Annotated in this window: 50 protein-coding genes (1 of these 50 only partly in view); 28 read left to right on the forward strand and 22 right to left on the reverse strand. The window is 38.7% G+C overall.

What is annotated here, in order from left to right:
* Positions 1-96 precede the first annotated feature (96 nt).
* Positions 97-1092 (reverse strand): adenosine deaminase, encoded by a 996-nt coding sequence (gene add, locus F886_RS05845; RefSeq protein ID WP_005302886.1) that lies wholly within the window; start codon positions 1090-1092, stop codon positions 97-99.
* Between the two features lie 402 nt (positions 1093-1494).
* On the opposite strand from add, the gene F886_RS05850 reads away from it, so the two are divergent.
* Positions 1495-2670, forward strand: coding sequence for a zinc-binding dehydrogenase (locus tag F886_RS05850; protein ID WP_005302887.1), 1176 nt, complete (start codon positions 1495-1497; stop codon positions 2668-2670).
* A gap of 103 nt (positions 2671-2773) precedes the next feature.
* Here the strand turns inward: F886_RS05850 and F886_RS05855 are convergent, their stop codons facing one another.
* A complete protein-coding gene (locus F886_RS05855) occupies positions 2774-3721 on the reverse strand; it encodes a LysR substrate-binding domain-containing protein (protein WP_005302889.1) in 948 nt (315 codons plus the stop codon).
* Between the two features lie 245 nt (positions 3722-3966).
* Here F886_RS05855 and F886_RS05860 point away from each other — a divergent pair, with 245 nt between their 5' ends.
* From F886_RS05860 to F886_RS05870, 3 genes are all read left to right on the forward strand, one after another.
* Complete coding sequence (locus F886_RS05860; RefSeq protein WP_005302895.1) at positions 3967-5187, forward strand: acyl-CoA dehydrogenase; 1221 nt, start codon at positions 3967-3969, stop codon at positions 5185-5187.
* A gap of 225 nt (positions 5188-5412) precedes the next feature.
* Entirely contained in the window at positions 5413-6735 is a 1323-nt protein-coding gene (locus F886_RS05865) for an MFS transporter (protein ID WP_005302897.1), read from the forward strand.
* A gap of 52 nt (positions 6736-6787) precedes the next feature.
* Complete coding sequence (locus tag F886_RS05870; RefSeq protein ID WP_005302899.1) at positions 6788-8017, forward strand: CaiB/BaiF CoA transferase family protein; 1230 nt, start codon at positions 6788-6790, stop codon at positions 8015-8017.
* An 87-nt stretch (positions 8018-8104) separates the two neighbouring features.
* Here F886_RS05870 and F886_RS05875 read toward each other — a convergent pair whose 3' ends face one another.
* Both F886_RS05875 and F886_RS05880 read right to left on the reverse strand, forming a co-directional pair.
* Positions 8105-8764 (reverse strand): VOC family protein, encoded by a 660-nt coding sequence (locus tag F886_RS05875; protein WP_005302901.1) that lies wholly within the window; start codon positions 8762-8764, stop codon positions 8105-8107.
* 14 nt (positions 8765-8778) lie between these two features.
* Positions 8779-9327, reverse strand: a complete 549-nt coding sequence (locus F886_RS05880) for a TetR/AcrR family transcriptional regulator (RefSeq protein WP_005302902.1) — start codon at positions 9325-9327, stop codon at positions 8779-8781.
* A gap of 97 nt (positions 9328-9424) precedes the next feature.
* On the opposite strand from F886_RS05880, the gene F886_RS05885 reads away from it, so the two are divergent.
* Positions 9425-9958: an HPP family protein gene (locus F886_RS05885; RefSeq protein WP_005302904.1), complete on the forward strand. Its 534-nt coding sequence runs from the start codon at positions 9425-9427 to the stop codon at positions 9956-9958.
* Between the two features lie 77 nt (positions 9959-10035).
* Here the strand turns inward: F886_RS05885 and tcuB are convergent, their stop codons facing one another.
* The 6 genes from tcuB to F886_RS05915 all read right to left on the reverse strand — a co-directional run bounded on the left by tcuB (position 10036) and on the right by F886_RS05915 (position 17133).
* On the reverse strand, positions 10036-11169 hold the full coding sequence (gene tcuB, locus F886_RS05890) for a tricarballylate utilization 4Fe-4S protein TcuB (protein WP_005302906.1): 1134 nt from the start codon (positions 11167-11169) through the stop codon (positions 10036-10038).
* Entirely contained in the window at positions 11159-12565 is a 1407-nt protein-coding gene (gene tcuA / locus F886_RS05895) for an FAD-dependent tricarballylate dehydrogenase TcuA (protein ID WP_005302908.1), read from the reverse strand. The genes tcuB and tcuA overlap by 11 nt, the downstream gene beginning before the upstream one ends.
* 103 nt (positions 12566-12668) lie before the next feature.
* Complete coding sequence (locus F886_RS05900; protein ID WP_005302910.1) at positions 12669-13598, reverse strand: LysR family transcriptional regulator; 930 nt, start codon at positions 13596-13598, stop codon at positions 12669-12671.
* 131 nt (positions 13599-13729) lie between these two features.
* Positions 13730-14524: a substrate-binding domain-containing protein gene (locus tag F886_RS05905; protein ID WP_005302913.1), complete on the reverse strand. Its 795-nt coding sequence runs from the start codon at positions 14522-14524 to the stop codon at positions 13730-13732.
* A gap of 89 nt (positions 14525-14613) precedes the next feature.
* Entirely contained in the window at positions 14614-15924 is a 1311-nt protein-coding gene (locus tag F886_RS05910) for an MFS transporter (RefSeq protein ID WP_005302914.1), read from the reverse strand.
* Positions 15925-16203: 279 nt separating this feature from the next.
* Positions 16204-17133 carry a LysR family transcriptional regulator gene (locus tag F886_RS05915; RefSeq protein ID WP_005302915.1) on the reverse strand — a complete coding sequence of 310 codons (930 nt, stop codon included), beginning with the start codon at positions 17131-17133 and terminating at the stop codon, positions 16204-16206.
* Between the two features lie 298 nt (positions 17134-17431).
* On the opposite strand from F886_RS05915, the gene F886_RS05920 reads away from it, so the two are divergent.
* Together F886_RS05920 and F886_RS05925 are read left to right on the forward strand one after the other, a co-directional pair.
* Positions 17432-18817, forward strand: a complete 1386-nt coding sequence (locus F886_RS05920; protein ID WP_005302917.1) for a hypothetical protein — start codon at positions 17432-17434, stop codon at positions 18815-18817.
* A 33-nt stretch (positions 18818-18850) separates the two neighbouring features.
* The gene (locus tag F886_RS05925; protein WP_005302919.1) at positions 18851-20218 is read left to right on the forward strand and encodes an amidohydrolase; all 1368 of its coding nucleotides are present in this window, start codon (positions 18851-18853) and stop codon (positions 20216-20218) included.
* Positions 20219-20278: 60 nt separating this feature from the next.
* On the opposite strand, the gene F886_RS05930 is transcribed toward F886_RS05925, so the two are convergent.
* The gene (locus F886_RS05930) at positions 20279-21286 is read right to left on the reverse strand and encodes an AraC family transcriptional regulator (RefSeq protein WP_005302922.1); all 1008 of its coding nucleotides are present in this window, start codon (positions 21284-21286) and stop codon (positions 20279-20281) included.
* Between the two features lie 216 nt (positions 21287-21502).
* On the opposite strand from F886_RS05930, the gene F886_RS05935 reads away from it, so the two are divergent.
* The gene (locus F886_RS05935; protein WP_081402210.1) at positions 21503-22528 is read left to right on the forward strand and encodes a fatty acid desaturase; all 1026 of its coding nucleotides are present in this window, start codon (positions 21503-21505) and stop codon (positions 22526-22528) included.
* Between the two features lie 88 nt (positions 22529-22616).
* On the opposite strand, the gene F886_RS05940 is transcribed toward F886_RS05935, so the two are convergent.
* On the reverse strand, positions 22617-23225 hold the full coding sequence (locus F886_RS05940) for a LysE family translocator (protein WP_005302926.1): 609 nt from the start codon (positions 23223-23225) through the stop codon (positions 22617-22619).
* Positions 23226-23480: 255 nt separating this feature from the next.
* Here F886_RS05940 and F886_RS05945 point away from each other — a divergent pair, with 255 nt between their 5' ends.
* The 7 genes from F886_RS05945 (at position 23481) to F886_RS05975 (ending at position 33362) form a co-directional block, all read left to right on the forward strand.
* Complete coding sequence (locus tag F886_RS05945; protein ID WP_005302937.1) at positions 23481-24353, forward strand: LysR family transcriptional regulator; 873 nt, start codon at positions 23481-23483, stop codon at positions 24351-24353.
* A 366-nt stretch (positions 24354-24719) separates the two neighbouring features.
* Positions 24720-25706: a DUF1852 domain-containing protein gene (locus F886_RS05950; RefSeq protein WP_005302940.1), complete on the forward strand. Its 987-nt coding sequence runs from the start codon at positions 24720-24722 to the stop codon at positions 25704-25706.
* 21 nt (positions 25707-25727) lie between these two features.
* The gene (locus tag F886_RS05955) at positions 25728-26771 is read left to right on the forward strand and encodes a methionine synthase (RefSeq protein ID WP_005302942.1); all 1044 of its coding nucleotides are present in this window, start codon (positions 25728-25730) and stop codon (positions 26769-26771) included.
* A 187-nt stretch (positions 26772-26958) separates the two neighbouring features.
* Positions 26959-27450 (forward strand): flavin reductase, encoded by a 492-nt coding sequence (locus F886_RS05960; RefSeq protein WP_004794389.1) that lies wholly within the window; start codon positions 26959-26961, stop codon positions 27448-27450.
* A gap of 936 nt (positions 27451-28386) precedes the next feature.
* A complete protein-coding gene (locus tag F886_RS05965; protein ID WP_005302944.1) occupies positions 28387-28938 on the forward strand; it encodes a TetR/AcrR family transcriptional regulator in 552 nt (183 codons plus the stop codon).
* 217 nt (positions 28939-29155) lie between these two features.
* The gene (locus F886_RS05970; protein WP_005302946.1) at positions 29156-29914 is read left to right on the forward strand and encodes a Hachiman antiphage defense system protein HamA; all 759 of its coding nucleotides are present in this window, start codon (positions 29156-29158) and stop codon (positions 29912-29914) included.
* Positions 29907-33362, forward strand: coding sequence for a DEAD/DEAH box helicase (locus tag F886_RS05975; protein WP_005302948.1), 3456 nt, complete (start codon positions 29907-29909; stop codon positions 33360-33362). Before F886_RS05970 ends, F886_RS05975 begins: the two co-directional genes overlap by 8 nt.
* 78 nt (positions 33363-33440) lie before the next feature.
* Here the strand turns inward: F886_RS05975 and F886_RS05980 are convergent, their stop codons facing one another.
* Positions 33441-33770, reverse strand: coding sequence for a darcynin family protein (locus F886_RS05980; RefSeq protein WP_005302950.1), 330 nt, complete (start codon positions 33768-33770; stop codon positions 33441-33443).
* 121 nt (positions 33771-33891) lie between these two features.
* Between F886_RS05980 and F886_RS05985 the strand changes: the two genes are divergently transcribed.
* The 3 genes from F886_RS05985 (at position 33892) to zapE (ending at position 36683) form a co-directional block, all read left to right on the forward strand.
* Positions 33892-34491 carry a TetR/AcrR family transcriptional regulator gene (locus tag F886_RS05985; protein WP_005302951.1) on the forward strand — a complete coding sequence of 200 codons (600 nt, stop codon included), beginning with the start codon at positions 33892-33894 and terminating at the stop codon, positions 34489-34491.
* A 217-nt stretch (positions 34492-34708) separates the two neighbouring features.
* Positions 34709-35608, forward strand: a complete 900-nt coding sequence (locus F886_RS05990) for an ArgP/LysG family DNA-binding transcriptional regulator (RefSeq protein ID WP_005302952.1) — start codon at positions 34709-34711, stop codon at positions 35606-35608.
* Positions 35601-36683 carry a cell division protein ZapE gene (zapE, locus tag F886_RS05995; RefSeq protein WP_005302954.1) on the forward strand — a complete coding sequence of 361 codons (1083 nt, stop codon included), beginning with the start codon at positions 35601-35603 and terminating at the stop codon, positions 36681-36683. Before F886_RS05990 ends, zapE begins: the two co-directional genes overlap by 8 nt.
* 39 nt (positions 36684-36722) lie before the next feature.
* Here zapE and F886_RS06000 read toward each other — a convergent pair whose 3' ends face one another.
* Genes F886_RS06000 through F886_RS06015 form a run of 4 tightly spaced genes read right to left on the reverse strand, consistent with a single transcriptional unit; the run spans position 36723 to position 41121 of the window.
* On the reverse strand, positions 36723-37250 hold the full coding sequence (locus F886_RS06000) for a cupin domain-containing protein (RefSeq protein WP_005302956.1): 528 nt from the start codon (positions 37248-37250) through the stop codon (positions 36723-36725).
* Positions 37251-37269: 19 nt separating this feature from the next.
* A complete protein-coding gene (locus F886_RS06005; protein WP_005302958.1) occupies positions 37270-38982 on the reverse strand; it encodes an FAD/NAD(P)-binding protein in 1713 nt (570 codons plus the stop codon).
* A gap of 49 nt (positions 38983-39031) precedes the next feature.
* On the reverse strand, positions 39032-40312 hold the full coding sequence (locus F886_RS06010; RefSeq protein WP_005302960.1) for a pyridoxal phosphate-dependent aminotransferase: 1281 nt from the start codon (positions 40310-40312) through the stop codon (positions 39032-39034).
* A gap of 26 nt (positions 40313-40338) precedes the next feature.
* Positions 40339-41121, reverse strand: a complete 783-nt coding sequence (locus F886_RS06015) for an iron-containing redox enzyme family protein (RefSeq protein WP_005302962.1) — start codon at positions 41119-41121, stop codon at positions 40339-40341.
* Positions 41122-41300: 179 nt separating this feature from the next.
* Between F886_RS06015 and F886_RS06020 the strand changes: the two genes are divergently transcribed.
* Positions 41301-42059 carry a sulfite exporter TauE/SafE family protein gene (locus F886_RS06020; protein WP_005302964.1) on the forward strand — a complete coding sequence of 253 codons (759 nt, stop codon included), beginning with the start codon at positions 41301-41303 and terminating at the stop codon, positions 42057-42059.
* A 424-nt stretch (positions 42060-42483) separates the two neighbouring features.
* On the opposite strand, the gene F886_RS06025 is transcribed toward F886_RS06020, so the two are convergent.
* From F886_RS06025 to F886_RS06030, 3 genes are all read right to left on the reverse strand, one after another.
* The gene (locus F886_RS06025) at positions 42484-43767 is read right to left on the reverse strand and encodes a ribonucleotide-diphosphate reductase subunit beta (protein ID WP_005302967.1); all 1284 of its coding nucleotides are present in this window, start codon (positions 43765-43767) and stop codon (positions 42484-42486) included.
* 138 nt (positions 43768-43905) lie between these two features.
* A complete protein-coding gene (locus F886_RS19655; RefSeq protein WP_081399196.1) occupies positions 43906-44040 on the reverse strand; it encodes a preprotein translocase subunit YajC in 135 nt (44 codons plus the stop codon).
* A gap of 54 nt (positions 44041-44094) precedes the next feature.
* Complete coding sequence (locus F886_RS06030) at positions 44095-46926, reverse strand: ribonucleoside-diphosphate reductase subunit alpha (protein WP_004794340.1); 2832 nt, start codon at positions 46924-46926, stop codon at positions 44095-44097.
* A gap of 353 nt (positions 46927-47279) precedes the next feature.
* On the opposite strand from F886_RS06030, the gene F886_RS06035 reads away from it, so the two are divergent.
* Genes F886_RS06035 through bfmS form a run of 3 tightly spaced genes read left to right on the forward strand, consistent with a single transcriptional unit; the run spans position 47280 to position 49857 of the window.
* Entirely contained in the window at positions 47280-47462 is a 183-nt protein-coding gene (locus F886_RS06035; RefSeq protein WP_034590939.1) for a hypothetical protein, read from the forward strand.
* Positions 47459-48175, forward strand: coding sequence for a response regulator transcription factor BfmR (bfmR, locus tag F886_RS06040; RefSeq protein ID WP_003653488.1), 717 nt, complete (start codon positions 47459-47461; stop codon positions 48173-48175). The genes F886_RS06035 and bfmR overlap by 4 nt, the downstream gene beginning before the upstream one ends.
* A 32-nt stretch (positions 48176-48207) precedes the next feature.
* Complete coding sequence (bfmS, locus tag F886_RS06045) at positions 48208-49857, forward strand: sensor histidine kinase BfmS (protein ID WP_005302970.1); 1650 nt, start codon at positions 48208-48210, stop codon at positions 49855-49857.
* A 22-nt stretch (positions 49858-49879) separates the two neighbouring features.
* Here bfmS and F886_RS06050 read toward each other — a convergent pair whose 3' ends face one another.
* Together F886_RS06050 and F886_RS06055 are read right to left on the reverse strand one after the other, a co-directional pair.
* A complete protein-coding gene (locus tag F886_RS06050) occupies positions 49880-50233 on the reverse strand; it encodes a hypothetical protein (protein WP_002120022.1) in 354 nt (117 codons plus the stop codon).
* Between the two features lie 91 nt (positions 50234-50324).
* Complete coding sequence (locus F886_RS06055; protein WP_005302972.1) at positions 50325-51743, reverse strand: sensor domain-containing diguanylate cyclase; 1419 nt, start codon at positions 51741-51743, stop codon at positions 50325-50327.
* A 424-nt stretch (positions 51744-52167) separates the two neighbouring features.
* Here F886_RS06055 and ndhC point away from each other — a divergent pair, with 424 nt between their 5' ends.
* The 6 genes from ndhC to nuoG form a co-directional block, all read left to right on the forward strand.
* Positions 52168-52719, forward strand: a complete 552-nt coding sequence (gene ndhC, locus F886_RS06060) for an NADH-quinone oxidoreductase subunit A (protein WP_003653481.1) — start codon at positions 52168-52170, stop codon at positions 52717-52719.
* Positions 52720-52725: 6 nt separating this feature from the next.
* The gene (locus tag F886_RS06065) at positions 52726-53403 is read left to right on the forward strand and encodes a NuoB/complex I 20 kDa subunit family protein (RefSeq protein ID WP_002120034.1); all 678 of its coding nucleotides are present in this window, start codon (positions 52726-52728) and stop codon (positions 53401-53403) included.
* Positions 53404-53487: 84 nt separating this feature from the next.
* Positions 53488-55275: an NADH-quinone oxidoreductase subunit C/D gene (gene nuoC / locus F886_RS06070; RefSeq protein WP_004794331.1), complete on the forward strand. Its 1788-nt coding sequence runs from the start codon at positions 53488-53490 to the stop codon at positions 55273-55275.
* A gap of 13 nt (positions 55276-55288) precedes the next feature.
* Positions 55289-55798, forward strand: a complete 510-nt coding sequence (gene nuoE / locus F886_RS06075; protein WP_005302974.1) for an NADH-quinone oxidoreductase subunit NuoE — start codon at positions 55289-55291, stop codon at positions 55796-55798.
* Positions 55795-57126: an NADH-quinone oxidoreductase subunit NuoF gene (nuoF, locus tag F886_RS06080; protein WP_004794326.1), complete on the forward strand. Its 1332-nt coding sequence runs from the start codon at positions 55795-55797 to the stop codon at positions 57124-57126. The genes nuoE and nuoF overlap by 4 nt, the downstream gene beginning before the upstream one ends.
* Positions 57127-57137: 11 nt before the next feature.
* Positions 57138-57671, forward strand: partial view of an NADH-quinone oxidoreductase subunit NuoG gene (gene nuoG / locus F886_RS06085; RefSeq protein WP_005302976.1) — the 5' portion only. It continues 2151 nt past the right edge of the window; 534 of the gene's 2685 nt are visible here — the first part of the coding sequence; its start codon is at positions 57138-57140; its stop codon lies off the right edge, out of view.

A 57671-nucleotide genomic window follows, 5' to 3' on the forward strand; every position in this document is an offset into this window, starting at 1 on the left:
CTCTGTTCTCTGTTCTCTGTTCTCTGTTCTCTGTTCTCTGTTCTCTGTTCTCTGTTCTCTGTTCTCTGTTCTCTGTTCTCTGTTCTCTGTTCTCTGTTATTTATATTTCTGTCTTAACTCATCTTTTTCTTGATCTGATAAAAATGCGATTTTAAGTCCATTTTCTTGAGCTGTATAAATTTGCTCCGGGCTTAAACCTGCTAATGGGGCAGCAGTTAAATATTCATGTTGTATCTCAATACCTTCTACTGCTGGGTCATCTGTATTAATGGTGGCAAGTACATCATGTTCTAAAAAAGTCTTTAATGGGTGCTCTGCTAAAGACGGTACAGTGTTGGTTTGAATGTTTGAGGTGAGACAAGACTCAATACCAATCTTATGTTTTGCTAAATAATCTAAAAGTTTTAAATCTTGAACTGCTTTAACGCCATGTCCAATTCGTTCGGCCCCTAATTCTTCAATAGCTTGCCAAATACTTTCTGGGCCAGCAGCTTCACCTGCATGTACTGTAATGTGCCAACCTGCATCACGCGCTTTTTTAAAGTGATCAATAAATAAATTGCCCGGAAAACCAAGCTCATCTCCAGCAAGATCCAACGCTTTAATATCATTTTTATGGGCAAGTAGGGCATTTAATTCTTTTTCACAGGCTTCTTGACCAAAAGTACGGCTCATAATGCCAATTAAATTCGCTTTTACCCCGTAAGCTTGACTACCTTCTTTGACTCCAGCAATAACTGCTTCAACAACGCCTTCAAGTGGAAGTTGATGTGTCATTCCCATATAACCTGGTGAAAAACGCAGCTCTACATAATCTAGGCCTTGTTGGGCAGCATCCTGCATGTTTTCAAAAGCAATACGTTTGCAGGCATCTAAACTGGCTAATACTTTTACGCCCCAATCCAACTTCGATAAAAAACTTAATAAGTCAGGTTGGTTATCCATCACTTGTACGTGTGGTCGTAAAGATTCAATGTCGTAAGCAGGTAAATCTAAATGGTATTGTTGGCCCAATTCTAAAATGGTTTGAATGCGGATGTTGCCATCAAGATGACGGTGTATATCTGTAAGCGGGAGCGTTTTTGTAATCATAGATTTCTTCTTATCTAATCGTATCAGTTCATCATGCCTGTTTAGAGCTGCTGATAAAAGTTTGGATTTGCTATGTTTTTGTGAAAAGCGTTGAGTTGAGTTTTTTGAACTTACTATATTTGTATAAGTTTTAATTTTGATGACATTGTTCTGGCCTAAGAAGATAACGCAGTCTGTGTAAGATACAAGCACCAAGATTTTTATTGTTTTTAATTTCGCTGAGCCTGTTTTTTGTTGACTCTTCAAGAGTAGATTGGCTGAAGAATGGTCATTGGTATTTTGCCTTTTAGTTGTAAAGATGAATAAAGGCTTGCTAAAGACCAAACTGATAAAGCGATTAATTTATCTGTAGAAATCTATTTCTGGCAAGTAAATGAAAAAGAAGAAATAGGAAGCACTCAAATGAAGTCGGTACTTTGTCATCAAGCAAAATTACAAGTGGTGGACCAACCGAAATTAACACCTGCAAAAGGACAGGTGTTATTAGAAGTGGTGCGATGTGGGATTTGTGGCTCTGATTTACATATGCAGCACCACTGTGACCACATGCATGATTTGGCTGCACGTGTTGGGTTTAATGGTTTAGCGAAGTCCACAGACCCATTTGTACTTGGACATGAATTTTGCGGCAAGGTTTTAGACTATGGTCCAAAAACACGTCATAAATTTAAAGCCGATACACTTGTTTGTGCAATGCCACTTTTAAATGTAGATCAGCACGGTTATTTATCTACAGGGCTTTCTCCAAATGCTTCGGGCGGTTATGCCGAGCAAGTATTGGCTCAATCGAGCTTGATGTTTGAAGTACCCAACGGTCTAGATGCCCATAGTGCTGCCATGACTGAACCTATGGCGGTTGCATTGCATGCTGTTCGACGTAGCCGTGTAAAAACAAGTGAACCTGCGATTGTAATTGGCTGTGGTCCTGTCGGGCTAGGTGTCATATTAATGCTTAAAGCAGCTGGGGTTAAAACTGTAGTTGCCAGCGACTTTTCACCAAACCGCCGTAAGCTTGCCGAGCAATGCGGTGCCGATATTGTGGTAGACCCTAAAGAGACATCGCCATTTGCCAACTGGAAAGAGTTTGGTTTGCTTGGCAATGTTTCTGATGCAATTAACATGGGCATGGGGCTGTTTGATAAGTTGCAAGCGACACGCTTACCATGGTGGCATGGATGGCGCATGATTGATAAATTAGGTGCTTTGCCAAAACGTCCTGTTATTTTTGAGTGTGTGGGTGTGCCGGGTGTTTTACAGCAAATTATTGAAGGTGCACCTTTGTTTTCCCGAATTGTCGGGGTGGGCGTCTGCATGCAAAGTGACAAAATAGAACCTGCACTTGCGATTAATAAAGAGCTAGAAATTCAGTTTGTGTTGGGCTATACACCGCTTGAGTTTCGAGATGCGCTGCATATGATTGCAGAAGGTAAAGTGAACTGCTCACCACTCATTACCGGTGTTGTTGGCCTAGAAGGAGTTACCAATGCATTTGAAGCGTTACGTGACCCTGAACAGCATGCCAAAATTTTGATTGACCCGAAACGTAATGGTTCAGACATTCAATTAATGAGTCATTAATTCAAAGTCATTTGCGCTTAACTAAAAAGGTTGTGATCTCATTAATCACAATCTTTTTTATGAGTATAGATCGCAATATTGAGCATAAGTAAAACCTGCTGAGCTAATTTGTATTGCTCTTTAGTTGTTCTAGTTCTTGGTAAATCCACTCAACAAATTTTTGAATGGTCGGTGTGATGTCTTGGCTCGAGTGAATAAGATAGTATTTTCGGCTACCTTTTAGTTTCTTATTGGAAACAATCACCAGTTCCTTTTTTTGTAGTTCAGACTCAATCAACATTTGTGGAATTAAGGCCATTCCCATGTCATGACTGGCAGCAACGGCAAGCATTGAAAATAACTCATGGCGTTGTCCATCAAAGGGCTTCGGATGCTGCATGTGATGGGTCAGAAACCATTCTTGCCAAATGCTTGGCCGAGTGGTTTGTTGTAGCAGGGGAATTTTTAGCAAATCTTCTGAGCTTAAATCATAGGTATTTTCATTAATCATCACAGCATCTGGAAAATACTTTTCGATTAGACTTGGCGAGCATACAGGTACAATTTCTTCATCCATTAAATAATGCGCTTGTATGCCGGGCCAGTGGTCAATTTGCTGCTGCGTACCTGCAAAAATCGCAGCGTCAAAAATATTGTCATTAAATAAAAAGGGCTTGGTACTGGTTTCTAAGTGAACCGTAATTTCAGGGTGTTTTTGATTTAAAAGATGAAGTTTGGGTAACAGCCAACGCGTTGCAAAGGTAGGAACCACACCTAACTTTAATGTTCCACCTAAACCCTTATGAGAAATCACATCGGCTGTACATTTCTCTAAACCCAATAAATAGGGCTTAATACTTTTAAAATACTGCTGACCTGCAATGGTGAGTTCAACGCCATGCCGAGTACGTATAAAGAGTTCAACACCCAAGAAATCTTCTAACTGCTGAATTTGGCGAGAGACCGCGCTTTGGGTAATGCATAACTCTTGCGCAGCATAGGTATAACTTAAATGTTTTGCTGCACTTTCAAAGCAAATCAGGCCCTGAATGGATGGGATACTTCTTCGCATAAATAAATCCTTTTATTTGTCGTCATATTTCAAAACAGCATATGACCTACATGCAGATATCAAATTTTAGTATAAAAATAAGTCATTTTTAATAAAATACAATGAATTAAATATCTAAATTTAATGCGTCTTATTTTAAATATGCGTAAGTCGCATATCTGCATGAACATTTATCGTTTGATTACTGCATTTTTCACGCATAACATCGAGTTAAATAAAGAAGATCAAATCAAGCAGAGGATGCGATGAATCACATGGTGACAACAAAAAAAGCAAAAGTTCAATTTAACTGGCAAGACCCTTTTTTAATTGAGCAACAGCTTACCGAAGATGAGCGCATGATTCGTGATGCGGCTCATGCCTATTGCCAACAACGTTTGCAACCACGTGTACTTGAACAATTCCGTCATGAAAAAACAGACCCATCTATTTTCCGTGAAATGGGAGAGCTTGGCTTACTGGGTCCAACCATTCCTGAGCAATATGGCGGTGCGGGTTTGAACTATGTGAGTTATGGTTTGGTTGCGCGTGAAATTGAATATGTGGATTCAGGCTACCGCTCTATGGCGAGCGTGCAAAGCTCATTGGTGATGGTTCCAATTAATGAGTTTGGTACGGAAGAACAAAAGCAAAAGTACTTACCTAAACTTGCCACTGGCGAATATATTGGTTGTTTTGGTTTGACCGAGCCTGACCATGGTTCAGACCCAGGTAGTATGATTACCCGCGCTAAAAAAGTTGACGGTGGTTACCGTTTAACTGGCGCAAAAATGTGGATTACCAACAGTCCAATTGCCGATGTATTTGTCGTCTGGGCAAAAGAAGTTTCTGCTGAAGGCAATGTTGGTGATATTCGCGGCTTCATTTTAGAAAAGGGCTGGGAAGGCCTATCTGCACCAGCAATTCATGGCAAAGTCGGTTTACGTGCATCCATTACAGGTGAAATTGTGATGGATAACGTTTTTGTCCCTGAAGAAAATGCATTCCCTGAAATTCGAGGTTTAAAAGGCCCATTTACCTGTCTAAACAGTGCGCGTTATGGCATTGCGTGGGGTGCAATGGGTGCTGCTGAATTCTGCTGGCATACAGCACATCAATACACCATGGACCGTAAACAATTTGGTCGTCCGTTGGCTGCAAATCAGTTAATTCAAAAGAAACTGGCAGATATGCAAACTGAAATTGCATTAGGTTTGCAAGTGGCTCTACGTTTTGGTCGTATGAAAGATGAAGGCATTGCATCAGTTGAAGGCACATCACTAATTAAGCGTAATAACTGTGGAAAGGCGCTTGATATTGCCCGTATGGCGCGTGACATGATGGGTGGAAACGGTATTAGTGACGAGTTTGGTGTGGCCCGCCATTTGGTCAATCTTGAAGTCGTAAATACCTATGAAGGCACACATGACGTCCATGCTCTTATTTTAGGTCGTGCGCAAACAGGCATCGCGGCATTTAGTAACTAACTCATTCATTTAAAATATAGAGGTGTTCTTTCGAGAGCACCTTTAGGGATTTTTACGCAAAAAATTTATGGAAAATGACAAGATTCATCGTAAGGATACTCATGTAAAGATACGCCTCTGTGTACTTAAAACTAAATATAAGATGATGAAAATATAGAAGATTAAGTCATACAGAAAACATAAGTACGCTATCGATGACTCATTTGGGAAAATGAGGAACTAAAGATGAACAATGACGTTCAAGTAATATCGAAAGAATTAAGAAATACATTTCCAAGTAACCTTGGAACATATGAAAAGATCGGACCTCATACATGGAAATGGGCGTTGTTATTTGCCTATTTTGCAATGGTAGTCGATGGCATTGATATTATGCTGCTGTCTTATAGCTTGACCAGCTTAAAGGCAGAGTTTGGTTTAAGTACCTTTCAGGCAGGTGCATTAGGTAGTGCTTCTTTGGCAGGTATGGGTATTGGCGGTATTTTGGGTGGTTGGGCATGTGACAAGTTTGGTCGTGTAAGAACCATTGCCAACTCTGTGACTTTCTTTTCGGTAGCGACCTGTTTATTGGGTTTTACGCAAAGCTTCGAGCAATTTATGGCTTTACGTTTTATTGGTGCTTTGGGAATTGGAGCACTCTATATGGCCTGCAATACCTTAATGGCTGAATATGTGCCAACCACATACCGTACCACGGTATTGGGCACATTACAGACGGGACAAACCGTAGGTTATATTGCTGCGACGCTATTAGCTGGCGCAATTATTCCAGATCATGGCTGGCGTGTTTTGTTCTTCCTGACCGTGGTGCCTGCTTTTGTTAATATTTTCCTACAACGATTTGTGCCAGAGCCAAAATCTTGGCAGCTCACTAAAATTGAAAGCTTACAAGGCAACGGACAACCTAAAGAAAGAGTTGTGGCTGAAAAGCCGAAAAGTGGCAGTATCTATAAGCAAATATTTAATAACTTTAAGCACCGTAAAATGTTTTTGTTGTGGATGACCACAGCATTTTTCTTACAGTTTGGTTATTACGGCATTAACAACTGGATGCCAAGTTATTTAGAAACAGAAGTACATATGAACTTTAAAAACTTAACCAGTTATATGGTGGGTTCATATACAGCAATGATTCTAGGCAAAATTTTAGCGGGTTATCTTGCTGACAAATTTAACCGCCGTGCTGTTTTTGTGTTTGGAACAATAGCCAGCGCCGTGTTCTTGCCAATCATTATTTTCTTTAACACCCCTGACAATATTTTGTATTTATTGATCACCTTTGGCTTCTTATATGGCATTCCATATGGTGTGAACGCGACTTATATGGCTGAAAGTTTTTCAACCGATGTGCGCGGAACGGCTATTGGCGGGGCTTATAACATTGGTCGTGTCGGGGCAGCTATTGCACCAGCCACCATTGGTTTCTTGGCGTCGGGTGGTACGTTTACCATGGCCTTTATTGTGATGGGCGCTGCGTATTTTGTTGCGGGTGTATTGCCAGGCTTATTTATTAAAGATCGTCAGTACGATCCGCAAAAACAATCATAAACAATGACAAGAAGGTGCGTTGAGTACCTTCTAAAAAGATAAGGGTATCGTTATGGGTGCATTACAAGGAATTCGGGTTTTAGATTTAAGTCGTGTGCTTGCAGGGCCTTGGTGCGGACAAATCTTGGCAGACCTTGGCGCGGAAGTGATTAAAATTGAACGTCCTCGAGTTGGTGATGACACCCGTATGTGGGGACCGCCATGGATGCCCGATCAAGATGGAAACATGACCCGTGAATCTGGTTATTTTCAGTGTACCAACCGCAATAAATATTCGGTTGCGGTAGACATTACTACACCCGAAGGTCAGGCTTTAATTTATGAAATTGCTAAGACAGCCGATGTGGTAATTGAAAATTATAAGACAGGGTCTTTGGCTAAATATGGTTTGGACTATGCTTCTTTAAGTGAGTTAAACCCAAATATTGTTTATTGCTCGATTACGGGTTTTGGGCAAGATGGCCCACGTGCAGAAGAACCCGGCTATGATTTTATTATTCAGGGTATGTCTGGCTTAATGAGCATTACTGGTGAGCCTGATGATGTGGCAGGCGGTGGTGCACAAAAGGTTGGTGTGGCTGTTGTAGATATTCAAACGGGATTGTATTCAACCATCGCGATTCAGGCAGCTTTGATTGCACGGTCACACACAGGACGTGGACAATATATTGATATGTCTTTGCTTGATGTACAGGTCGCGGCACTGGCAAATCAGGGAATGAACTATTTAGCCTCAGGTAAAGCCCCGCAGCGCATGGGTAATCAACATCCGAGTATTGTGCCGTATCAAACTTTTAAGGCTAAAGATAAAGAATTTATTATTGCTTGCGGTAACGATAAACAGTTTAAAGATTTGTGTGTTGCGATTGGTTATCCAGAGTTACTCGAAAATGAAAAATTTGTGCGCAACCAAGACCGCGTCAAATATCGAGATGAACTGATTCCTTTATTGTCCGAGCACTTTTTGCAAAAAACTGCCAAAGAATGGGTTGAGATGATTCATGCGCTTAAAGTGCCAGTAGGTGTTATCAATTCTATTGAAGAAGCTTTGGCTGAACCACAAATCGTCCATCGTAATTTGGTGGTGAATATTCCTCATCGTTTAAATGAAAACTTTCAAACCATAGGCTCACCAATCAAGCTGTCTGATACTCCAGTTGAATATCATCATGCACCGCCAGAGCTAGGTGAACATACGGCTCAAATCTTATCGAGATTTAAAACAGCAGAAGAACTGGCTGCGCTAAAAGAGAAAGGTATTATTGATGGAAAAATTGCTTAAGCTGTTGTCGTTTTTAATGTGATTCAATTTAAATAAAACTGTGATTTGCAATAAATCACAGTTTTTTATTATTAGAAAATAAGCATTTTAATATTTAAAAATAAGCGGCAGTTCTGGTCTGAAATCATGAATCATTCCTTGAGGTTCATGATCAAAACTAATTTCCATTAAATGCTCCGATCCATCTGTCACTTCAAAACTATCAAGCGAATTGAACAGCAATGAAGTAGGGTGCTTTTCAAGGTTTGGAATAGAAACTTTAATCGCAGTGATTTCTGATAAATCTTTGCTATGCACAAGTGGTTGTTGTTTTTCTTTTGCAGCAAGGTCTGGTCGTGAAGCAAATGAAAGGAAGAACCACATCGGTTCAGATACCACAGAATCTTTGGCAACATTTACTTCTAAGCTGGCTGGTAAATAGCTTGGCTTGTAAACCCAATGAGGAAATTTTGCACCGTTATCATCTTTATTCTTAGGGCGAAAACAAATACCAAAAGGGGACGCAATATTATTTTGAGCACTTAGTCGTTCAAAAAGCAGAGTCGGTTTGGTGAGATCACTTGAGGCTTCTTCTGGGTTATTTAAAAAGATTAATTCGATAAAGCTATTTTTAAAGAAAAAGCGTCTGTTTTCTGTACCTTGACCCGGGTGCTTATTGGATGAACCTTCTGTTAGACCGAATTTTTTTAAAGTTTCAGCTTCGGGAGCGCCTGATTGTACACAAATAAAAATATGGTCCACTTCCATTTTAAGTTCTCATACTAATGTTGATGAATATTAAATAATTGATTAATAGAGTTTTTCATGTTTATCGCAAGTATTTCATCGAAACCATCGACTAAAAAGCGGCTAATTAAGCCTTCAATCACCGTATAGATCAGCTCAGATAAAGCTTCACCATTCGGTATATTGCAGTTTTGCGCAATCAATACTTTAATCCATTGTTTATGAGCTTTAGAAATAGAAATAATGTCTTGATCATCTTGGTTAGATTCAGCGACTGCTCTTACAAATAAACAGCCTTTAAAAAAATCTTGTCTAAACCAATTGGTGTGCCAATCCAGAATTTTATTGATGGCTTCCAACCCTGTTGCATCTCCCACATAGCCCAAAAGGCTTTGCTTAAACCGTTCATCACGTGCAACGAGTACAGACTTAACCAGTTGATTTTTATTTTTATAGTACGTGTACATGGTGGTTTTAGAGCAGCCAGATTCATCGCGAATCAGGTCAACGCCAACCCCGACAAAACTATTTTCATTAAATAGTTTCTCGGCTGTATCTAATATTTTTAAGGCAGATTTTGACATGTGTCTTTTCCAAAAAATAAAATAGTACAGATCTGTACTATTTGAAATTTTATCTATATGCTTTTTAAAAAGCAAATTTTTGTTTGAGGAAAAAACCATGTTCTCGATCTTTTATGGCAAAGAAAAACTGGCTCCATCGCCCACTAAAGTTGATGTTTTAAGAAGCCTTATTGGGGGGACAGTTAGTATTTTTATACTTCTGTGGTTGAGTAAGCTCACACATAATATTTTTATCATGGCGCCGTTTGGTGCGACCTGTGTATTGCTCTATACCGTGTCGCAGTCACCTTTGGCACAGCCGAGAAATATTATATTTGGGCATCTTATTTCGGCTTTTGTAGGTTTGTTTTTTCTAAAATTTGTCGGTGTTTCTATTTTTACAATTGCTTTATCAGTAGGTTGTGCCATTGCGCTCATGCAAGTGTTTAAATGCGTTCATCCACCTGCTGGGGCCAATCCTTTGGTTATTTTACTCACTGCGAGTAGCATACATTACCAGTGGAGTTTCTTAATTTTCCCTGTTTTGGTTGGCGCAGTGTCTTTAGTTTTGGTGGCGATGCTGATTAATAATATTAAAGCGAGTACCAAGTGGCCGATGTATGGCTTGGGAATTTTAAATAGTAAAAAGTAGGCAAGGTATAAAGTATTTTGATCTTAAAATAATGAAAGTATTCACTACGCCAAGATAGTGAATACTTTTGAATGAAATTATGACTTTTTAGAAATACGTTCTTCGATGGCAAATTTGAGTAAAGAAGCACTGCGGTAAAAACCGTGTGCGAACTTTCCAAATGGCATGGTAATGAAGAAGGTCATGACTGTAGCTAAATGGAAAATCAGTAAAAGTGCCATGTAAGGCGTATTGCGAAATGCCATAAGAGCTAAACCTGAAGCACTGACTAAAATTAAAAGGAAAATAAAGCCTCGATCCACAGGTTTCTGCTCGCGGTCACCATGTAATGGATGACGTTTAAGGTTTAAATAAAGCAAGCCAGATGGTCCAATCACTAAGCCAAACCCACCCAAAGTACCCAAAATAACAGGCAAGCTAAAGATAGGGTAAGGCGCATGTAGGTTAAGGAAATAGTGATATAAAGTCGCTACGCCTGTGGCTGCAAAGCAAAGCATAAAGCCATAAAAGGTGAGGTGATGGAACACACGGCGGATTTGTGTGTAACGGTCATCTTGCTCATTACAGCCTTTGCCATGTCCACCGTCTAAATATTTAAGCGTTAAAACATTTTGAGAGGCTTGAATAAGGTCGGGTTTTTCAACTTTGCCGTGAATAACTTTAGACGTCTGTCTCCAAAATTTACTAATCCCAATGCCGAGCAAAACAATCGCAACTGTAAAGGTCGCTCCAAACAGTAGAGCTAAAAAGTTATGCGGGAAAATCGCGTAGAAATTACCTTGATAACCTGCAAACAGGTCGGTGCCTTTGTACCACACCACAGCTAACATGCATAAAAAGAAAATAGCTGATAATGCTGAGACAAAAGGAATGCCCACCGATTTATAAAGTCTGCCTAGTGGTTGAGGTGTCGCAAACTCTTGGTAAGTTTCTAAACGTACTTGTGCCATCGCTTTTGGAATGTTTACACCAAACTCATGTGGTGGGGCATATTGGCAAGCGTGTAAACATGCACCACAGTTATGGCAAAGGTTTGCGAGGTAATGAATATCGGCTTGATTGAACTCAAGGCGCTTGGTCATCGCCGCAAATACAGCACAAAAAGACTCACAGTAACGACAAGCATTACAAATCTGTAGCGCTCTTTGAACTTCCTGCTCATGGTCAGAGAGTTGAACAACTGGAATTAGGGCTTTAGTACTAGCATTCATGTTCAACTCCTTGTGAAAGTGCATAGTGGGCTGCATTTTTTCCGGCAATACGTCCAAAGGTTGTGCCAATAGACATACCAACGCCTGCGGTATAACCCTGACCGAGTACGTTACCTGCCATCATTTCACCAGCGACAAACAGGTTGCGGCTGGCTTTATTGTTAAAACGTACCGCAGCATCGTCTTCGACTTTTAAACCTAAATAGGTAAAGGTAATGCCGGGTTTAAGCGCATAGGCATAGAACGGTGGGCGATCGAGAGGAACCGCCCAATGGGTTTTGTTGGGAACAATATTTTTGGTGGTGCAGTCATCTAAAACCGTATGGTTAAAGGTGCCTTGTACACAGGCTTGATTAAATTCTTCTACCGTGTGACAGAAGGTTTTTGCATCTAGCCCGATTTTTTCGGCCAGTTCTTGAATGCTATTTGCTTTTACCCCTGCAAACACAGGTGGCATAAAGCGCCCAATGGCTTTTGAGTCGATAATAGAATAGGCAATTTGCTGAGGTTGTTTGGCAACAAGGCGGCCCCAAATCGCATAACGTTTTGGCCAGAAGTCTTCGCCTTCATCGTAAAAACGTTCAGCTTTGTTATTGACCACAATTCCCAAGGAAACGCAGTCAATACGGGTGCAGATGCCGCCGTCATATAACGGTGCGCGTGCATCTACAGCGACGCAATGCGATTGTGATGGGTCACCAATAATATCGGCGCCTTGATCTATCATAAATTTGAGTAAGTTGCCTTGATTAAAGCGGGTTCCGCGAATAATGAAATTATCGGCAGGCCATTCGCCGTTTTCATTTTGTCCCCATGCTTCTCTTAACCATTCCAGATTTGACTCAAAACCACCTGCGGCCAATACACAGCTTTTCGCCTTAAACACGCGGCCATCTTCCGCAATTGCAGCTTCAAAATGTCCTTGGTTTAACTTTAGATCTTTAATTTTTGTGTTGTATAAAATCTCAATACCAAGTTCTTGAGCACTACGGTAGTACGCATTAATAAGAGCTTTACCGCCACCCATAAAAAAGGCATTGGTACGTGCAACGTGTAAAGCACCCGATAGAGGCGGCTGAAAATTCACGCCATGTTTACGCATCCAGTCGCGACATGTTGCCGTACTACGAATGACCAGACGAGCTAAGTGCTCATTGGTTTTGCCCGCAGTCACTTTAAGTAGGTCTTGCCAATATTCTTCTTCTGGGTAGGCATCGACTAATACATCTTGAGGAGCATCATGCATGCAACGGAGGTTACGAGTGTGTTGTGAGTTACCACCACGCCATTCTTTAGGCGCTGCTTCTATGACAAGCACAGACGCGCCACTTTCTTTTGCCGTGAGCGCGGCACACAGTGCGGCATTCCCACCACCAATTACAATCACATCATGCATGGATTTCTCCCTTTCTCAGCTAGGGCTAATGTAGCTTTAAAAGGGACGGTGAAGTGAGAGGCTAAGCTTGAATGGGTGTTTAGTAAAAATAAACACTAATGGCTTAAGTGTTTATGAGTTTCGCACCGGGCCAGCGCTTTTCATTAATCAGGTTGGTCACACAAGCACGAATCACTACTTTGGTGGCTAAAGTTGCAGGCGAGAGTTCTTCTTCAGACAGACTAATTAAATAGTTAATGCGTTCAATAGCAGGTTCTACAACGCGCAGTAAACATAGGTCTTGCCGTGAGTTTAATGAGGCACCCGCAGGTTGGATGGTTGCCATTTCGAGTTGGCTGATGCTTTCCATTAACAAGTGCAGCCCATCAATTTCATAGGCCACTTTAAGCTGATGAATTTTCTGTTCGAGCAACAAGCGCAGTCCATGTCGTTGGCTCGGTAAAATTAGCGGAAGTTCTTTAAGCTGTGAATGAGTAATGGTTTGAGTGTCTATACAGCTTTCAAGATGGTATTGACTCAGCACTTCTTTAGGCGAGATTAAAAACATTTGCTCTTTGACTAAAGGCTGTATGGCCCACTGTGGGTCGACATCGTCACTAAAGATGATGGCAACATCGAGCTGCCTTGCATTAACTAAGGCCTTGAGGTCACCCGATAAACCTTCAATTAGACGGACTTTAATGTCGGGGTAACGGTTTCTCATGAGTTTTAAAAAGTGTGTGCCAATAACCGACGCGACACTCGGCGAAAAACCGACGGTGACATGACCGCTTAAACGTGAAGAGTGTGCAGAGTCTACGGCATGGTCTAAGTGTCTAAGCGCCAGTTGAACCTGTTGAAAAAAAGCTAAACCCGCAGGGGTGGGAACCGTTCCCAAAGCAGTACGTTGTAAAAGGCGAATCGAAAGCTCGCTTTCTAATTTTGAGATTTGCTGACTTAATGCAGAAGTTCCAATATCGAGATTTTTTGCAGCTTTACCCAAGCTTCCTGACTCGATCACCGCAATAAAATACTTTAATTGTTTGAGTTCCACGGTAAATACTACATTGTCCTTTATTGGTTATTCTACACTGGTTTATCGCTATTCATTTTGTTCTATTGTGCTGAGTAAACCACCAACAGAGTAAAGGCAACATCACCTCAAGATGTTGCCTTTTAGAGCTTTTATTGTTTAACCTGCTCAAGACCCTGTTCTTCAATAATTTGTGTTGCTTGTGGTGACTTCACAAATTTGATGAGTTCTTTTGCGACTTTTTCATGTTCAGAGTTTTTACCAATGCCCGCTGCAAATACAGTGACTTTCTGGTAAGGCGCAGGAATTGGGCCGACTAAATCAACTTGACCATATTGGCCTGTAAAAGGTTTGATTTCACTAATTTGCTGGAAACCAATATCGAACTGACCTTCAGCAATACGTTTTGCAACACGGTCACCGACTACTTTTTCTGCTTTACCAGAAATCACTTTGTACTCGACAGGTGGGAAGCTTGGGAAAACATCTTTTTCAAGATGCGTGCCGCTCGCACTTGCTGAATAACCAATGTGCTTAGCATTTAATAAAACTTTTTCGAATTTTGCCGCAGAGCTAATATCTGGTTTTGGTGCACCTTTAGGCACAGCCATACCAATGCTTGAATTGACTAAAGCACTTTGTGAACTTGGGTCTACATAACCCTTTTCTGCAAGCTTGTTCAGTTCAGGAGCAGCTAATACCACCACATCAAAATGTTCACCACGATCGAGTCGATTTGGAATTGCAGTTGGTGATGCGCCCATTGATGAACCAGACGAAAGGTGAACCGTGTGACCAGTTTGCTTTTCAAATATTGGAATGAGTTTTTCCATAGATGAATAGAAACCGCCTGAGCTAATCACTTCGAGTGTATCTGCGTTAGCAAGCGTTGAGCCTAAACCTGCACCAGCTAAACAAATGGTCATGAAGATAGGGGACTTTTTCATAGTATCTCGCTTTAATGATAGGAGAGCACAGTACGGCTGCAACATGCGCCGTACTGTTCATTAAAATTTCAGGTTAAATAGTTGTTGTTTTAAGCGCTAACCTTCGCAGGTTCAGCAATTGGGTCTGCATTCTTCTGCTTAGAACCACGGCATAAATACAAGCTTGAGATTAAGCTACATACCGCTGCTAACATCAGCCAGAATGCAGGTGTGCTTGCATTACCTGTGTTTTCGACAAGGTACGTACAAGCCATTGGCGTCATACCACCAAAAATAGCGGCTGCAAGGCTGAACGCTAAAGAGAAGCCAACTGTACGTACACGTTTTGGCATTACTTCGGCAAGCGTTGCGACCATGGTGCCGTTGTACATACCAAAGAAGAATGAGAAGTAAGCAAGCGTAATAATCAGATTGGTAAAGCTAATGTCACTCACTAACCAGCTTAAAACTGGATAAGTTGTAAAGATGGCAAGGGTTGTAATGCCGACTAAAACTGGACGACGACCAATTTTGTCTGAAAGTAAGCCACCCATTGGTAACCAGAAGAAATTGGATAAACCCACAAATACGGTTGCTAAAAGGCTATCCGTTACCGACATTTCTAGAGTACGTTTTGCATACACAGTGGTGTAAACCGTAATGAAATAGAACGTGGTTGTGGTCATGGCACTCATCATCATGCCCGCAAGTACGATGCGCCAGTTGCTCGCAAGCGTGCTGAAAATTTCTTTGGTCGATGGATGAGTTTTTTGCGCTTTAAAGTCTTCAGTTTCTTCTAACGTACGACGGAACAAGAAGATTAAAGGAATAATCAAACAACCAATTAAAAACGGAATACGCCAGCCCCATTCACCCACTTGAGCATGAGTTAAAATGGTGTTGAGCCAGTAGCCAAGTAATGCTGCGAATACCACCGCAATTTGTTGGCTGCCAGATTGCCAGCTTGTGATAAACCCACGGTTTTTATCTGTTGCAATTTCAGCGAGATAAATCGATACACCGCCAGATTCAACACCTGCCGAGAAGCCTTGTAATAGACGTCCAATCACCACCAAAATTGGTGCAAGAATACCAATCGTCTCATAACCAGGTACAAAGGTAATTAAGATGGTTCCGATTGCCATAAGGCTTAAAGTCACAATAAGACCTTTACGTCGACCAACTCTGTCGACATAAGCACCCAAGAAAATAGCGCCGAGAGGACGCATAAGAAAGCCCGCAGCAAACACGGTAAATGTCATCATTAAAGAGACATATTCATTTTCAGAGTGGAAAAATTTTGCTGCGATATAAGTGGCATAGAAACCAAAAAGAAAAAAATCGTACTGTTCTAAAAAGTTGCCACTCGTTACATTTAATATTTTTTTAAAAGTAGCCCTACGGTTATTCACGACATCCATTGGAGACCTCCTTGGCCTGACAAAATGGAAACATTCACGATCTTCAATTGAGGGCTTTAAAATTGACTCATTCAATAAACCTAAATAGGAAATGGGTTAGAGATGAGATTTAAAGGTATCCTTCGTAGAAAATGTGATGCCTTGTTTCCAGTTCAAACTACACATCTATAAGTCGATAAACAGAAATTCACTTATCATTCAGATGAAAATGTAATCTCAAACGGCAGGAGGGAGTGAGAGGGCAAAATTAATTAGGTATTTAATAAAATTAATGACCCTTTATAAAATAATTTCAGAACACGGCCATATTTGGTTTTGAATCAACTCTTTCACACAGGCTTTAATTGCCGATTTTGCAGCCAGTGCAGCAGGTGATAATTCTTCTTCGGCAAGGCTCACCAAGTAATTGATTCGCTCAACTTCAGGATCAATCAATTTTAGTAATTGAAGTTTATGTTTGTATTCTTGCAGGCAGGCACTTCCAGGGCGAACACTTGCAAGGTCAAGGTGAATTAGACTGTCCATCAGTAAGTGTAGACCATCAATTTCATAGACAACATTAAGCTGCCCAATCTTATGCTCAAGCAATTTTCTTAAGCTATGACGCTGCCGTGGCAACACTAAAGGAATATCGCCAATTTGCTGCGACTGAATAATTCCACTTTTGATACAGTCGGCAAGACCGTATTTTTCAAGCACTTCTTTGCGTGCCATCAAATACATTTGTTCACGTACCAAAGGTTGTATCGACCACTGTTTATCAATTTCATTGGTAAAAATAATGGCAATATCAAGCTGACGCGAATTAATCGACTGAATTAGATTACCCGACAGAGTTTCCACAATTTCTAGACGAATGTCTGGATAGCGTTCAGACATTAGTTTCATTAAAGGGATGCCAATTAAAGCGGTAATGGTGGGCGGAAAACCAAGGCTGACATGGCCTGAAAGCCGAGCTGAATGTGCAGCGTCTATTGCGAAGTTAACTTGACGCAAAATAAGTTGAGAGTGTTTTAAAAAGGCCAGACCCGCTGGTGTAGGCGTGACGCCAAAAGCATTACGCTGTAATAAGCGAATGCTTAGCTCTTGCTCTAGCTTGCTAATTTGTTGACTGATTGCTGACGCACCGACATCGAGTTTTTGAGCAGCTTTACCAATACTGCCTGCTTCAACCACCGTCAAAAAATATTTTATTTGCTTGATTTCCATAATAAATGTATTCGCTCATCATCCTTAATTTATAGAGATATGAAGGATTGGGAAATCTATCATGTGCTTTAATATTAACAGCAATAAATACAAAAGTTTCTTAAAAAATTATCTGAAAGTTTTAAATCTTTGTCGTCTTTAATCTTGAGTTCAAAGGAACTTATCCCACTTCAGAGAGGCAATCGTATAATTTTTAAATATGGCATCCACAGTCAACGAATTGGCGTTTGGGGCTAAGCGCACCACTCAAAATCTAAATAAAGTGAACAATCAAAATAAAAAAATCCAGGATGGATCCATGATTTTTGTAGTAAGAAATAGAACATTCGTATTGGGAATCGCTTCAATTTGTACAAGTGCATTACAGGCTGCTGCATTTGATAAAACAGGCCAATCCGTATCAGCATTTTTACAACCGGGAAATTACTTTGAAGCAAGTCTTGGTGTGACAGATACTGATTTAAAAGGAGTGGAATCTGGTACTAACCCTTCACATCAGTCAATTTCAGATATTGCCAATACAGATTATCGGCCGACTGCGGCTTTAAAATTTCAGCTTGCACCGCAGTATTCATTTGGGTTGCTTTACGATCAGCCTTTTGGGGCTGACACAGAATATTCTGGTGTAAATGGCTTTGTCGCAACGCCGAAAGACACAGTTATGCTTCCCGGTATTACGACTACAAGCCTTGCAAATGCTACTTCTGGTCAAGTTCCCACAGGAAATGCTAAATCGAAATTTGATATTCAAAGTTTTAGCTTCATTGCGGGATATCAGCCTAATAAAAACTGGAATATTTTTGCAGGGCCGGTTTATCAAACTTTCAAAAGTCAGGTCAATTTAAGAGGCAATGTATTTAGTCTTTATAATGGTTATGACTTTCAAACTAAAACTGTGGGTGATTGGGGCTGGTTAGCTGGACTGGCTTATCAAATTCCTGAAAAGGCCGTTAAAGTTTCGCTTACCTATCGTTCTGCCATTACCCACAAAGTAAACGCAACTGAAAATGCGCCGTTAATTGATATGTTAACGACTCAGCAAGGACGCGATTTAGTTAGCCAACATCTCGACTATATGATTTCTATCGGGCAGATGACCGAGCAAAAGAAAAACTATTTAAATCATATTATTTCAGAGTTACCCAATAGCGAAGGCTCTGGCCCAACCAAATTTAAATCTCCAAACTCAGTGAATTTAGAATTTCAAACAGGTTTACGCCAAGGAACTTTATTGTTTGGGAGCTTGCGCTGGGTAAATTGGAGTGATTTGGCGCTACAACCTTACCGTTTTGGTGAAATTTCAAAAGTTATTGGGGGATTATCAACACCAAGCCGTCCAGAAGGGTTTAATTTGGTTCGTTATGATGATGACCAGTGGGCTTTAAATTTAGGACTAGGGCAACGTTTTTCACCTAAATGGCTAGGTTCTGTGTCAGTGGGCTGGGACTCGGGAGCTGGCGATAAAGTTTCAACGGGTGGCCCAACCAAGGGATATTACAACTTAGGAGTGGGAGCCCAATACAGTCCAACATCGCAATACTTTATTTCTGGTGGTGTGAAATATTACTGGTTAGGCGATGCAAAAGCTCAGCTTGGCGCACAGGCAGGCAGTGACTATTATGTGGGTGAGTTTAAGGATAATCACTCTATAAGCTATGGCTTAAAAATAGGATATAAATTTTAAAATTAAATCATTCATTTATAAGGTTTTAATTACATGAATAAAATCATCAAAAATGGCATATTTTTAGGGTTATCGACTTTGATGGCAGGTTATGGAACTGTCCTCCATGCCGAAGTAAACCCATCTAATTTACCTACTGTCTCACAAAAAGCGTTAACGATTATTGATGGACAAACAGAATGGTTAAGTAAGGTTTATAAAGATATTCATGAACACCCTGAACTTGGGTTTATGGAAACGCGTACCTCTACCATTGTTGCCAAAGAGCTTAAGTCATTAGGGTTTGATGTTAAAACTGGCATAGCCAAGACAGGTGTGGTCGGCATTTTGAAAAATGGTAATGGGCCAACGGTCATGTACCGTGCCGACATGGATGCCAATACTGTTCAAGAAGCGACTGGCTTACCTTATGCAAGTAAAGTGCGGGTAAAACTTGACGATGGAACCGAAACGCCTGTTGCACACATGTGTGGCCATGATGCACATGTGACATGGATGCTCAGTATGGCAAAAACCTTAGTCGCTTTAAAAAAGGAATGGAGCGGAACTATTATTTTAGTCGCACAACCTGCTGAAGAGCCTATAACGGGTGCTAAAGCTATGGTGACTGACGGTTTGTGGACAAAATACAACTTACCAAAACCTGATTATTTCTTTGCAGTACATACCACACCTGCACCTGTTGGAGTGGTCATTAATGCGCCAGGGCCACGCATGGCGGGAACCGATCAGCTCGATGTTTTATTTAAAGGCGTGGGTGGGCATGGTTCATTACCAATGCTAACCAAAAATCCAATTACTATGGCGGCAAATGCAGTAACTCAATATCAAACTATTATGGGTAACGCAGTCGACCCTCAACAAGCAGCAGTTTTATCGATTGGCTCGATCCAAGCTGGAAATTCGAATAACGTGATTCCTTCTACTGCACTGGTCAAAATGAACTTGCGTTGGTTTGATCCAAAAATACGTGAAACCATGTTAAATAACATTAAGTTCATGAGTGAAGGTGCTGCCGAAATGCAGGGCATGGGTAAAGATCAATTGCCTACTTTTACCTTTAAGGGTTCAAGTACGCCTGTAGTTAATAATAAAGAGTTCTCTGCGCGTTTAAATGGACCTTTAAAAGCTTTGCTAGGCGACAAACATGTTCTAACTGATTATCCCGCCGTTATGGGGTCAGAAGATGTTCACCATTTATTAGGTGATCAAAAAGACATTCCATTTAACTTTATGTTCATTGGCGTGGCAGATCCGGTTGTGTTTGCTAATGCAATCAAGCAAGGCAAACCTGTGCCTTATATTCCGCATAGTCCGAACTATGTTGTAGATTTAAAAGCCTTGCCTGTCGGGGCTAAAGTCACCACGGTGTCTATGCTTGAACTGTTAAATAAAAAATAAGATATTCATAAAAAAAGATGCACATCGAGGCATCTTTTTTTATCTAAAATTTTTAAAAATTTAAGAACAAGAGAGATGTTTTTCCCGATAGTGTAGCGGTGATAAATCTGTCCAGCGTCGAAAAGCACGGGTAAAACTACTCACATCGGTAAAGCCAAGAATATAGGCAATTTCGGTAATATTGTGGCTTGAATTTTTGATATAAGACAAAGCGAGTTCGTGCCGTGTATTGTCGAGTAGCTCGCTATAAGAGGTATTTTCTGCCGATAGCTTACGTTGCAGACTGCGTATACTTAAGCCTAAACTTTTCGCAACGTCTTGCTGTTGAAAGTCACCTGTAGATAATTTTTCAATGAGTTTTACTTTCACACGAGCCAATATATTTTCTTTATCAAACCGAGCGAGATAACGATTAATAATCTCATCATATTCTTGGGTGAGGCTAGGATTCCCACCATCTAAAGGCTGCTCTATGGTGGCTGTGTCAAACACAATCATGTCTTTGGGTGCATTAAACACAATCGGGGCTTTTAAAATACTCTGAAAAGTTTCCAGATCTTCTGGCTCTGAGCGTCTTAATTCAATGCGTAAGGGCGAAAAAACAGAACCTTGTAACGCACGACTTGAACGAATAAAAACAGAGATAAAAGCATCGATAGATTCGGGTTGAACTTCATCGGGAACATGAATAACGAAATAATGATTTTTTCCCTCGCCATAAAACTCAAGTTCGGGAATGTCGGTCACTATGCGGAAGTAACGAATAATTCTTAAAAACATTTCTTTTAGTGTGGTGCTGGTAATGAGTGAATGGCCCAACACATGAAATGTATTTTGGTTGACTTGGCTGGCAACTTTAAGGCCAAAGCACGAGTCTTGAGTCGCTTGAACGGCTAATTTCCATAAAGTTGCTGTGTTTTTTAATGAATAGCGTGCATCAGGATCATTTAGGGCCTGAACATCTAAACCTGCTTGTTTTAATAAAGGTTGGCTATCCACACCTGCTTTCTCAAGCGCTTTTTGAATCGCTTTAACCCAGCTAGCCAATGCCGTTGCTGTCTGTGGCATGTTATGTCCTATAACTTGTGACTCATATTCCTGTGAGCAGTATAAAAGATTCAAAACTAAAAAATCTTTTGTTTGTTTTGAATCTTACTATTTTGGCATCCATAGCCAATAGATTGGCGTTTCGAGCTAAGCGTACAAAGGTAGATATAAATAAAGTAGGGACATGAGAAAACTGAGGAATAACGGATGACCTACATATATAAAAATCCTGCTGGAATGAGCGATAGCGAAAAAACGGAACACATTAAAAAAGTGGTCACAGCGGAAGGCGTGGCTTTACGCAAGCGCCATCCCATTTTGAACCATCAAAACGCAATAGGGGCGATGATTCTATTTGTTTCCCTTGTTGGAATGATTGCTACAGCCTTTCTTTATATCAATCATCAGCTTTCAGCTTGGTTCGCAATTCCAATTATTGCGTTTTTTGCATCTCTTACACATGAGTTAGAACACGACCTCATTCACTGGATGTATTTTAGAAAAAAACCATGGGCACATCATTTAATGATGGGATTAGTGTGGTTAGCTCGCCCAAGTACCATTAACCCATGGAAACGCCGTGAGCTTCATTTTAATCACCATAAAAATTCAGGCACTGAAGTTGATTTAGAAGAAAGAGCGCTCACCAATGGAGAGCAGTGGAGCATACGCCGACTCGTCGCCATCGGTGATAATGGCTTTGCAGTTTTGCTACGCATTATTGCTGCAAGCAATTGGACTGTTAGAAAAGTTATTTTTAAACGTGCGTTCTTAGCTTATTTTCCACTTGGAATTATTCATTGGTCTCTTTGGTATATCTTCTTAGGTTTCCATGCAGTTGATATGGTTTCAAGCTTGGCAAATGCACCGATTTCGTGGTCAGCTACAACCCTAAATGTTATGCATGTGATTAATATTCTGACTGTGGTGTGGATTGCGCCAAATGTGCTGCGTACCTTCTGCCTGCACTTTGTGACAAGCAACATGCATTACTACGGTGATGTTGAATTGGGTAATGTCATTCAACAAACTCAAGTGTTAACACCGTGGTGGATGATGCCGTTCCAACTCTTTTGCTTTAACTTTGGTTCGACACATGCCATCCATCATTTTGTGGTGAAAGAACCATTCTACATTCGACAAATGACCGCGCCCGTTGCCCATAAAGTCATGCGTGATATGGGAGTACGGTTTAACGATGTCGGAACCTTTAAAAGAGCAAATCGTTGGAATGTAAATAATTTATCTGAATCGAATACTTAACAAATAGATTCTTAACTCGCTTGAATGGACTGAGTTCTGTACACAGGACTCAGTCCACACTCTACAGTTTCTTAAAAATTAAAAAGTTTTACTGAAACTTAGTAAAAAGCAGAATCACGCCTAAAACACATAAAATTGAACCAATCACCTTATTAATTTGCACTTGCTTGGCTAACATTTTCTGTCTCAATAGCATGGAAGAGAAAAGCACAGCCACAAGTGAAAACCATATGCAATGCGCAAATGACATAAAAAAGCCATAAGCCAAAAGAATGGTTTTAGGCGTGGTTAAGCTCACAATTTGGGTATAGGTACTAATCACAAATAGTGTGGTTTTAGGGTTCAGGGCATTGGTAAAAAAGCCGTATTTTATGGCTTGCAAACTACCTATAGCAGTTAAAGCAGCAGTGTCTAAAACAGGTTTTTGAGTAAAGGTTTTATAGCCAATGTAGATCAGGTAAAGCGCACCAATGTACTTAACAATATTTAAAATTTGCGGCGTATAAGTCATCACAAAGGCAACGGCAACTAACGTATAGGTTACATGTACCAACACGCCAAGCGATATCCCGAGTGAAGTGAACACACCTATTCTTCTACCGTACAGATAACTATTTTTGGTGACAATCGCAAAGTCAGCTCCGGGACTTACCACTGCCAAAATCGTAATTAAAATAACCGCAATAAACTCTGCCATTATCTTGTACCCTCACTGAAAACGAGGGAGTTCATCTGTACTTTTTGGAATGCATGTAAGAGAGCGAAAACACTACTTAAAGCTGCTATTATTTTGGTGAGAAAGATTGGCGCTTTACATTTGCGAAGATAGATATCGATATTCAATATGTTTTTCATCATCTAAAATGGGGTTTAATCAAGATGATTTTTATTTTGAACAGAAACCTAGAAATAAAAATCGATAAAAACGACTACACATTTATGAGTTTTTGGAATGATTGAAAGAATATCGCTGAATTCATTAAAATTTTTCTATTTTGTGGCGAAGTATGGCAGCGTCACTTTAGCTGCAAAGAAATTATTTGTGACGCAAAGTGCGGTTAGTAAACAGATTTATAATTTAGAAGAAGCTTTAAATACGCCTTTGTTCGATCGAAAAAATAAAACACTTGTGATGACCGAGCAGGGCGAAATTTTATTGAGTTGTTGCCATCAGGTTTTTGGTCAACTCGATGAATGTTTAATAGAACTCAGCCAGCCTAAAACTCACAATAAACAACTGGTCTTGTCGTGTGAACCGACTCTTTCCATGAAGTGGCTTATTCCACGGCTCTCAAAATTTAAAAAGCTCGGTCATGATTTTGAGGTTGTGCTACTTACTGCAGGCGGCGTGGTCGATTTTGAAAAAGATAATATTGATATAGCGATTCGCAGAAATGATTTTGATTGGGGAGAGCATATTTACAGCGAAAAAATTGCCGATGAATATATGGCTCTAGTTCAAGCAACCAAACATTCGGACACAAACGACTTACTCATTTCGACTTCTAGACCGAATTTTTTCAAAAGTATGAGCCGCATTGCTGAGTTAAAGCAAAGCTTAAAAAGCTATACCAAAGTTGAACTCGAACATTTTTATTTATGTTTAGAAGGTTGTTTGGCTGGACTCGGCGCAACGGTCATCTCAATTTATATGATTGAAAAAGAGCTTGAGTGGAACTTACTGCAAAAAATTTCACCTGTTATACAAGATAATTCAGCCTATTTTTTACTTTCTCATAGTACTTTTGAGGAAGATCCACGGACGATTATATTTTTAGAATGGCTAAAAGCAGAGATGAATGAGAGTCAGCATAAATTACTTTAAGTCTAGCCATTCCATCTAAAGCTATATGGTTTAAATTATTGAAATTAATAGTAAATATTTAAAACTATTAAGGCGTTTTATGCACGCCATATATTGAGTTTCTGCTGTCTAAAATTCCCTAAGATGAAAAATATTTAACTTCATACTTCTTTATTAAATCCTAAACATGAATTTCACTCAGTTTTGAATGAGACTAAATCATTTTTATTCATGTTGTGATTGCGGTATAAATCTATTCACGCTCTGAAGCGTTCCAGTCATTCACTTTTGATAAGACCTTAAGGCACAAATCTGACAAGGCTGGAAAGTTTAAAAAGAGCTCGAAATATTTTTAGGTTTATCTCAGAAATTAGGGTACTGATCAAAATGAGTAAAGAATTTACATTTACGATTAAGAGTATTTGTTTCGATGAAAACTATCGTCCAGCAGACAATACGCGTATTACAACCAACTTTGCTAACTTAGCGAGAGGGATGAGCCGTGAAGAGAATCTGCGCAACACTTTACAGATGATCGACAATCGTTTTAATGCCTTAGCTCATTGGGACAACCCTAAAGGTGACCGCTACGGCGTTGAACTTGAAATCATTTCAGTTGAAATGAATATTGATGCCGAAAACCGAGCAAGCGGGCTTCCTTTAATCGAAATATTGAAAACCAATATTGTTGATAAGAAAACCAATGAACGCATCGAAGGTATTGTAGGTAACAACTTCTCATCTTATGTGCGTGACTATGACTTTAGTGTGCTGTTGTTAGATCACAACAAAAACAAGTCTACTTTTAGCACGCCAGAAAAGTTTGGTGAATTGCACGGTAACTTGTTTAAGAGCTTTATTAACTCTGAAACTTACAAAGCCAACTTTAAAAAAGCACCTGTGATTTGCTTAAGCGTTTCAACCACTAAAGAGTATCACCGTACTGAAAACGAACATCCTGTTTTAGGTGTTGAATACAAGCAAGAAGACTATTCACTCACTGATGAATATTTCCAAAAAATGGGCTTAAAAGTTCGCTATTTCATGCCTAAAAACAGTGCTGCACCTTTGGCGTTCTATTTTACTGGTGATTTGCTGAGTGATTACACCAACCTTGAGTTGATCAGCACCATCAGCACCATGGAATCGTTCCAAAAGATTTACCGCCCTGAAATTTACAACGCAAATTCAGTGGCTGGACAGTCTTATCAGCCAAGCTTAAAGAACCAAGATTACTCACTTACTCGAATTGTGTATGACCGTGAAGAACGTAGCCGCCTCGCTATTGAGCAAGGGAAGTTTGTTGAAGAGCAATTTATCAAACCATACCAAGCGATTCTTGAGCAGTGGTCTGCTAATTACGCTCTTAACTAATCAACATATAGGTCATTGATCATGAAAAAATTACTACCGACTTCAACTGCTGGCAGCTTACCTAAACCGTGTTGGCTTGCAGAACCTGAAAAGCTTTGGTCACCTTGGAAACTCGAAAACGAAGGTCTACTTGAAGGTAAAAAAGATGCTTTACGTTTAGCGTTGCACGAACAGCGCCTTGCTGGCATCGACATTGTGAGCGATGGTGAACAAACCCGCCAACACTTTGTGACCACGTTTATTGAACACTTAAATGGCGTAGATTTTGAGAAGCGCGAAACAGTTCGAATTCGTGACCGTTACGATGCAAGTGTGCCATCTGTTGTAGGTGCGGTGTCTCGTCAAAAGCCTGTGTTTGTTGAAGATGCTAAGTTTTTACGTCAGCAAACTGATCAACCAATTAAGTGGGCATTACCTGGCCCAATGACCATGATTGATACACTTTACGATGGTCACTACAAGAGTCGTGAAAAACTTGCTTGGGAATTTGCTAAAATTTTGAACCAAGAAGCGCGTGAGTTAGAAGCTGCTGGTGTAGATATTATTCAGTTTGATGAACCAGCATTTAACGTATTCTTTGACGAAGTAAATGATTGGGGCGTTGCGACATTAGAGCGTGCAATTGAAGGTCTTAAGTGTGAAACTGCGGTCCACATTTGCTACGGTTACGGCATTAAAGCCAACACTGACTGGAAAAAGACATTAGGTTCGGAATGGCGCCAATACGAAGAAGCTTTCCCGAAACTGCAAAAATCTAACATCGATATCATCTCGTTAGAATGTCACAACTCACATGTGCCTATCGATTTACTCGAACTCATTCGCGGTAAAAAAGTAATGGTTGGCGCAATTGATGTCGCATCTAACCAGATTGAAACTCCAGAAGAAGTAGCTAACACTCTTCGTAAAGCGCTTCAGTTTGTAGATGCTGACAAGCTTTATCCTTGCACAAACTGTGGCATGGCACCTCTTTCTCGTGAAGTGGCACGTGGCAAGTTAAATGCCTTAAGTGCAGGTGCAGAAATCGTTCGTAGAGAACTTACGGGTTTTGAACTCTCTGCTTAATATTTACCAATAAGTGGTATAAAGGGTTACTTTTTTGATGGCAGTTGATAATCAAACAAGTAACCCTCATTTTACTTACTACATGTCGTTCTAATCAGAACGCATGTTGATAAAGTACCTTCCTGATGGAGTTGGGCGGTATAGCAAACACTCAGGACAAGGTACGATTCAATTTAGGAATAATGTCATGGTTCAAGCAACAGACTTTAGAAATGCAATGTCTTTACTCACAAGTGCGGTTAGTGTTGTGACTACGGCAGGCATGTCTGGCCGTTTTGGATTTACTGCCTCTGCTGTTTGTAGTGTGACTGACACACCTCCGACATTATTGGTATGTATGAACCAATCTGCGAGTTCACATGCACATTTCCTAGATAACAAAATCTTAACTGTGAATGTTTTAGGCGCACACCACGAACATATTTCAAAAGCATTTTCATCTAAGCTCACGCCAGAAGAACGCTTTAAACATGGCGAATGGATTGAGTTAGAAACAGGTTCACCTGTGTTAGATGATGCTTTGGTCAGTTTCGATTGCGAGATTGAACAAATTCAACAAGTCGGCACACACACTATTCTTATTTGTCCGATTGTTGCGATTAAACAAAGCCAGCATGATCAAAGCTTGGTTTATTTTAATCGTGCTTATCACCAAGTGGGGCAGACGGAAATTGTCTAATTCCACTTTTTATAAAATTTAAAATAATAATTTAATAAATCTAAAAAATAGTAATAAATTTAATAACTTACGTTATTTTTAATATTGACACAAGCAGTCTTCCAAATTATTCTCGTCTGCTTACCGCTATGGTAGGACGAGAGGGAGACGCTTTGTGCGTACTGGGTTCTTGGGACAGTCTGTCAACTTCCTTTCGTTCTGCTGCCATTATTTGAAAATGATTGGTGGAAACTTCTCTATTATGGCGAAATGAAAGAAGGACGCCTCGTGCGTACTGGGTACTCGAAGCCAGTCTGTTAACCTTCTTTCGTTTCGCCGCCATTATTTGATATTTATAAAATGAAATATAATATCTAAAATAATAGTTAAGTTAATCTAATGAAAAATAATAATAAATTTAAATACTTGTCATAAAAGCTACATTGACACCTACCAACTCTCGGATTATCCTTTGCCTGCTGGCCACATTGCCAGCCGGTTTTAGCAGACCGTATAGTAAGAGCATCAGATTATTCCTTCTGAGGAGTAGTCTTATGTGTTCAATCGTCCCTCGCTCGTTGCGGTAGGACGAGTGAGGGACACCTTCGGGTGTGCTGATTTCTTACTATCAGTCTGCTAACCCTTGCTCGTTCTGCCACCATAATTCCAAATGAATGCTTTGGCAGAACTCCCAAAATCAGGAGTTGGCTATGCACATCCATTATTTCTTGGCACTCATTGCCAAAAGCTATAACGACACAGCTTAAAAATTTAAAGCAGCTTGAACGCCATAAGGTTTTCAGGCTTTAGTCATTTTTACTTAAAACTTAGCAAAACAAAACTTGAGATATGCCAAGCACTATCTTACGGCTTTGCTGTGCCTTTTTTTCTCCCAGAAAGGGCACAGTCTTTTTATCTCAGCGAGACATAACAACCTATTTTTATAATGGTAAAACTATGCCAACTTTAGAATCGGCTTCAAAAAAATTAAAAGTTATTCATAGCGCAGTAGATCTATTTAATCTCTATGGATTTCACAACACGGGCGTAGACCTGATTGCCAAAGAAACTAAAATTCCGAAAGCCACGCTTTATAACTACTTTCACTCGAAAGAAAAGCTCGTTGAAACCTGCATAAGCTTTCAAAAAAGCCGCTTGAAAGAAGAAGTGCTGGCAATTGTCTATTCACACCGCTATCCAAAACCAAGCGATAAACTTAAAGAAATTGTGCGCTTACATGTTGATGTAAATAGCCTTTATCATCTTTTGTTTAAAGCCATATTTGAAATAAAACAGCTTTACCCAAGCGCTTACCGCATGGCAGTTGAATATCGAAAATGGCTACTTCGAGAGCTTTTTGATTTGGTCTTTAGTCTAGAAACTAATGCATTCACCCCCGATGCCAACATGGTTTTAAACCTAATTGATGGCTTGATGCTACAGGTTTTAAGTTCAAATAGTGTGGATGAACGGGATGTGGTGTTGGAGAGGTTTTGGGGGAGGGGATAAAGGGGTAAAGTTATTTAGTTAAATTTGATCCTATATTTCGAGAAATTTCCTTAATGAGAAATTTTGTTTATATAGCTAATATAGGTTAAAACTTGATAAGTATTTAGTCTTATTAGCTTGACTATTTATATTATTTTATATATTTAATTTTAATGGATTTTTGAGTTTTAGTTGTGTTCGGTAGTTATTAATTAAATTAATTATTTTCGGGTGGGTTATGATTGAAAGCTTATGTGAGAAAACCGAAACAACTGTTGATCAACATATATTTAGAGTACTTGTTTTACAGGATTCTCATTTTAATACGTTGCGAGATTTATTAATTTCTAAATTACCAGAGTATTATTTAGCATCACGATCATTCCAAAGAACTCTGAATCTTCTAGGGCAAGCAGCAGCTTACGAAAAGCTTAAATTGAAATTTCCTAATTCACGTCAAATTCGATCAGGAGATGTAGGTGAGGTTATCTCAAGTATATATATAGAAGAACATTTAAATTACTTTTTGCCTATCAGAAAGCTCCAATGGCGTGACCATAAAGATATGGCAATGAGAGGAGATGATGTAATTGCTCTTAAATTTGAAGAAGATAATATTAAATTTATTAAATGCGAATCCAAATCTGCAAAAAGTTTAAGCACAGCTACTTTAGTGGAAGCACGTGAAGAACTAGATTCATTTGATGGGAGACCATCTCCTCATTCCATAGATTTTATAATTGAACGTTCATATGAAATCGGAAATGATGATATAGCACAGCAACTTGAAACGTTTATCTATAAAAAATCTATAAAAAATAGTGATGTTAAGCACTTATTGTTTGTCTTAACTAAATCTAATCCAAATCTTCTTCAAAAGACAGCATTTGATAATTATAAGGGAAATTATCCTCAAATTTCTATTGGGCTTAAAGTAGATAAACATGCTGAGTTAATAAATGAAATATTTTTTGGTTTAAATAAAAACTATGAATAATGAACAAATTGATTTACTAATTAAACAAAATTTAGAACCTGATTTTAAAGGTAGATTACTTGATCGAGGTTTATCTAGATCTATGATTTGGAAGGATGGTATCTTGCCAGAAAATGCTCCTCATTTTTCTGAAGATCTATCTTATGATTTACTAACATATGGGTATGCACTTTTATCTCTTGCTATAAAAAGTACTGAGAAAAATGGTGATGTTGAATTGAGATTACAGGCTTTTGAAAAAGCTGCTATTGCATTAATGGTAGTAGTTAATAATGGGGAAGAAGATTATACTCAGCGATCATTTCATATACTTCTCTCTGCATCAGCATATCATTTAGCACACTATTCAGCTAAAGCTTATAGTCTATTGAAAAAATATAATGATTTATATGCACATAATATTTTAGAAAAAGCACTAAGTTTTCTTATTACAAGAGATTTAAAACAATTAACACAAAATATTCCAATTTGGAAACAAGAGAATCAAAAAGATTTAGATAGATTGGCAAATCTTGAAGTAGATTCAAAAGATTCAGCAATGGATAGTATTTCTGCAAATTTGAATTTTATTAATCTCAGTCTAATTAATATATATTTAGAATCCTTATATGAGTTTTTAGATGCTTTAGAGGTGGGGTCGGGAAAAGTCATTGAAAATATTGAAAAAAATCTTAGTTTAAATATTTCAATTAGTCAGGAATATAATTTTCTAGAAGAATGGTGGATTTTTAGAATAACTAAGTACCTATTGAGAGATTTATGGTTTCAAACATATCATCATATTCTACCTATTAGGGATAATGACACGAATTGGTCAAAATTAAGATATAAATTTATTAAAAACTTACTTAAAAAGAAGAATGCAGAGATAGATTTATGGCCTTCACAAATTGAAGGAGCAAAAAGTGCAATAAATGATTCAGAAAATTTAATTGTATCTTTGCCAACAAGTTCTGGCAAAACTAGGATTGCAGAGTTATGTATTTTAAGAGCATTATCACAAAATAAAAAAGTTATTTTTATTACACCTTTGAGAGCTCTTTCTGTTCAAACAGAAATTACATTAATGAATACATTTAAAGATATGGATATTAAGGTTTCATCGCTTTATGGGGGGCAGAGCTTATATGGTTTCCAGAAAAACCAGTTTGAAGATAGTGAAATTTTAATAGGAACACCTGAAAAATTAGACTTTATCTTAAAAAATGATCCTGTTTTATTAAATGATGTGGGCTTAGTTGTTTTAGATGAGGGCCATATGTTAGGGCTTGGAGGTAGGGAAATAAAATTTGAAGTTTTAGTGCAAAACTTACTTAATAGACCTGACTCTAACTTACGAAGAATCGTTTGCTTATCTGCTATTTTACCTAGTGGATCTGAATTAGATGATTTCGTTGATTGGATAAGCCATCCAAGTGAAGGAAAAGCAATTAGTTCAGATTGGAGACCAACAGATCTGCGTTTTGGAGAAATATATGGTACTAATGAATCAAATAGCTATAGATTAGATTTTACAATAGGTGAGCAAAATCCATTTATCCCTAAATTTATTGAAAAAAGATTAGTAAGATCAAGAGTTAATTTTCCAAATAATTCTCAAGACCTAACTCTCACGGCTGCACATAAATATATTAATGATAAACAAAGTATCCTTATCTATTGCCCAGAAAAAAAATCAGTAAATTCCTTAGCTAAAAGATTAATTAAAATTCATGATCTCAATTATTTAAATTTTGATCTTGGTAAAATTCAAAGCCCCTATTACTTTTCTGCCTTAAGCCAAGGTGAAGAACTATTAGGAGAAAATCATATAGCAATACTGTGTTTAAAGCTTGGAATTGTAATACATCATGGAGGGCTACCAAAAGATTACCGTACAGCGATAGAGCTTTTAATTAAACACTCTCGTGTTAGCTTAATCATCTCATCTCCAACTTTAGCACAAGGACTAAATTTACAAGCAAATATTGTATTGTTTAATTCTATTTTTCGTGCAGGGCAACTTATTCCATCATCTGAATTCAGAAATGTTATTGGTCGAGCGGGAAGATCGTTTGTCGATTTACAGGGAATTGTTCTATTTCCGAACTATGGACATATCCTTAGTAAAACGAAAAATTGGAATTCATTAATACGTGATAAAGATAAACTAACATTAAATAGCGGCTTAGGATTATTAATAGTTCAATTAATTTTGAGAATCGCTAATAGTTTAAAAGAAAATAATATTTATACTATTTATGAATATATTGTTAATTCAAATTATGCCTTTGATTTCCCTCAAGTCGCTTTTGAAAATCAGGATGCCGTGACGGAAGCTAACGTGAAATGGAAAGAATATCTGGGTTTATTGGATTATTCAATAATAAATCTAATTGGAGATGAAGAGGTTGCTATAGAAAATGTGGCTGAATTTGTTGATATTTTATTAAAGAACTCCTTTCTTTATAAGCAAATTAGACATCTTTCAAATGAAAAGCAAATGCTGATTAAATCATTTGTACAAAAGCGTTCAGAATATTTATGGAAAACTACTACTTATAGCTCAAGGCAACAATTATACTTTTCTGGAGTAAGCTTAGATACAATTAATAATAATGATAAAATTATTAATGATATTTTAAATAAAATTAATGAAATAGATACTTTGCTAATTGTGGATGAGTTTAATTACTCAATTTTGAGTAAAAAATTAATTCAACTTGCTGAGTTAGTTTTTTCTATATCTGAATTCACTCCTAAGAAAATTCCAGAGCATTGGGATAAAATATTATACAATTGGTTGAATGGTCTTAATTATTTAGTAGGCTTTGATGTTGATGTGGCAGTTGATTTTATTGAAAAAAATATTTCTTACAACTTTATAATGGCTATTGAATTCTTTAAGGCAAGATGTAGTTTACTTTCTGAGTATATAATTGAACAGTCTACATTTGATTATATTAGTCAAGTTTTTGAATATGGTGTATTAGATAGGAATGCTTTATTTTTAATAGGATTAGGTTTGAAATCTAGAGTTAAAGCAAATGAAATTTCTCGCTTTATAAACTTTCCAAGCGCTGGAAAATTACTCAAGTGGTTGAATCAAGCTGACTTTGATAGCTTTATTGATACTTTTGGTCAAGAAAATACACAGATACTCAAAAATTTTGCTTCTAATATCAAGAATACATTATTAGAAAAAGAAGATAGAATCCTTCGGAATATATATGTTAATTGGAAAGAGATAGATCCATTGGATTATATGTTTACGAATATTAAGTTGCTTAATATAGATAGTATTACATATTTAATTTCTAGGAAAGCACAAGTTGTTGGTAGCTTTAATTTTAATTTGAATTTAGATTTAATGTCAGAAATATTTGTTTATATTAATTCTGATTTTTCTGTAGATATACGGTATAAGTGTTCCCCTGATGATTCTTTACGAATTGTTAAAAATAGATAAAATTTTTTATTTAGAAATAATAATTAAGACCAGATTATCTATCTGGTCGTGTGAATATAAATAGAATACCAATAACATCTATAAAGTTTTTTCATACTCCACATACCCATCTTCAATTGCAGGAATAATCTCTACAAACTCAAAGTAGGGCACTGTACAAAATTCAGAGTCTCGAATCGCATCAATCACAAAATAATAATCTTGCAGAGATGTCGTCTCAAACACAGCAATATCACTGGCTTTAGTGCTAAACGCTTCAACGTCATACCACCGAACTTTTACAGTTGGGTACTTCTCAAAAATAGGTTCAAGCTTTTGTGTACTAAACTCAGCCCGCTTTTCACGAGCTAAAGCCAACCAAGCAGGTAAAGCTCTTAAATGAATAAAAAAAGTATAAGTTCTAGACATAACCACTCCATGACTGGGCCGAGTTGTAGTTCAACCGAAAAGACTGTATTTGCTTGTCATCTCAACATGACTCAGTCAGTATATGAGTGATTACTCACATTAAATACTCGCATTTCGGCCCATGTCAGAAACACTTCCAGACCCACGCAAACACCCGCGTCAAGCACGCTCAGTGGCTACCTTTGAAGCAATTTTAGAAGCGGCTGCTCGTATTTTAGAGTCATTAGGCTTTGCTGGATTTAACACAAATGCCGTGGCTGAACTTGCTGGCGTAAGCATTGGTAGCCTATATCAATACTTTCCATCTAAAGATGCTTTAATCGTTGAGTTAATTCGACGTGAGCGTATTAAACTCTCAAGTTGTATCGTTGAAGCCATTCAGCAAAATGACGCCGCAGACCTAAAAGAAAAATTAAAACTCGTCATATATTCCGCTGTGCAACATCAATTGAGCCGTCCGCAGTTGGCACGAACATTAGAGTTTGCTTCTGAACTCATTGGAAAAGACATTGAGGAAAGTGAGCATCAGTATGAGCTTGAAACCATAATTTCTGATCTGTTTATACGCTCTGGAGTTTCACATGCACAAACAGCCGCACAAGATGTGATTGCTTTAAGCAAAGGAATGATTAACGCGGCAGGCATAGCAGGGGAAAGTGATTTAAAAAATTTACAGCAGCGAGTTGAAAAGGCTGTATTTGGTTATTTGGATTTGAGCTAAAAATCTTTTTTATTTTCCCTCCAGAAGCTTAATTGAAAATAAGTTAAATTTTACTTAATTATTTAGTTTTTCTAATTAATTGCATGTGTGATACTCATTTAACTAAAATAAATAATGATTATTTAGCAGAAGTAATACAATTGTAGTATTTCGTATTGCCATACCCATTACTATGATTAAGAAATATAATTTTAATTAATATAGATAACATTTAAAAATGCTAGATAAAATTAAATGCGACGCCTTTTCGGCCGTTGTTGAAACAGGAAGTTTCGAAAAAGCTGGTAAAAAATTATGTGTATCTCAATCAGCAATTTCTCAAAGAGTTCGATTATTAGAGGAGCGATTAGGGAATGTATTATTAGTTAGAGAAAGACCATGTAAACCAACACCATTTGGAGCTGAGTTATTTGCTTATCTTCAGCGAGCATCTTTATTAGAGAATGTTTTTTTAAAATCAGTCATCAACAATAAATTTAAACCATTACCCATTGCTGCGAGTATAGGTACATTTGAGTCATTGCTTTTCCCTATATTAGCCAAGTACTGTCTTTCTGAGGCTATTACAATAGATGTAAAGATTGATACGCTTTGTAATACCTTCGAACTCTTAAAAAGAGGAGAAGTTCAGGCCTGCATTACTTCAGAATCTGAGATAATTAGAGGGTGTACAAGTGTACATTTAGGTAATATGGTTTATTGTCTGGTTGCCTCAGAGAATTTTATTAATAAATGGTTTAAAAATGGAATTAATAGAGAGAGTCTTCGTTTAGCTCCTTTAGTTTTATTTAATGAAAATGAAAGAATATATTTCGATTTTTTAGAATCTAACTTCGGACTAACAAAATCAATGATTCCTTTTCATATTATTCCTTCGACTGACTCTTATATCTCTGGACTTGCTTGTGATATGGGCTATGGAATAATGCCTATATGCAAAATGAATCAGGATTTATTGAATCAGGGGATAAGGGAAATTTCAAAAGAATATAGAATTAAGATTCCATTATACTGGCATCAGCTCTCTTATCTTTCTCCAGCAGTTTTAATAATGAATGATATTATTATTAAGCACTCAACAACAATCTTGGCTACCGTAGGGAATGAAGATGTTTAAGCATGAGGGTCAAAGTCCAATCGAAATATACAACTCCATGATTGATAATGGTGTTATTCTTGCAGATCCATCTCAGCGACAAGCTATTGAAACATTAGATGAGATTTGGAATAAACTTGAAAACCAGTCTAATCATTTCTTTAGTCCTCAGATTAAAGGTCTATATATGTGGGGGAGTGTAGGAACAGGCAAAACATGGATTATGGATTTATTCTATAACTCTCTTAATTTTAAAAAGAAAATGAGAGTGCATTTTCATCATTTCCTAAAAGATGTTCACAAACAACTTATTGGCTATCGTGGAAATAAAGATCCTTTAACGCTGATCGCTAATGACATAGCAAGCAACTATAAACTGATTTGTTTCGATGAGTTTTTTGTATCAAATGTTGCCGATGCAATGATACTTTCAAATCTATTTAATCTGCTATTTTCAAAGAAAGTGATATTGGTTGCTACCTCGAATATTGATCCGAAAGATCTTTATAAAGATGGCTTAAATCGCGATAGATTTTTAGAGACCATAGATCATATCAATAAGAATTGCACAGTCTTGAAGATCGGTAATCAACTAGATTATAGAACCATAAAAGAAAGCAACTCCAATGATGAGTTCTATAGATTTCCATTAAATGAAGAATCAGAACAATGGCTTCATTCGGTTTACCAACGACTTACAAATAACCAGAAAGAACTCAAGACTCAGATCATGATTAATCATAGATCAGTAGATGTTAAATCTTGTCATGAGAATGTGATTTGGTTCGACTTTGAAGCCATTTGCCGAGAAGCCAGAAGCCCAGCTGATTATATTGAGATCGCTACGCAATATGACTATGTTCTAATCAGTGGAATTGGTGATCTAACAGATAGAATTTATGATACCGTGAGACGTTTTATTTATTTGATTGATGAGCTTTATGATCAAAAAATCAAACTCTACTTTGTTGCCTCACAGCCACTAAATCAATTATATAAAGGTGAGAGACTTAAATTTGAATTTCAAAGAACGTATTCACGATTACAGGAAATGCAAAGCATAAGTTATAACAAGGAACTTCAAGAGCCTGCTTGAATATATGACTATGCTTTGCATGACTAACACGCAGTGGGATTAAGCAAAAAAGTACGATTTTTCTGGAAATTTTGACTTATACCCATTCTGCAAAAATACTTCTAATGCTTGAATAATGTCTGCTTGTTCCTCGGTACTAATTTCCTTTTTTCTATTCTTCTGAAAGTCTTCAATAATATATTGAATGTCAGCGTTATAGTCTTTAATAAAAATCTCTGAACTCAGTCGAGTTTTAGGTTCAATATTGGCGAGTAGGGGTTCTATCTCTTCAATATTTTTAAAAAATTCAATACTAAATTCTCCAATTTGAAGAATGATATAACGGCTTTCAACCTCAATATCTTTATTTGCAAATCTGTGTCTAACATTTGGTGGAATTTGAAAAAAGTCACCCTGATTAACAATATATTTCTGCTTCAAATCTGGTAACTCAACCTGAATAGCACCTTTTGAGCAGTACACAAGATCGGGGATATGAGTATGCCTATGAAATGGAAACAGGCTATCTTTTAAATTGCATAGCACTATCCTAATATCACGGTCATAACAAAACTGATGCATTTCCATTGATCATTTCCTAGTCCGATTAACTAATTTTATAAAGTTGTTCTGGAGTAAATATTGGTTCACTGAGATGCTTTTGAAGCAATTCAACCCAATCAGTCGAGACAGAATCAGCTGCATCAACAATCGCTTTGGAAAAATTGCGTTCATTTTGCCAGTATCGGGTAAGCACACCAAAAGAGTAAAAATACTCCGAGGGCTTTATGGATCCTCTACGGTTTTCCATGAGTTTGTAGGTCTCGAAACCATCCAGCATTAATCCCCCAGTGTTATATTCATCCTCCATATTCGGGACAATATTCTTTTGCTCTAACAATGATTTAACCAATACTGAAGGATGCTTATAGATATCAAAGTCTTGACTGATCGTATTCACTACAAGATCAAAATCAAATGAATACCCCAGATGATCAGTGAGTTGTACACGGCTATCCATTATCTTTAGAGGTTTGCTGTTATAGCCAAGCTTAATTGATTGGAGTAGACCAGCTTCAAAGAGGCATTTCAGCTTTTGTGCATTTTCCAGTGGGATTGGTACGGCAAGACGAATGAATAAATGATCAAACTCTTGGTCGTAGCGTTTTTTATCATGACTACTTAAATAACGGTAAAACTTCATTCTTCGTACTTTAAGAATGATCATATTAATTAAGTCATTAAGCTCTTGGTGCTCCAGATCATATTTCAACTTTTCATAAGCATTTGCAAATTTCAAGTTGCACAAATCATTGAATGACACTTCACCATTCGTTGCATTTTTAAGCTCAAGGTCAAGCAGATGAAGAATATTATCCAGTGATAAAACTTTATTTAAGTGTTGCTGCAACTCAGGAAAAGATTCATGGGTGAAATACTTAAAGTCATAGTTAGGTTTATTGCCTCGTACCGCTGGAAAGTACCCTGAACGACTGACAACATAGGCTTTGAAGTATTCATCTGTCTGTGCCTTCTGATAGCTAGAGAAGGCTCCATTTTCAGTTACAAACGATCCTTCACTAAATAGAGTAATGACCGTATCAACACCACTAGGGCCCATACCACGAACAAGAACATTTGGCTTATGATCTTGTTTTATAATTTGATTAAGTCTCATTAAGACTTTTTGGAAAGGGTATGGTTTCACGAATAAACTGTGCTCGGAGTCTAAACTACTTGCATTCCAGTGCCCGATAGTGAGTAACAGCTTAGAAAATCCTTTTAATTCAATTGTTCGATTTGAGTTTTGATTCTTGATAACTAAATTATAACCGTCTTTAGCTTCATAGCCATCGATAGCTTCATAACCATTGTAAACTTCAACTTTAATGTAATTTGATTTAGCTAACTCTAAGTATTTTTTGAATCTATCATTGAGATAGACACCAAATAAAGCTCTAGGGTAAAAAGCATTAGGATCGGGGAAGACTTGTGGTTCACCAGTCAAAGATTTCTTATAAATTAGATGTGGATAATGATTAATCAGGTGATCTTTATTTTCTTCCATCCAATCCACAAAGTCGTTATCCCAAAGCGACATTGAATGGGCAGGGTTATTACACAGATGACCAGCCAATAATTCATCTTTGTCGTATGGATTCCCATGTCCAATAGATTCACGCATTTCGACAAGAGTGATAGAACATGACTTATGATCAATATCTTGATTCAGTATTTTTTTTACAAAGCTAATGAAGGTACACGTACCTGAGAATCCCATTCCAATGATACAGAACTTTTTCAAAGTAATATCGTCCATAAAAATGTAAATTCAGGAAGTTAAAAATTAACTTCCTGAATAATATGAGTTAGTTCAATTTCTGAAGGGCGTCTTTAATACGTGCTGCGGCTGCTTTTAGAGTCACTGGATCACGTCCACAATTCATACGAATGTAATGTCGGAGGCTATCGATGTTTTCACCAAAATGCATGCCTCCAATAGAAGCAACTTTTGCTGTTTCCAAAAGATATTGATCGGCTGAATCAAATCCTAACTCTTGGATTTTGTCGCCATACTTTGACAAGTCCAAGAATAAGAAAAATCCACCTTCAGGCTCAGTTACTTCTAAACCAGTGCAGCTTTTTAAGTCTTCAATGAAGGTCTGCATGTTCTGTCTAGCCACTACCGCACGTTTCTTTGCAACGTCATCCATGTATTCTTGCATTGCTTCATGCGTAGCAATTTGGGCATAGGTCGAAGCAAATGAGTTTAAGTTAACCTGTACCTTCTCCATAACTTTAATCAGTTTGTCCGAAGCACAAATATATCCAGATCGGTCTCCATGCATTCCATAGGTTTTACCGGGACCAGTAATATAAATAGTGTAGTCCCACATAGAGTGTGTCTGGGCCTTAAACTGCTGCGTAATATTTGAAATGTTTGCAGGCTTAGTATTCAAAATATGTGATTCATAAGGGCAATCAAAAAGCACATAGATTGGGCTTAGACCTTTTGATAAACGTTCGGCATTGGTAGTTAAAATCACTTTCGAAATCGACTCTAAGTCATCACGAGTATAAATTTTGCCAGAAGGGTTTAGACAGTCACCAAGAATGATAATTTTGGTCTTATCTGTAATGGTCTTTTCTAATTCAACTACATCAATCGCTTGGTTATAAAAGTCTTTGACATAGATTGGTTTAGCTTTACCTAAGTGTAATTCAATCATGTCTGCGTAATGGGGCCAGTTTGGTACTGGGTAAATCACTTCATCGTCTGGATTTAGAAGTGTATGAAATACCACGGTGATAGCACCTTTAATACCACCAGGAGTCACCATGATTTCAGTATCTGGGTTGAAGCTGATGTCTCGTAAACGCTTCACACGCTCAGCAATAGACTTTCGTAAGAAAGGAAAGCCTTTAACTGGGGCAAACTCATGGATAATTGCAGCATTATTCGAGATATAACTCTTAACTGCATTATCAATGCCGCTATTAGTCTTTTCATCCAATGTACCAATACTTAAATCAATGACCTGATCATCTGCATTAGATTTTTGATTTAATTCTAAAATTTTCGCCTTAGTTCCGTGTGTAATTGATTCACGTAAATTCAAGGCTGCTTGTGAAATACCTAAGTTTTGCATTATTAGATCTCAAAATCCGTTTTTAATTAAAGTGATACAGCTTGGTTAAACATTGCATTCCACATCTTAAGCTGGGCTTTTAATGTTTCATTCGCACCGAACTTAATCTCATCAAGGTCTTCTTGATCATTACAGTTATTATGGACACACTGTTTAGCATCTTGAGCGTGACGATCTTCGACGCCATTTTCGATATGGGCGTTAAAATAGACTTCAACTTTCTTAACGAATTCATTTGGATCAAGGTTTTTGTTATTAAATCGGAATGCTTCACGGAATACTGTAAGCATCTTATCTGCATGGTTCTCGAGCGCCATGACTGCTCCCAACATGCGAGGATAACTGCCTGTAATCAAACCTTGGATAGTATCTCGATACTGTAATGTCTCTGCGATGATTCGATCACTATTCTTAGCTTGCTGAACCTTCATCTCTGGAAGATTGTATTCTGCAGCGCCAAATACATTGAGCGCATTCTCCATAAATATTTCATGGCACTTGGCCTTTTCACCCATACCTGTTTCTTCACTTAAGATGTGGGTGAATAAGACTAGGGTGTCCATATCATTTTCAAAAGCAGATCGTGAACATACATGAGCAATCCCTTTTACTGTCAGCTCTGTACGATAGAAGAAGTTGTCACGAAATAAGATATATGATTCTGGCGTCCAAGACGTAGAAGTTAAATGCTTGAAATAATTGTTTTGGAAAATTTCATGATCATCCATTTTAGTAATGAATTCATCTAACTCAGCACTGATAGTTCCTTTACAATCAACATTTCCATTGATGATTACTTTAGAGTTCATTCTTGAATTATCCTTTTATAATAAAAATTATTTTTACAGCGAAATTTTTATAACAAAGAAATAATCAAAAAAAATGAGTATTAAATATTTTAATGTTTGATAAAATTATCTAATATTTGTGTGATGATTTATATTTTCGTGTAGTTTGACTTGGTTAAAAATCAAAAATGGAATTTTAAATGTATCTTTTAGAATATTTTTCAGTGCTGCAACTTTCGATAATGTTAATAACAATAGTTTTTTCTTATATTATTTTTGGAATGGTGGGTTTTGGAACTGCGTTAATTGCGAGTCCTGTATTACTTAACTTTTTACCTCTCTCACAAATTATTCCACTATTAGCCTTACTAGATATGTTCGCTGCCATTTCAAATGTCATTAAAGATGGTAAGAAGGCAGACTTTTCTGAATTAAAATTTCTAATCCCACTTATGTTTGTCGGTAGTTTTCTTGGCTTTATACTACTGATGAGAGTTAATGCAAGTTACGCACTTCTAGCATTTGGCATATTTACTCTTTTATATGCTATTTACTCATTAAGTGGCTTTAAACCACACAAAAAACTAGAGAAAAAATTTGTTTTTCCTTTTGGGTTATCTGGTGGTTTCTTAGGAGCTATGTTTGGTAGCGGTGGGTTTTTATATGCGATTTATCTTAACGGGCGAATCGAAACCCCAGAAAAAATCCGCGTCACTCAAACTACATTAATTGGGTGCAGTACGGTTTTTCGAGTCATTCTATTTACTACAGCAGGTGTGTACTTTTCGGATAATTTATTTTCACTTGCGCTTCTGTTTATTCCATCCATGTTGATAGGTGCATTCATTGGCAAGCGAATTACACTTAAATTGTCTAAACAACAATTCTTGAAGATTATTAATGTCATTGTACTGCTATCTGGAATCTCTATTATTGTTAAATATGCTTTAACAATATAGATTCATTATTTTTAGTTTCTAAACTAATTGATTTAGATGTTAATAATTTCAATCTTAAATTTATTCTATTTGTTTTAATAATGAAGGGTAAGATACATATATTGCTTTGTAGGAAATATTAATCAATACCTTGATACCTATAGTGAAATAAAACCAATTAATAAATACCCAGTTATAATTTTTGATTTTAATGGTGTGTAGTGGGTTCTGACAAAACTAACTATAGACGCACTAAACTTTGCATTAAGCTTATTTAAAATTAATTTAAGTGAGAAAGTCACAGGAGATAAGTATAGGGGAGTCAATTTAGTAAGATTGCTAAAGATTGATACAGACCTGAACGTGATGTGCGCGAGATACAACAAGAGATAGCCAATAAAAAACCGCTATAGATAGCGGTTTTTTATTTAGCAGATGCTTAAACTTACCAGCTTAACGCACCACCAGTTTGGTAGTCAGTTACGCGAGTTTCAAAGAAGTTCTTCTCTTTGCGTAAGTCCATCATCTCAGACATCCACGCAAATGGATTGGTTACACCAGCAAATTGCTCTGGTAAACCTAACTGAGATAAACGGCGGTTACAGATGAATTTCAAATATTCTTCCATCATGCTTGCGTTCATACCCAATACACCACGTGGCATTGTGTCACGCGCATATTCGATTTCAAGCATTGTGCCTTCAACAATCATTTGAACCACTTCTTGTTGGAACTCAGCGCTCCAAAGGTGAGGGTTCTCAATCTTGATTTGGTTAATCATGTCGATACCAAAGTTCAAGTGCATAGACTCATCACGCAAGATGTATTGGAATTGCTCAGCAACACCGTTCATCTTGTTACGACGACCCATACTCAAAATTTGAGTAAAGCCACAGTAGAAGAAGATCCCTTCAAGAACACAGTAGAATGCAATCAGGTTACGAAGTAAACGCTGGTCGTTTTCAGGTGTGCCTGTGTGGAAATTAGGGTCAGTTAAAGATTGAGTATACTTTAATCCCCATGCTGCTTTACGCGCAACAGATGGAACTTCACGGTACATGTTGAAGACTTCGCCTTCATCCATACCTAAAGATTCGATACAGTATTGGTAAGCGTGAGTGTGAATTGCTTCTTCAAATGCTTGACGCAAAATGTACTGACGGCATTCGGGGTTAGTAATGTGGCGGTAAATTGCCAATACTAAGTTGTTTGCAACCAAAGAGTCCGCAGTCGAGAAGAAACCTAAAGAACGCATAACAATCGTACGCTCATCTTCAGTTAAGCCGTTTTCAGACTTCCAAAGCGCGATGTCTAGGTTCATGTTTACTTCTTGCGGCATCCAGTGGTTTGCACACCCGTCAAGATACTTCTGCCAAGCCCACTCATATTTAAATGGAACAAGCTGGTTCAAGTCCGCACGACAGTTAATCATTGCCTTGTCGTCAACTTGAACACGTTGCGCGCCCATTTCTAGCTCTTCAAGGCCAGGGGCAACGTCTAAGTGTTCTAAGGCTGCAGAGGCTCTAGCCACCGTATCGGAGGCAACTGTTGGTCGCACGGAATGGGTTCCAGCGGATTGTGGAGCTGCCACGCTCTGCGATGATGACTGCGCAGCAGATACATTCTGCGAATCAGACGTTTTTTCCGGTTGGATGGGCGCAGACTTGTGTTCAGGTGCAGCCGGTTTTTGCGAATCATCTTCAAAATCGTCCCAACTAAGGATAGACATTTTTGTTCTCTCTTCGTTGTGTATATCTATATTTGACATCTCTTAAACGAAGATGTCCCTACTATACGCTTTTAATGTGTAAACAAAATTAAGTTTTATTGATGCATGACCAAATTTTGGGCCTCTGGTCTCTACTCACTACAACTTATTTTGCTTACGCTGTTGCTTACGTATTGTGAAAAATGCGTAAATCAATGGTATATAAAAGAAAAGAAAGGCAAAGATTAAAACTCCAACACCAAGCATATAGTTATGGCTGAGATGAAAAAGCATAATCTTTACCTCTTAAAATTGCTCTTTAGTGAAAAAGAGCAATTTTATTGAATGTTATTGGCAAGCTTCACAATCTGGGTTGTCGATTGAACAAGCCATTGGAACTGGAGCTGCTTGGGTAAAACCATCTTCTTCAACAGCTTCTGGTTTTTTCGCTTCTACAACAGGGGCAGCAACTGCCGCTGCTTCAACAGTCGCAGGTTTAACTGCATTTAAAGCACCTGTGTTGATTGTAGATTTTTCAGCAGAAGTTGCGCCTAAAGCTCGGAGGTAATAAGTCGTCTTAAGACCACGTAACCATGCCATCTTGTAAGTGATGTCAAGTTTCTTACCATTTGCACCAGAGATGTAAAGGTTAAGAGACTGAGCTTGATCAATCCACTTTTGACGGCGTGATGCAGCATCAACGATCCAACGTGTATCTACTTCAAACGCAGTAGCAAAGATTGCTTTTAATTCTTCAGGAATACGAGCAATTTTTTGTACTGAACCTTCAAAGTGTTTCAAGTCATTAACCATCACTGTGTCCCAAAGACCACGATCTTTTAATGCACGAACGAGGTAAGGGTTAATAACAGTGAACTCACCAGACAAGTTAGATTTCACATATAAGTTCTGGAATGTTGGCTCAATAGACTGAGAAACACCACAAATGTTAGAGATAGTTGCAGTAGGAGCAATCGCCATCACGTTTGAGTTACGCATACCGTCTTTTTGAACTTTGGCACGTAAAGTGTCCCAGTCTAAACGTTGAGTACGGTCAACTTCGAACATGCGCTCTGGACGAGATTTCGCAACAATTTCTAAAGAGTCGATTGGAAGGATACCTTGATCCCACAATGAACCTTTGAATGTTGAGTAAGAACCACGTTCAACAGCCAAGTTGCTTGAAGTTTCAATCGCGTAGTAGCTAATCACTTCCATTGATTCATCAGCAAAATCAATAGCAGCGTCTGAACCGTAAGCGATGTTCATTTCATATAGAGCATCTTGGAAGCCCATGATACCCATACCCACTGGGCGGTGTTTCAAGTTCGAGTTTTTCGCTTGTGGTACAGCGTAGTAGTTAATGTCGATAACGTTATCGAGCATGCGTACTGCTGTTTTGATTGTGCGAGCTAACTTTTCACGGTCTAACACACCACCTTGAACGTGTTGTACAAGGTTGATTGAGCCCAAGTTACATACTGCAATTTCGTCTTGATTTGTATTCAAGGTAATTTCAGTACATAAGTTAGATGAGTGAACTACACCAACATGTTGTTGTGGTGAACGTAAGTTACATACATCTTTGAACGTAATCCACGGGTGACCAGTTTCAAACAACATAGAAAGCATTTTGCGCCATAAGTCTTTAGCACGTACTTTCTTATGTAGCATGTTGGTTTCTTTCGCTACAGACTCATAGTAAGCATAACGCTCAGCAAATTCTGCACCAGTTAAGTCGTGCAAGTCTGGAGTTTCAGAAGGAGTAAATAGTGTCCATTCACCATCTTCAAATACACGTTGCATAAACAAGTCTGGAACCCAGTTTGCAGTGTTCATGTCGTGTGTACGGCGACGGTCATCACCAGTGTTTTTACGAAGTTCTAAAAACTCTTCGATGTCTAAGTGCCAAGTTTCTAAGTATGCACACACGGCACCTTTACGCTTACCACCTTGGTTTACTGCAACAGCTGTATCGTTCGCAACTTTTAGGAATGGAACTACACCCTGAGACTTACCGTTTGTACCCTTAATGTAAGAGTTCAATGCACGTACAGGTGTCCAGTCATTCCCTAAACCACCAGCCCATTTAGAAAGCATAGCGTTGTCACGCATTGCGCCATAAATGTCGTAAAGGTCATCGCCAATTGTTGTTAAGTAACAACTAGAAAGCTGTGGACGTAATGTACCTGAGTTAAACAGGGTAGGCGTAGACGCCATGTAGTCGAAGCTAGACAATAAGTTATAGAACTCGATTGCACGTTCTTCTTTATCTTGCTCATTTAACGCAAGACCCATCGACACACGCATGAAGAATAATTGTGGTAATTCAAAGCGAACGCCGTTTGAGTGAATGAAGTAACGGTCAAATAAAGTCTGTAAACCTAAGTAGGTAAACTGATTAGAACGTTCTGGCTGAATTGCTGCTGCCAATTTCTCTAAATCGAAATCAAGCAAGTCTGGTGAAAGCAAGTCAAGCTCTACACCTTTTTTCAAAAAGGCTTCGAGTGCATTGTTTTCAGGCGTATCTGTAGGTAAGCCTAAGAATGCTAAACCTGTGCTCACTAATTCACTAGAAAGCAAACGTGCAGTTACGTAAGTATAGTTTGGTTCTTGTTCAATACGAGTACGTGTTGCCATCATCATTGTAGTGGCAATATCACTTTCTTTTACGCCGTTATATAAGTTCTTAACGGTTTCATCAACAATGGCCTGAACGTCAATACCTTCCAAACCTTCAGCTGCTTTCGCTACAGTTGCTTGTAATGCACTTAAATCAAGTGGCTGAAGCTGACCGTTAGCATCGGTAACTTGTAACGTAGGGTGGTGGTTTGAGTTCGTTTGCTGACGAGCAGTAGTACGTTGTTCACGGTAAATCACGTAAGCGCGAGCAACTTTCTGTTCTCCGGTACGCATTAAAGCAAGTTCAACCTGATCTTGAATTTCTTCAATATGGATTGTACCGCCTGATGGTAAACGACGAGTGAAAGTATTTAATACCATTTCCGTCAGTTGGGTAATACGGTCGTGAATACGGCTTGAATCCGAACTCTGTTGACCTTCCACAGCAAGAAAAGCTTTACCAATCGCAACAGAAATTTTCTCTGCATCAAATGCAGCAACATCTCCAGTGCGTTTGATCACCTGAATTTGACCGGGAGTCGAAGTAATTACGCTCATGCCAGCATAGCTCCATTGTCACTTTTGTTATGTTTATAGACCGTTTGAACCGAGCAAAAAGTATGCCACGATGTTTGAGGGATAAACACAAGACTTAGTAGTTAAAGTTTATTTTGAACACAAGATACGGGATTTTTCATAGCAGATCAATCTTGACTTTTTAGTAATTTTTTATCTGTATGATTTGATGGGAGATAGCATAGCAAAGCTATTAAAAAACGCTTATAGATAACTTTGTGGATAACTCAAAAAACAAGCACTTAAATACAATTAATGTAGGTGAAGAAATAATTTGTTTAATATTCATACATTGGAAATATGAATAGAATATGAAATTTCATAACAATAACTAAATGTTAAAAACACGAGAAAATTCAAAGGTTAATAAAATGCAACAAAAGACGGTTGTCATGTATCAGTTTGGTGAACGCCTACTTGTTTACAATGTAAACGTGTGTATATTGCAAATGATAAACGAATGTATCTGCAAGATTTTTAAGATGCATGTAATGAGATTTATAGGGGCAATGATATGAGCCAAGAAGAAAAGTTACCAAAGATTCTGATCGTTGAAGATGACGAGCGTTTAGCACGATTAACTCAAGAGTATTTAATCCGCAACGGCTTGGAAGTTGGTGTAGAAACTGATGGTAACCGTGCAATTCGTCGTATTATTAGTGAACAACCAGACCTAGTGGTCTTGGATGTCATGTTGCCGGGTGCCGATGGCTTAACTGTTTGCCGTGAAGTTCGTCCACATTATCATCAACCGATTTTGATGTTGACTGCACGTACAGAAGATATGGATCAGGTACTTGGTCTAGAAATGGGTGCAGACGACTATGTTGCTAAACCAGTTCAACCACGTGTGCTATTAGCGCGTATTCGTGCACTATTACGTCGCACAGATAAAACTGTAGAAGACGAAGTTGCACAGCGTATCGAATTTGATGACCTTGTAATTGATAATGGCGGCCGTTCTGTAACACTGCATGGTGAGCTTGTTGATTTCACTAGCGCAGAATATGACCTATTATGGTTGCTTGCATCAAATGCTGGTCGTATCTTATCGCGTGAAGATATCTTCGAACGTTTACGCGGTATTGAATACGATGGTCAGGACCGTTCAATCGATGTCCGTATCTCACGTATTCGTCCAAAAATTGGTGATGATCCTGAAAATCCAAAACGTATTAAAACAGTACGTAGTAAAGGTTACTTGTTCGTTAAAGAAACCAATGGGTTATAAGATCTGAATAAACTTCCTATAAGGTTGGTCGAGTGTTTAAACACAGCATATTCCTGCGAATCTATGCGGGACTGGTAATTCTTGTTGTTTTGGTTGCCGTTTTTGGTTATTTGCTTGTACAAATTATCAATTATCAGCGTGCTCAAGAATACCGTGAATCTTTAACTGATGGTATTTCTTATGTCATCAGTGAGGGAGTCGCTCGACAACCAGGGAAGCAACAGAAAATAGACTGGGTTTCAGATGCATCAGATTTATTGGAACTTCCAATTTATTACACTGATGCAAGCAAGGTCGAGTTATCTCGTACTGAGAAAAAACGGATCGAAGCTCAAAAGTCTGTTGTTCGTTACGATGCCAGTAATAGTATTGCGTATATCATTATTGGTTTACGTGACGATCCTCAGCACTTTTTATCGATAAAAGTAGACAAAATTAGTGAGCGCCAAATGAAGGCTCTCCCTATTTTTGTACTTGATTATCTAATGTTTTATCCAGGGCAAGAACAAGAATATCTTGCCAAGATTCAAAAACATTTTTCATATCCAATTAATATCTACAATATTCAAGATATTAATTTAGACTCTGAGCAAATTGGTCGTTTACGCCAAGACCAAAGTGTCATGTTGTACAAAGATAGTGCAACAATGCGCGGAACAACCATTTCAATCGTATCTCCAATACCAAATCAGCCTACACGAGTTCTGGTTCTTGGACCGGTTCCAATGTTTAACTGGATGCCTTTACAGCTTTCTGCCGGAATTACCTTATTTAGCCTATTCTTACTGAGTTTGGGTGTTTATGGTCTTATCTTGCCGTTAGAGCGTAAAATTCGCCAAGTACGTTATGCATTAAACCGCATGAAGTCAGGTGATCTGTCATTGCGTGTTCCTATTGAAGGAAGTGACGAAATGGCAAACTTGGCATCAAGTTATAACAATATGTCTGATCATATTCAGCGTTTAATTGAGGCTCAGCGTGAGTTGATGAGAGCTGTATCTCATGAACTTAGAACGCCGGTTGCACGTATACGCTTTGGTACAGAGATGTTGGCAGAGGAAGATGATTACAATCATCGTATGCATCAGGTCGATATGATTGATAAAGATATTGAGGCGCTTAATACCTTAATTGATGAAATCATGACTTATGCAAAGCTAGAGCAGGGTACACCTTCATTAGATTTTGCTGAAATTGCGCTATTTGATGTGTTGGATCAGGTTGCGGTAGAAACTGAAGCTTTAAAAACGCAAAAAGAAATTGAGCTTGTTGCTCCTCCCGTTTATTTAAAAGTAGATGCAGAGCGTCGTTATCTTCACCGTGTTGTTCAAAACTTGGTGGGTAACGCTGTTCGTTATTGTGATAACAAAGTTCGCATTACAGGTGGTGTTCACAGCGATGGCATGGCCTTTGTTTGTGTTGAAGATGATGGCGCCGGAATTCCTGAGCAAGATCGTCAAAGAGTATTTGAAGCTTTTGCCCGTTTAGATGACAGCCGTACGCGTGCGTCGGGTGGTTATGGTTTAGGGTTGTCAATTGTAAGTCGTATTGCTTACTGGTTCGGTGGTGAGATTAAAGTAGATGAAAGTCCTACCTTAGGTGGAGCTCGCTTTATCATGACATGGCCGGCAAAACGCTTTAAACAACCTCCTTTGAAAACCAATAAAAAAGCACCTTCATAAAGGTGCTTTTTTATTGCATTACTTATAATTGAGTTGCATCTGGTTCCAAAATAGGTTTTCCACTTCTTAAGCTGGTCAACGCATCGGAATTAAAGTCGATTAGTAATGAATTGTTTTTTGCATCAATCTGGTATTTTTGAATAAGAGGTTGATCTCCATTAAGCGTTTCTATTTTATATTCATCTGCAATATGCAAAATACCTTCTAGGTTTGTTGTCGTTGACGCAAAATCCTGTCTAAATATTTCATAGACATCTCGCAAGTCAAAAATTGCATTATTCGCATCTGGATGTTTGTGAATATAGCTTTCTATATGTCGCACAAGTAACTGAGCAAACAAGTAGTAGTTTGGTTTATGCGTATATTCTAGAGTCATGCATTTTTCTCCTTATTATCTGTTATTAGCATACATGGCAAAACACAGGTTATTGTATAAAATTCATTACACTAGATGATTAAATGAAAACCTATAAAGATATAAAGACCCGATTACGCCCTTGACGTTTTGCTTGATATAAAGCGTCATCTGCTTCTTTAAATAAATTTTCAATTGCTCTATGTGATGAAGGGGAATATAAACTTATACCAATACTGACTTGTATGAAAATTGGTAATTTCCCATAAATGTAAATCGGTTGCTGACTAATTTTAATTCGTATTTGCTCTGCAAGGTCAAAGGCACTCTCTTTGGTGGTATCTGCAATGAAAATTGCAAATTCTTCACCGCCAAATCGTCCTAATAAATCATGAGGATGCAAAATATTTTGAATAGTGGTGACACAGGTTTGTAGGGCGCGATCACCTATTTGATGGCCGTAGTTGTCATTAACTTGTTTGAAATGGTCTACATCCAACATGAAAAAGGCTGAGGTTTTATTTTCCTTGTGCACTTTTTCTTGAAGTAGTCTGACCGACTGTAAAAATTGGCGTCGAGTAAGACTGGAGGTTAACTCATCATGCGCAATCGCGTGTTGAAGCTTTTGAATTAATTCTGAGTGTAAAACGCTAATACTGGAAACCGTAAGAGGGGCAATCGTCATCATGATTAACCCAATACGGATTGAAATCGTATTGCTAAAATAGTCATTTGGATAGAGTAAAAGATAATGTCCAGAGACATGATAAATAATGTAGGCACTGGTAAGACTTGTAATGAGTGCAACAACAATAGGTTTGTAGCGAATTGCACACCAAATCAGTGCAGCTATTGGGTAGAGTAGCGAACCGGGACCAGAGTCATAATAACTGGCTGCAATCGAAATGAGGACAGCCCCGAAAGGTAAAAGGTCAGTTACTTGTAAGCCGCGATTTCTTGAAAAATAATGTTTTACCTGACTATATTGAGGTAGGTTTAATATGATCGGTAAAAGAAGCAAAGCATTTTGCAATTCTGAAGTGAACCAGTAACCGAATTCATCCCATAAGCCACCTAGCATAAATTTAGTATTAAACATGGGCACGAAAGTTGCTGCAAACAATGCGCCTGCTACGCTTCCTACTCCGCATAAAGCAAATAAAAAAAGGTAAGAATAACCTCGGTAGGCCGCTTTAATATGCTGATTAAAAAACATATAGAGTGCAAACGTAGTAACAACATAAAGAAAATTTGACGTTGTTAAAACGAGTGTAAGAGCAAATGGAGTACCCTGAAGCAGATCGGCAACGACATAGCCGCTATAAGCACCTAAAAATGAGCTTAATCGACGTGTGCTTGGAAAGCGAATGAGTAAACCAAGCAAAACCGAGTTAGCAGGCCAGAAGAATGCGAGAAAGCTTAAAGGACGAGATGCGATGCCAATAAAACAACATACTGCAATAATGAAGCTAAACAGGAGAAAAATTTTTAAAGAGGAGAAAAATGAAAATTCACGAAGTGAGTATGGCATCAGCTGCCCTTAATGATAAATACTCTTATCCAAGAGTAATAAAATATTATGCATGACTAAACATTCATCATAATTCAGAGGAGAAGCTGAATACAATAAAAAACAAACTAATATTATAAAAAAGTAAGTTATTAAAACTTAATAGTCGATGAACTGTGTAAATATTCTAAAATTAAAAAATGAAAAAAATCATCATAAACAAAAAAACTATTAAATAAACCGATTATGTGCGGTGAAACCCCCCTTACAACCCATAGAAGAATAGTTTTGTTTAGAAAATCATCCGAAAGACTAAGACGCTTCAACTAGCATGCGAAATTAGAAATCAGGTACAATTGGCGGGATTAATTTTGTGTTTGGTGTATTTGAAGGCCAATACATACATTCTTTGTTAAATAATAGGCCTGCCAGGAGTTATCCCCGCATGAGTGCCATTACTCCATACGACTGGGCGATTATCGCCTTCGTGATCGGCGTTACATTTCTTTGCGTCTTTATGCTCACAGTTCCCTTACTCCTCGGGGGGAAATCGTGGGGGCGTGCTAAGCAAGAGCAGTTTGAATCGGGTGTCGTGAGTGCTGGTGGCGCTCGCATTCGCCTGTCTGCAAAGTTCTATTTAGTTGCAATTTTCTTTGTTGTCTTCGACTTAGAGGCACTTTACCTCTATGCATGGTCTACTTCTGTGCGTGAAGTAGGGTGGTTGGGATATACCACTGTCGTGATCTTTGTCGTTGATTTATTGATTGCGCTTGTTTATGCCTTCTCTGTAGGTGCTTTAAGTTGGTCACCAGCAGATCGCCGTAAATCAGCAGGTGAGGCGATTAAAATCGGTTCACCAACAATGAACATTGCTGAAATTACACGCTTTAACTCTATTGAAGAGCTCGTAACTGACCCTACAGGCCAGATTCCAGCTCAATCATCAGGTCGTGTTAAGTCAAAAACTACACCTGCATTGTCATCTGAAAAGGAGTAAGTCGGGATGAAATATACTCTGACCCGCGCGAATCCGGATGCTGATCAATACCCATTGCAAGAACGTCAAATCGTGACAGATCCACTAGAAGAGGAAGTGAATAAAAATGTATTCATGACTCGTTTAGAGGATGTCTTGCATACAGCAGTAAACTGGGGGCGTAAAAACTCCTTGTGGCCATTTAACTTTGGTACCTCTTGTTGTTACGTTGAATATGCAACGACCTTAACAGGTGTGCATGACTTGTCACGTTTCGGCGCAGAGGTTATCCGTGCTTCACCTCGTCAAGCTGACTTGATGATTGTTGCAGGAACCTGTTTCGTAAAAATGGCACCAGTTATTCAGCGTCTATATGAACAGATGTTAGAGCCTAAATGGGTCATCTCGATGGGTGCTTGTGCAAACTCTGGAGGTATGTACGACATCTATTCAGTAGTTCAAGGTGTAGACAAAATTATTCCTGTTGACGTGTACGTCCCAGGTTGTCCGCCTCGTCCTGAAGCATTAATTCAAGCTTTAATGCTTTTACAAGACCAGATTCAATTAGAGCGACGCCCGCTTTCTGCCGTGATCGGTGATGATCTTCAGCCAGTGTATAAGCCAAAGATGATGCCAGAACGTGACCGTAAGAATGCAGAGCGTATTGCCGTTAAAAACTTACGCTCTATGGATGAGATTAAATAATTTTTTGACGGTGTTTTGACATATCTAACCGATATGTTCATCGAGAAAATTGACAGAATTTGTATTAAATAGGAAGCCAAGCCAATGGCTGAAACTGACATTGCTATGCCAGAGTCAACACCAGTTGATTCACGCCCAGCATTTGCAATCGTAGAAGAACTCAAAACCAAATTTGGTGAGAACTTTTACGTGCAGGCGACTTTTGAAGAGTTTCCAACAGTCTGGGTTGAGCGCGCACGCGTGCAAGAAGTCCTTATGTTCCTACGTAAAGTGGAACGTCCATATGTAATGCTGTTTGACTTGTCTGCGATGGATGAGCGTTTACGTGTTCATCGTGATGGTTTACCAGCATCTGACTTCACTGTGTTTTATCATTTATTATCGCTTGAGCGTAATAGTGACATTCGTATCAAGGTTGCCTTGAACGAAAATGATCTTAACCTTCCGACAGCGACTAATATCTGGCCAAATGCCAACTGGTATGAACGTGAAGCTTACGATATGTTCGGTATCAATTTCGAAGGGCATCCAATGCTCCGTCGTATCTTGTTGCCAACGTATTGGGAAGGTCACCCGCTTCGTAAAGAATATTCAGCACGTGCGACAGAATATACGCCGTACATGCAAGACAAAGCGAAACAAGACTTTGAACAAGAGCACTTACGCTTTGTGCCAGAAGACTGGGGTCTTAAGCGTGGTAACGCTGACGAAGACTTCATGTTCTTGAACTTGGGGCCTAACCATCCATCTGCACATGGTGCGTTCCGTGTTGTATTGCAGTTAGATGGCGAAGAAGTGAAGGACTGTGTTCCTGATATTGGTTATCACCACCGTGGTGTGGAAAAGATGGCTGAACGTCAAACATGGCATTCTTTCATTCCTTATACTGACCGTGTTGACTACTTAGGTGGTTGTGCTCAAAACATGCCGTATGTAATGGCTGTAGAGCAAATGGCTGGTATTAAAGTTCCTGAACGTGCGCAAGTGATTCGTGTCATGTTGAACGAATTGTTCCGTATTAATAACCACTTATTATTCTGTGGTACGGCAATTCAGGATGCCGGTGGTATGACACCAGTATTCTATATGTTCGCAGACCGTCAAAAAGTTTACGACATTGTTGAAGCAATCACGGGTTACCGTATGCATCCAGCATGGTTCCGTATTGGTGGTACAGCACACGATCTTCCAAACAACTGGCAGAAACTTGTTAAAGAATTGCTAGAGTGGATGCCTAAGCGCTTAAACGAATACTACACAGCGGCATTGAAAAACTCTGTGTTTATTGGTCGTACGCGTAACGTTGCACAATACGATGCTAAATCTGCACTCGCATGGGGTGTAACTGGTACTGGTTTACGTGCGACAGGTATTGATTTTGACGTTCGTAAATATCGTCCATACAGTGGCTATGAAAACTTCGATTTTGATGTGCCAGTTGAGTATGAAGGCGATGCATATGCACGTGTGCTCGTTCACTTCCGTGAAATTACTGAGTCGTTAAAAATTATTCAACAGTGTTTGGATAACATGCCTTCTGGTCCATATAAAGCGGATCATCCATTGGCTGTTCCACCACCGAAAGATAAGACATTACAAGATATTGAAACCTTGATTACGCACTTCTTGAGCGTTTCATGGGGTCCTGTCATGCCAGCGGGCGAGTCATCATTTATGACTGAAGTGGTTAAAGGTGCAAGTACATACTACTTGACTTCAGATAAAGCGACGATGAGTTATCGTACTCGTATTCGTACACCGACGTTTACTCACTTACAGCAAATGCCTTCAGTGATTAACGGAAGTTTGGTATCTGACTTAATCATTTATCTGGCGACCATTGACGTGGTTATGGCTGACGTGGATCGCTAAGAGGTAACACATAATGATGATTTTGACTGATAAAAAGCCACGTGTGAATGTTGAAGGAATTTTGACTGCGGAAGAAATTCACGATATCGAACATCACATTGGTCACTATCCATACCCTCGTGCAGCCTCTTTGGATGCATTGAAGTGTGTACAGCGCCGTAATGGTTGGGTAGATGACGCTCAAATGAATGCCATCGCACAGTTATTGTCGATGAGTGTTGCTGATTTGGAAGGTGTTGCAACATTTTACAACCGTATCTATCGCCATCCGGTAGGTCGTCACGTAATTTTGCTTTGTGACTCAATTGCTTGCTTCTTGATGGGTGCAGAAACACTTGCTGAAGCATTCCAGCGCGAACTAGGAATTCAGTATGGTCAGACGACACCAGATGGTCGTTTTACGCTGCTTCCAATTTGCTGCCTTGGCAACTGCGACAAAGGCCCAACTTTAATGATTGATGAAGATACTCACGGTTTAGTTGAAGTGACATCGGTCAAACAGTTATTGGAGAAGTATGTATGAATACTGAACCAAAACCAATTTATGGCGACGGTAATCCAGAAACTCATCCACTAACTTGGCGTTTAAGTAAGCGTGACGAAGTTCGTGGTGCTGATGATTACGAAGCACTTGAAGGTTATGCTGGCTTTAAAAAAGCATTAGGCATGAAACCTGCTGAAGTGTTAGACGTGATTAAAGCTGCAACTGTAAAAGGTCGTGGTGGTGCGGGTTTCCCAGCGGGTATTAAATGGTCATTAATGGCACCAAATGATGGTGGTCCACGTTATTTGATCTGTAATGCCGATGAAATGGAACCGGGTACCTTTAAAGACCGTTTGTTGATGGAAAAACTTCCACATCAATTGATCGAAGGGATGTTGATTGCGGGTTATACCTTAGAGGCAACTCAAGGTTATATCTTTATCCGTGGTGAATACATCGAGGCGGCTCAATATCTAAATGAAGCGTTAGAACAGATTCGTGCTAAAGGTTATTTAGGCGAAAATATTTTAGGTTCTGGCTGGAATTTTGAGTTGCATGTACATACGGGTGCAGGGCGTTATATCTGTGGTGAAGAAACTGCATTGATTAACTCGCTTGAAGGTCGTCGTGCTAACCCTCGTACTAAGCCGCCGTTCCCGCAAGTTGCAGGAGCATGGGGCCGTCCAACAATTGTGAACAACGTTGAAACTTATAACAACTTGCCAGCAATTATGCTTCGTGGTCCAGAGTGGTATATCGGTTTATCAGCAGGTAAATCAAAAGACCCAGGCACTAAAATTTATGGTGCGTCAGGTAAAGTGAAATTCCCAGGTCTTTGGGAATTGCCATTTGGTACAACTGCACGTGAAGTGATTGAAGATCATGCTGGTGGTATGCGAGAAGGCTTAAAGCTTAAAGCATGGTTACCGGGCGGTGCTTCAACTGACTTTTTACCAGCAGATACCATTGATTTACCAATGGATGCAGACACGATTATGAAAGCAGGTTCTCGTTTGGGAACATGTTTATTGATGGTTGTAGATGAAACTCAATGCATGGTATCGCTCACTCGTAACTTAGAAGAGTTCTTTGCGCGTGAATCATGTGGTTTCTGTACACCATGTCGTGATGGTTTGCCATGGGCTGTTAAAGCGCTTAAAGCACTTGAAGCAGGCGAAGGTAAGAAAGAAGATATCGACCATTTACAAGAATTGACTCGTAAATTATGGATCGGTAAAACTTTCTGTGCCCACGCACCAGGTGCGATGGAGCCGCTTATGGGCGCACTCAAACATTTCCGTGGTGAGTTTGAAGCGAAAGTGACGACTCGTCCTGTCGTGCAAACCAGCAACGTAGAACAAGCTTAAGGAATTCGACTATGGCTACAATTCATGTCGATGGAAAATCGTATGAAGTCAACGGCTCGGAAAACTTGCTACAAGCATGTTTGAGTCTGGGCATCGACATCCCATATTTTTGTTGGCATCCATCCTTAGGTTCGGTTGGTTCTTGCCGTCAATGTGCTGTTACGCAATATGCGAATCCAGAAGATACGCGTGGTCGTTTGGTCATGTCTTGCATGACACCAGCATCTGACAATACCTATATCTCAATTGAAGACAAAGAAGCAACGGATTTCCGTGCATCTATTGTTGAATTTTTGATGACGAATCACCCGCACGATTGTCCAGTCTGTGAAGAGGGTGGTCACTGTCATTTACAAGATATGACTGTAATGACGGGTCATGACCGTCGTCGTTACCGCTTCACAAAACGTACGCATTACAACCAAGAACTCGGCTCATTCATTGCGCATGAAATGAACCGCTGTATTGCTTGTTACCGTTGTGTTCGTTACTACAAAGATTATGCGGGCGGTACAGACTTTGGTGTGTATGCCAATGCATCTCGT

This window comes from Acinetobacter sp. NIPH 542, assembly GCF_000369825.1.
GTDB lineage: Bacteria > Pseudomonadota > Gammaproteobacteria > Pseudomonadales > Moraxellaceae > Acinetobacter > Acinetobacter oleivorans.

Excerpts from the sequence above, each read along its gene's own strand:
- add (WP_005302886.1), bottom strand. The coding sequence starts at position 1,092 with ATGATTACAAAAACGCTCCCGCTTACAGATATACACCGTCATCTTGAT.
- F886_RS05850 (WP_005302887.1), top strand. The coding sequence starts at position 1,495 with ATGAAGTCGGTACTTTGTCATCAAGCAAAATTACAAGTGGTGGACCAA.
- F886_RS05855 (WP_005302889.1), bottom strand. The coding sequence starts at position 3,721 with ATGCGAAGAAGTATCCCATCCATTCAGGGCCTGATTTGCTTTGAAAGT.
- F886_RS05860 (WP_005302895.1), top strand. The coding sequence starts at position 3,967 with ATGAATCACATGGTGACAACAAAAAAAGCAAAAGTTCAATTTAACTGG.
- F886_RS05865 (WP_005302897.1), top strand. The coding sequence starts at position 5,413 with ATGAACAATGACGTTCAAGTAATATCGAAAGAATTAAGAAATACATTT.
- F886_RS05870 (WP_005302899.1), top strand. The coding sequence starts at position 6,788 with ATGGGTGCATTACAAGGAATTCGGGTTTTAGATTTAAGTCGTGTGCTT.
- F886_RS05875 (WP_005302901.1), bottom strand. The coding sequence starts at position 8,764 with ATGGAAGTGGACCATATTTTTATTTGTGTACAATCAGGCGCTCCCGAA.
- F886_RS05880 (WP_005302902.1), bottom strand. The coding sequence starts at position 9,327 with ATGTCAAAATCTGCCTTAAAAATATTAGATACAGCCGAGAAACTATTT.
- F886_RS05885 (WP_005302904.1), top strand. The coding sequence starts at position 9,425 with ATGTTCTCGATCTTTTATGGCAAAGAAAAACTGGCTCCATCGCCCACT.
- tcuB (WP_005302906.1), bottom strand. The coding sequence starts at position 11,169 with ATGAATGCTAGTACTAAAGCCCTAATTCCAGTTGTTCAACTCTCTGAC.
- tcuA (WP_005302908.1), bottom strand. The coding sequence starts at position 12,565 with ATGCATGATGTGATTGTAATTGGTGGTGGGAATGCCGCACTGTGTGCC.
- F886_RS05905 (WP_005302913.1), bottom strand. The coding sequence starts at position 14,524 with ATGAAAAAGTCCCCTATCTTCATGACCATTTGTTTAGCTGGTGCAGGT.
- F886_RS05910 (WP_005302914.1), bottom strand. The coding sequence starts at position 15,924 with ATGGATGTCGTGAATAACCGTAGGGCTACTTTTAAAAAAATATTAAAT.
- F886_RS05915 (WP_005302915.1), bottom strand. The coding sequence starts at position 17,133 with ATGGAAATCAAGCAAATAAAATATTTTTTGACGGTGGTTGAAGCAGGC.
- F886_RS05920 (WP_005302917.1), top strand. The coding sequence starts at position 17,432 with ATGATTTTTGTAGTAAGAAATAGAACATTCGTATTGGGAATCGCTTCA.
- F886_RS05925 (WP_005302919.1), top strand. The coding sequence starts at position 18,851 with ATGAATAAAATCATCAAAAATGGCATATTTTTAGGGTTATCGACTTTG.
- F886_RS05930 (WP_005302922.1), bottom strand. The coding sequence starts at position 21,286 with ATGCCACAGACAGCAACGGCATTGGCTAGCTGGGTTAAAGCGATTCAA.
- F886_RS05935 (WP_081402210.1), top strand. The coding sequence starts at position 21,503 with ATGAGCGATAGCGAAAAAACGGAACACATTAAAAAAGTGGTCACAGCG.
- F886_RS05940 (WP_005302926.1), bottom strand. The coding sequence starts at position 23,225 with ATGGCAGAGTTTATTGCGGTTATTTTAATTACGATTTTGGCAGTGGTA.
- F886_RS05945 (WP_005302937.1), top strand. The coding sequence starts at position 23,481 with ATGATTGAAAGAATATCGCTGAATTCATTAAAATTTTTCTATTTTGTG.
- F886_RS05950 (WP_005302940.1), top strand. The coding sequence starts at position 24,720 with ATGAGTAAAGAATTTACATTTACGATTAAGAGTATTTGTTTCGATGAA.
- F886_RS05955 (WP_005302942.1), top strand. The coding sequence starts at position 25,728 with ATGAAAAAATTACTACCGACTTCAACTGCTGGCAGCTTACCTAAACCG.
- F886_RS05960 (WP_004794389.1), top strand. The coding sequence starts at position 26,959 with ATGGTTCAAGCAACAGACTTTAGAAATGCAATGTCTTTACTCACAAGT.
- F886_RS05965 (WP_005302944.1), top strand. The coding sequence starts at position 28,387 with ATGCCAACTTTAGAATCGGCTTCAAAAAAATTAAAAGTTATTCATAGC.
- F886_RS05970 (WP_005302946.1), top strand. The coding sequence starts at position 29,156 with ATGATTGAAAGCTTATGTGAGAAAACCGAAACAACTGTTGATCAACAT.
- F886_RS05975 (WP_005302948.1), top strand. The coding sequence starts at position 29,907 with ATGAATAATGAACAAATTGATTTACTAATTAAACAAAATTTAGAACCT.
- F886_RS05980 (WP_005302950.1), bottom strand. The coding sequence starts at position 33,770 with ATGTCTAGAACTTATACTTTTTTTATTCATTTAAGAGCTTTACCTGCT.
- F886_RS05985 (WP_005302951.1), top strand. The coding sequence starts at position 33,892 with ATGTCAGAAACACTTCCAGACCCACGCAAACACCCGCGTCAAGCACGC.
- F886_RS05990 (WP_005302952.1), top strand. The coding sequence starts at position 34,709 with ATGCTAGATAAAATTAAATGCGACGCCTTTTCGGCCGTTGTTGAAACA.
- zapE (WP_005302954.1), top strand. The coding sequence starts at position 35,601 with ATGTTTAAGCATGAGGGTCAAAGTCCAATCGAAATATACAACTCCATG.
- F886_RS06000 (WP_005302956.1), bottom strand. The coding sequence starts at position 37,250 with ATGGAAATGCATCAGTTTTGTTATGACCGTGATATTAGGATAGTGCTA.
- F886_RS06005 (WP_005302958.1), bottom strand. The coding sequence starts at position 38,982 with ATGGACGATATTACTTTGAAAAAGTTCTGTATCATTGGAATGGGATTC.
- F886_RS06010 (WP_005302960.1), bottom strand. The coding sequence starts at position 40,312 with ATGCAAAACTTAGGTATTTCACAAGCAGCCTTGAATTTACGTGAATCA.
- F886_RS06015 (WP_005302962.1), bottom strand. The coding sequence starts at position 41,121 with ATGAACTCTAAAGTAATCATCAATGGAAATGTTGATTGTAAAGGAACT.
- F886_RS06020 (WP_005302964.1), top strand. The coding sequence starts at position 41,301 with ATGTATCTTTTAGAATATTTTTCAGTGCTGCAACTTTCGATAATGTTA.
- F886_RS06025 (WP_005302967.1), bottom strand. The coding sequence starts at position 43,767 with ATGTCTATCCTTAGTTGGGACGATTTTGAAGATGATTCGCAAAAACCG.
- F886_RS19655 (WP_081399196.1), bottom strand. The coding sequence starts at position 44,040 with ATGCTTTTTCATCTCAGCCATAACTATATGCTTGGTGTTGGAGTTTTA.
- F886_RS06030 (WP_004794340.1), bottom strand. The coding sequence starts at position 46,926 with ATGAGCGTAATTACTTCGACTCCCGGTCAAATTCAGGTGATCAAACGC.
- F886_RS06035 (WP_034590939.1), top strand. The coding sequence starts at position 47,280 with ATGTTAAAAACACGAGAAAATTCAAAGGTTAATAAAATGCAACAAAAG.
- bfmR (WP_003653488.1), top strand. The coding sequence starts at position 47,459 with ATGAGCCAAGAAGAAAAGTTACCAAAGATTCTGATCGTTGAAGATGAC.
- F886_RS06050 (WP_002120022.1), bottom strand. The coding sequence starts at position 50,233 with ATGACTCTAGAATATACGCATAAACCAAACTACTACTTGTTTGCTCAG.
- F886_RS06055 (WP_005302972.1), bottom strand. The coding sequence starts at position 51,743 with ATGCCATACTCACTTCGTGAATTTTCATTTTTCTCCTCTTTAAAAATT.
- ndhC (WP_003653481.1), top strand. The coding sequence starts at position 52,168 with ATGAGTGCCATTACTCCATACGACTGGGCGATTATCGCCTTCGTGATC.
- F886_RS06065 (WP_002120034.1), top strand. The coding sequence starts at position 52,726 with ATGAAATATACTCTGACCCGCGCGAATCCGGATGCTGATCAATACCCA.
- nuoC (WP_004794331.1), top strand. The coding sequence starts at position 53,488 with ATGGCTGAAACTGACATTGCTATGCCAGAGTCAACACCAGTTGATTCA.
- nuoE (WP_005302974.1), top strand. The coding sequence starts at position 55,289 with ATGATGATTTTGACTGATAAAAAGCCACGTGTGAATGTTGAAGGAATT.
- nuoF (WP_004794326.1), top strand. The coding sequence starts at position 55,795 with ATGAATACTGAACCAAAACCAATTTATGGCGACGGTAATCCAGAAACT.